The organism is Paenibacillus hodogayensis (assembly GCF_039536325.1).
Taxonomy (GTDB): domain Bacteria; phylum Bacillota; class Bacilli; order Paenibacillales; family NBRC-103111; genus Paenibacillus_AB; species Paenibacillus_AB hodogayensis.
In genome coordinates this window covers 904,697-962,367 of sequence record NZ_BAAAYO010000010.1, presented here as the reverse complement: position 1 = coordinate 962,367, position 57,671 = coordinate 904,697, and the positions used below count along the sequence as shown (strand labels likewise).

Sequence of the window (57,671 nt, the reverse complement as noted above, 5' to 3'; positions counted from 1 at the left end):
TTTCAAAGCATCCATCGAAAGCGGCATATTGAAAATGCTCGGCATCGGCTTCGGCAAGCACAAGGGTGCCGCTCATCTGCACCGCTTCGGCATGGAGCGTTTCGGAACGCTGCTGCCCGAGGTCGGCAAGCTCGTGATCGAACGTACTCCGTTTTTGTTCGGCATCGGCATCGTCGAGGACGCATCCCACCGGACGGCGCATATCGAGGCGGTTCCCGGGAATTGCTTGCCCAGCAGGGAAGAGGAGCTTCTGGTCATGGCGAAGCGGCTCATGCCGCGAATCTGGCTGGACGATATCGACGTATTGGTTGTCGATGAGATCGGCAAAAACATCAGCGGCTGCGGGATGGACCCGAACGTCATCGGGCGCTCCGGCGCGATGCGCCGGTTCGGCGACGGACCCGCGGTGCGCCGCATCGTTGTACGAGGATTAACCGAGGATACGAAAGGCAACGCGGTCGGCATCGGTCTCGCCGACTTTACGACCCGGCGGGTGGCCGAGCGTATCGACTACGCGGCGATGTATACGAACGTGATCACCGCGATGGACGTCTCCGGGGGCAAGCTGCCGCTCGTCATGACCGACGACCGGACCGCATTGTTCGCCGCTGTCAGCACGATCGGCATGAGAGCTCCCCACGAAGCGCGAATCGTGCGAATTCGGCATACGCTCGAGCTTCGGCACATTCACGTATCCGAAAACATGATGGCCGAAGCGGAGGCCCATCCGATGATGGAACCGGCCGGCGAGCCTGCGGCATGGCGGTTTGACGCCCGGGGACACCTTGCCGATTGAAACGATAACTGAAGGAGAGCATATAACGATGAAGCATTTATACGGCGTGACGACGGCCATGGTAACCCCGTTTCACAAGCATGGCACGATCGATCTTGAGAAAGTGGAACAGCTGACCGAGTTTCTTATTTCCAAAGGGGTCCATTGCTTGTACCCGCTGGGCACGACGGGCGAAATGCTTCGCTTGTCCGCAGAAGAGCGCGAGGCCGTCGCCGAAACGGTCGTGCGCAAAGCGGCAGGCCGGGTAACCGTCTTTATCCATGTCGGGGCGATGACCCAAAACGAGACGATTCGTCTGGCGAAACACGCCAGCTCGATCGGAGCGGACGGAATCGGCGTGGTGACACCGGCGTTTTTCGGGGCGAACGACGCGGAATTGGAGCATTATTTTGTTGCTGTCGCTTCCAGCGTACCCGACGATTTCCCGGTGTATTTGTACAACATTCCGCAATGCGCGGCAAACGATTTGAAAACCGAAGTCGCCGAGAAGGTCGCAGCCCAATGTCCCAACGTCATCGGCGTCAAATACAGCTACCCGGACTTTTTGCGGACGAACGAATATTTGAACATCCGGGGCGGCGATTTTTCCGTCATGCAAGGAGCGGACCGGTTGTTCCTGCCCGCGCTCGCCATGGGCTGCGAAGGCGTCATCTCCGGTGTCTCCTGCGTCTATCCGGAGCCGTTCGTTGCCGTATACGATGCGTATCTCGCGGGCGATCTGGAGAAAGCGCGGAAGCTGCAGCGCATCGCGATCCGCTACTGCGAAACGCTCAAGAGCGGCAGCAACATGTCTTATTTCAAAGAGGCGCTCAAGCTTCGCGGCATCGACGCCGGCTTTATGAGAGCGCCGCAGCTTAACTTGCCAGAGGCGGAAATCGCCGATTTGAAAAGCAAGCTGGACGAGCTGAACGCCGTAACCGGCTACGCTTAAGCCTCCGTAGTCCGGCTCCCGGAATAAGGGAGTGTCCGCTCGTCAAAAACTGAAGCAGCCCCTGACGCATCTTCGTGTGCGGACGGGGCTGCTTTGTTTTGCGGCGGGGACCGGCCGTGCGCTTTATCGTTGATTTTCTGACATCTTCCCTCCGGCGACGCATATTGTAGGGAAAGCCTTTCCATGTATAATAGGGAAACATGAAAGCCTTTACAACTACACAGCGGAAAGACGGGGGGAAAGCGACGTGTTTCGAACGAAAGTGGTCATTGCCGACGATGAAGTGCCCATTCGCCAAAGCTTGCGCATGTTTCCTTGGGACCGGCACGGCTTCGAGCTGGCCGGGGAAGCCCGCCACGGTCAGGAGGCTCTCGATCTGTGCAGCGGCATCAAGCACGGCATCGTCGTTACCGATATCGTCATGCCGGTGATGGACGGCTTGCGCATGACCCGTCTGTTGAAAGAACGGCAGCCGGACTTTCAAGTGATCCTGCTCACGTGCCATAGCGAATTCGACTATGCCCGGGAGGCGCTCGCTCTCGGGGCCATCCAGTATTTGCTGAAAGGCACGCTGCGCGATCAGGAGCTGCTTGAAGCGCTGAACAAAGCGAAAGCCCGGCTTCCGGTTCCGGCCGTGGACGGCCAAGGGGAGACGGAGAAAAGGTACGAGATTCGCCATGCTCTGGAATATATCCGCGACCATTTGGGCGAGCCCTTCGATTTGCCCGATGTGGCGGCAAGCGTCGGATTGAGCGCCAATTACTTCGGACAGTTGTTTCGCCGGGAGACGGGAGAACGGTTTCAAGATTACGTGAAACGGAACCGGCTGGAGAAAGCCGCGCATTTGCTGCGTTACAGCCATTTGAAAGTATACGAGGTGGCGGCCGAAACCGGCTTTCCCAACTACCGGTACTTTACCGACGTGTTTTGCCGGCAATACGGACGCAGCCCGAGCGAATACAGGGGGAGTCATGGGTAAGCGGCGCCGGTTGTCCTCCAGCACGTTCGCCAAACTGTTTCTGACGCTGGCCGCGGCCAGCCTGCTTTCCTTTTCCGGGCTTCTGTACGGCGCGATCGACGGCTCGCGCGCAGCGCTGACGCAGCAGAAAGCGGAAGACATGACCTTGTTTGTCGAGCGGACCGGGCAATATCTCGACCTGTACTTGATGAATATCCGCAATACGCTGATCGGCTTGTCCGACCGGATGGAGGGGCTGAGAGCCGCAGATCGGGACCAAGTGCGGCAATTGCTTCAGGAGTCCGTCCGGCGAAACGGAGGCATCATTTCCTATATGTACGTCCAGTTCGGCGACGGGACGATCGTGTCCAACGATCAATTGGCCTACAGCATCGTCGGCCACCCCTCCTTGCCGGATGTGTTTCGGATCGCCGAGGAAACCCCGGGGCTGGTCAACTGGAGCGATCTGTATTATTCGCCCATGCTTACCGGCCCTACGGTCGCATTTGCGCTCAAGCTGCGCAGCGGGGCGGTAACCGTGCTCGCCGAAATCAACACGCCGCAATTGACGAGGCGGCTGTACGAGATGCTGCAGGTCTCGGGCCAAGGGTTCGCTTTGTTTACCGGCCAAGGCAGCGTCGTCTCGTACGACCCGTACAGCCGGATCGTTCCGTTCAAGCCGGCCACGCTGCCGCCGGAAATGGACGAGACATTCGTGCAATCGCTGATCGGGGGCCGGAACGGGATGAGCCGCGTCGAAGGAGCGACAGGACCGCTTCTGGTCGTGAAGAGCGAGCGCAATGAGCTCGGCTGGTATTTGGTCACTTTGACCGACGAGCGGGATTTCCGCGCGGGCTCGCGCGATGTGGTCGCCCGCTTTGTCGGGATCGGCGCGATCTCGTTCTCGCTGCTGCTCGTTCTGACCCTGTTCATCAGCCGTCATTATACGACGCCGCTAAACCGGCTCGCCAAGCAGATGGCCCAAATTCGCGGCGAACGCTTCACCGGCCCGTATTTGCCCGTCGGACGGAGCGACGAGATCGGCCGGCTTTCGCGCAGCTTCTATGCGATGCTGGGACGAATCCGGGAATTGCTGACGACCGTCCGGGAGAACGAGGAACGAAAGAAAGAGCTGGAGCTGGCCTTGCTGCTTCATCAGATCCGGCCGCACTTTCTGTACAATACGCTGGCTTGCATCGGCAGCTTGGCGAAGCAGCACCGGGTCGCGGAAGTGGAGGAGACGATCCGCTCGCTCATCGGGCTTCTGACGTACAGCACCCGCAAGGGGGATTACGTGTCGCTGGAAGAGGAGCTGCAGTCGCTCCGGGAATACATGCATATCCAGAACGTCCGGTACGGCGGCGCTTTTCGTTTTGCCGAGCGGATCGAACCCGGACTGGCACACGTGCCGGTTCCGAAATTGATTTTGCAGCCGCTCGTGGAGAACGCCGTCTTTCACGGCTTGGCCCCGAGAGGCGAGGGCGAAGTGATCGTCTCGGCGCGCGCGGAGGACGGGAGGCTGCTGCTTGCTGTCCGGGACGACGGGGAAGGGATGTCGGCCGAGCGAATCGCGGCGGCGCTTGCCGATTTGCCCCGGCCCGTAGACAATGACAATGCGCCCGAAGCGGGGCGGACAGGCCGCTTGCAAGGGATTGGCTTAGCCAATGTGAGAGAGCGGCTCCGCGTCCATTACGGCCCGCAGTACGGGCTCGCCATTCGCTCCGAACCCGGACGATGGACGGAAGTGGCCGTCACCGTGCCGCTCGGACCGTCTTCCGCCTCCTCTGCCGGCGAGCGCTAGCGAACACGGGCGCCTTACCCTCCGAAATCGCTCCGGCAACTTCATTGACGATCTGACATTTTCGTGTAAGCGCTGTATATTTTTCTGGAGGTCCCCCTTCTATAATCATGGATAGAGCGGCGATTCATACTGGGGGGATGCAAGGAATGACCGAAACGCATAGGGCCGCGGCTGCCGCACATCGGCCTCCGGAGGTGCGCCGGAAACGGCGGGACGTTATATGGAGGTACCGTGCGCTGTACTTGATGCTGCTTCCGGGATTCGTCTATTATGCCATTTACGTGTATGCGCCGATGTACGGCGCGGTTATCGCGTTCAAGGATTACAACGTAATCAAAGGCATATTCGGCAGCCCGTGGGCCGATCCGTGGTACAAATATTTCAAAGCGTTTTTCGATTCGCCGTATGCTTGGCAAACGCTGCGGAATACGCTGCTCATCAGCTTGTACAAACTCGTCTGGGGCATGCCGCCCGGGATCCTGCTGGCGGTTCTGCTGAACGAGGTGCGGCACGAATGGTACAAACGGTTCGTGCAGACGGTCAGCTACTTGCCGCACTTCTTGTCCATGGTCATCATCTACGGTCTGGTAACCGCGCTGTTATCGCAAACGGACGGGCTGCTGAACCAATGGATCAAGTCGATCACCGGAGAAGCGGTTCCGTTCCTTACTTCGACGGACTGGTTCCGCAGCATTCTCGTCGCCTCCGGCATTTGGCAAAACGTCGGCTGGAGCGCCATCATTTATTTGGCGGCGATAGCCGGCATCGATCCGTCGCTGTACGAAGCGGCCCGCTGCGACGGGGCGGGGAGGCTGCGCATGATCTGGCACATCACGCTGCCCGGCATCCGCAGCGTCATCATGCTGCTGCTCGTGCTTCGGCTCGGACACGTGCTGGATGCCGGATTCGAGCAAATTTACATCATGTACAACGTTCACGTATATCCGGTTGCCGATATTATCGACACCTGGGTGTTCCGCGTCGGTCTCGTGGAGATGAACTTCAGTCTCGCGACGGCGGTAGGTTTGTTCAAAACGCTTATCGGCATCGTGCTCATTGTAGGCGCCAACCGGCTGGCGAAACGGTGGGAGGGATCGATATGGTAGCCTTCCGCAAAGAACGGCTGTACTTGACCCTCGTCTACGCTCTGCTCGCAGGACTTGTCGTCAGCATCGTCTTTCCGCTGCTGTACGTGATCAGCGTTTCTCTTACTCCATACAGCGAGGTGCTGAAGCACGGCGGGTTTCTCGTCATTCCGCGGAACGTCACCCTGGCGGCATATAAAGCGTTTCTGAAAGACGATCTGATCGGCAACGCATACGCCGTAACCGTGTTCATTACCGTCGTCGGAACGTTTGTCAATCTTGTGCTCACTTCGCTTATGGCTTATCCGCTGTCCAAAAAGGTTTTGCCCGGCCGCAACGTCTTTTTGCTGCTGATCGTCTTTACGACGTTGTTCGGAGGCGGCATGATTCCGACGTACCTGATCGTCAAGGCGACGGGGCTGCTCGATACGGTGTGGGCGATGATCGTTCCCGGCGCGGTCGGATCGTTCAACCTGCTGGTCATGAAATCGTTTTTCGAAAATTTGCCGGAAAGTCTCGACGAAGCCGCCCGCATCGATGGCGCCGGGGAAGTAGGCGTCCTTGTCAGAATCGTGCTGCCGCTTTCCATGCCGATCATGGCGACGATCGGGCTATTTTACGCGGTCGGCCATTGGAACGAATTTTTTGCGGCGATCCTTTATGTGAGCGATCGGAGATTACACCCTTTGCAAGTCATGCTGCAGGGAATCCTGCGTGCGGGGCAATCGCCGGAGATGAACATTGAGGAGACGCTGCCGACGATATCGCTGCAGATGGCGGCGGTTGTATTGACCGCGCTGCCGATCGTCGTCGTTTACCCGTTCATCCAGAAGCATTTTACTAAAGGAGTTTTGCTCGGTTCGATCAAAGGGTAAAATCGCGATGATGCGAAGGGGGCATGTCGGATGAAGGGCAGTTGGAAAAGAAGCGCGATCGCGCTGGTCGCCTGCGCCGGAGTGACGCTTGCGGGCTGCAATGGAAAAGGCGCGGGAGGGGCCGAGCCGGGCGCGAACGCCGGGCCGGTGAAATTTACCGTATTTATCGCCGGAGGCGGCGGCAATCCGCCGAAAGACAAAGACCCGATTTTGCTGCAATTGAACAAAGAGTTGAACATGGACATGGATTTCAATATTAACAGCACGGAATACAGTCAAGTGTTGACCGCGAAAATAACCGGCGGCACGCCGCCCGACGTGTTTACCGTCGACAAGGGACAAATCAAACAGTTTGCGGACCAAAATTTGCTGCTCGATATCGGACCGTATTTGAATCAAATGCCCAACGTCAAAAAGGCCTATGCCGAAAGCGATCTGAACAAGGGCAAGTATGGCGGAAAACTGTACGCGTTGGATAAACGTCCGTCGATTCCGATGTATACGTATTGGATCCGCGCCGATTGGCTGAAAAAGCTGAACCTGCAGCCGCCAAAGACGGTCGAGGAGTTCAGAAACGTACTGCTCGCCTTCACGGAGCGGGACCCGGACGGCAATGGCAAGAAGGATACGTTCGGTCTGACGGGCGCGGATACTCCCGCGTTCAGCGGCATCTTCTCGGCGTTCGGCGTAGCCAATCCCGGCAACTGGATGGTCCGGGACAACAAAGCGGTCTACTCGACAACCGATCCGGCGATGAAAGCGGCGGTCGCCTATATCGCCGATCTGATCAAATCCGGCGTCGTGGACCCGGAAATTATTACGAACCAGAATCCGTCGGATAAAGTGTTCAAAGGGCAAGCCGGCGTCATTTACTCGAACTGGCCTTCGATGAGCGTGGAGGCCAAGGTCAAAGTGTGGAAGGACATCAATCCGAACGCCGAATGGATTCAATTGGATGCGTTGACCGGTCCCGGAGGCAAATATCAGGGCATGTGGGACGTCGGGCAAACCCAGACGATGATCGCGCTGTCCAAGTCGCTCGAGAAGCAGCCGAATAAATTGAATAAAATATTGGAGTTTCTTAACTACATTACCGATCCGGGCAAAGGCCAAATGATCGTCAATTACGGCATCGAGGGCAAGCACTACAACATCGAGAACGGCAAATTCGTCGCCCTTCCGGCGATGGCCGATCTCGGATACGCTTGGCAAATGCAGCTTACGGGCCGCTCGGAGATGGAATATTTGAAAAACAAATTCGCCGGTCAGGACGCTTACATCGAATTTGCGCTGAAGCAGCCGCGCATTCAGGTGTACACGCAATTCGTGCCGATTCCCGAAGGAACGATAGCCGACAACCGGTACGAATACGAGGAGCTCGTCAAGTTTATGTACGACAAAAGGCCACTTGCGGACTGGGACCAATACGTCGAGACGCTGAATACGAAATTCAATGTGACGGCACGGACCCGGGAGGCGGAGAAGACGCTCAAAGAGCTAGGGTATTTGAAATGAGCGCCCCGGAAACCGGTTCGACCGGATATCGGCGCACGGAAGAAAGGTACGATATCGTCGTTTGCGGCGGAGGGCTGGCGGGCTTCTCCGCCGCCGTCGCCGCGGCTCGGCACGGGGCCACCGTCTGCTTGGTGCAGGACCGCCCGGTGTTCGGAGGCAACAGCTCTTCGGAAATTCGCGTTCCTCCGCAAGGGGCGGCGAGCTTCCACGCCTACGCGAGGGAAACCGGAATCATCTCGGAGCTGCTGATCGAGGAGCGGGCCCGCAACCACGAAGAGCCGACGTTCGACAACGGCTATATCAACAGCGTATGGGATCTCGTGCAGTACGATATGGCGGTGAAGACGCCGAACTTGACATTTCGGCTGAACTCCGCCGTGACGGAAGTGCTTATGCTGGATAAGAAAACGATCGAAGCGGTCATCGTTCGCGTCGGCAACGCCGAAACCGTGTTGACGATCCGCGGGCGCACGTTTATCGACTGCACCGGCGATGGCATTGTAGCCGCGCTTGCCGGCTGCGAATGGCGCATGGGTACGGAAAGCCGGGATGAGCACGGAGAGCCGCATGCTCCGGAACGAGCGAGCGATGCGGTGATGGGCAGCTCGATTCATTTCAAGGCGAAGGACACGGGGCGACCGGTCCCTTTTACCGCGCCGGATTGGGCGGTCCGATACGACAATCCCGATTTTTTTTACAAGCAGGGCCGCTGGCCCGGCGATCCGCGCAGCGGATTTTGGTGGATCGAATTGTCCGTGCCGTGGCATACGATCTACGATAACGAAACGCTGCGGCACGAACTGACCCGTCACGTGCTCGGCGTGTGGGACTGGATCAAAAACCGCGATTCGCGGCTCATGGACGAGGCGGCGACGTATGCGCTCGATTGGATCGGGCAAGTGCCGGGGAAGCGGGAAAGCCGCCGGATCATGGGCGACTATCTGATGACCGAGCACGATCCGCTGCAGCGCACCGTATTTCCCGACGAGATCGCATACGGAGGCTGGTTCGTCGATCTGCACGAACCCGGCGGCTTGCTGGCGCCGTTCAGCGAAAGGGCGGCTGCCGAAGGCCATGACAGCGCCTATGCGGCGAAAAGTTATGTGGGGCCTTACGGCATTCCGCTGCGTATTTTGATCGCGAGGTCGATGGACAATTTGCTCATGGCCGGGCGCAACGTCAGCGTCACGCATACGGCGCTCGGTACGGTGCGCGTCATGGGCACGACGGCGCTCATGGGGCAGGCTGCCGGTACGGCCGCCGCCTTGGCGCTAAGCGTCGGCTTGTCCGTCCGGGAGGCGCCGGTGCGCGTGGTGCAGCAGGCGCTGCTGCGGGACGGCTGCTTTCTGCCGAACGTCGTGAACGAGGACGAACGCGACCAGGCCCGCTCGGCTGCGATCCGCGTCAGCAGCGAAGCGAAGCTCGCAGCCGCTGAGCCGCGTCCTCCCGGGGAGGGAAGCACGTCGTCGGGCCGTACGTTGGACAGCCGCCAAGGACAATGGCTGGCCGTAGGCGCGGATCGGATCGACCGGCTGGCGGTATGCCTCGATAACGAGGCGACCGACGTGCAGCGGGTCGAAGCGCGCCTATACGCTGTAAGACACCTGTGGGACTACCGCAGCGAACCGGGAGAGCCGCTCGCGACCGCGTTTTTGGAGGTGAAGCCGGGAAGCGGGCATTGGGCGGAGTGGCCGGTCGCACTGGACGTATCCCGGCTTCGGGGAAGCTACGTCCGGCTCGATTTGCTCGCCAACCCGCATGTTCGCTGGCTGACGGCGGCCGCCGTCGTGCCGGGCCATATTAGCGCTTTCGACATGGGGAACGGGCAAATGCGCCGCTTCGGCCACGGGGAGACGATGAGCTTCCGCGTGGAACCGGCGCAGTGCTGTTTCGGCGGCAGCAGCGTGACGAGCGGCGTCACCCGTCCGCACCGGTACCCGAATGTATGGCGCTCGGACCCGTCGGAGCCGCTGCCGCAATGGCTGGAGCTGTCGTGGGCGCAGCCGGTGGCGATCGGAAGGCTCGAGCTGACGTTCCCGGGCCATTTGCTTCGCGATTATCGGCATTATCCGGCGTTGTACCGCGACCCTCAATGCCCGAAGGACATGACGGCGGAGGCGTTCATCGGCGGACGATGGAGGGAACTCGGGGCGCTGCGCGGCCATTATCAGCGCAGAGGAACGATTGTTCCGGGAGAACCGGTGTTTGCGGACCGGCTGCGCGTAACGGTTCACGCGACGAACGGCGATCCGTCCGCGGCAATATACGAAATACGCTGTTACGCCGATTGAAGGCGGCGATTGCCATAGGCCATGGATGGCGTCTGGATCAAGGGGGATAAGGTGGAATGGAACACAACTTGCTCGCGGCCATTCCGGAGCTCTTCACGCGGTTCGTTCAGCTGCCGAACGACAAAGGACATAATGCGGTATGGGATTTTCGGCGCTCGCCGGATAACCGGTATTTTATTAGCGTGTGCGGGGAAAACGAAAAGCCGCTGACCGCTTTGCTGTACGAATATGACCCGGATACGGGCGACCTTCGCCTCATCTTCGATGTGGCCCGCGTCTGGATCGTCGACGCAGAGCAGATGCCTCCCAGCAAGATCCATACGAGCATCGACTTTTTGCCGGACGGCAAGCTGATCATGGCGACGCATAACACAGCCCCGGCCCCCGGACACAAGCAGTGGATGTACGAGCAGCATTACGAGCATCCGTGGGAAGGATATCCCGGCTCGATCGTCATGATCGTCGACCCCGATACGGGAGACGTGCGAACGCGGGGGATTCCGGTGCCGCGCGAAAGCATATACGGTGGCATGCTCGGAAACGACCCGCGCTATTACTACTTTCTGGGCTACATGAGAGGTCATTTTTATAGGCTCGATCTGGAGACGAACGAAGTGCGGGATTACGGAAAAGTGTCCGAATTCTCTTCCTGCCGGCTGGCGAAGGACGAACGGGGCCGGCTGTACGGAAGCTCGTACACGGGAGGATTGTGGCGGTACGATCCCGTGGCGGACCGGATCGAAGATTTGAAAATAAGCTTCGAATCCCCGAACGGAACGAAATACCGGAGGCAGTTCATTTTTGCGCTGAACTCTCCCCGCAACACGCTGTTGTTGGTCGACAATACGGACGGGGAACTGATCGAGCTTCATCCGGACACGCTCGAGGCGACACGTCACGGACCGATTCATCTTCCCGGCGACAAGCCGCAGAACATGTATTTGATCGGGGGACTGGCTGCGGACGAACGATTCGTTTTGTACTACGGTTTGAAAACGTATGACGCGAATTTGCCGATCCGACTCGTCCGGTGGGACGTCTTGAACGGAGGAAAGCCGGAAAATCTCGGGCTCGTCTCCCCTGGGGGCAAAGCGTCCCAGTACATTTGCGAAATGCTCTTCGACTGCAACGGCTGGCTGCACATGGTCGATGTGTGCGGCGAACATTCCCCGTATATTCTCGCGGTCGACGCGGGAAAGCTGCAGCCGCCGGGACCGGACGCGCCGAAGGCGCATATCGAGCCTTATGCCGAGCCGGACTGGAACGGCGTAGGCGAAGCGGCGTATATGCACATCGCGGCCGAGACCGTTCGTACGCTGCCGCTTCACCGCTTTATGGACTGGAGCGAAACGGCGGTCGCCCATCTGCATCTGCGCAACGGCCAGGTGTTCGCCATCGGCGGAGGAAAGGAAACCCGCTTGACGGTATTCGGCTGCACGGACGAGAAGCGTTTGCAGATTGCCGTCCTTTACGATGGGGGCGGTCCGGTTTCGTGCGCCGATGTCGGCGGTCGGACGGTTGTGCTGACGTCGGACGGCTGCATGCTGCTGGTCGATTACGCGGCGGGACAGGGCCGGCCGATCTTGACGGAGCGGGCGGGAGTTTCGCTTGCCCGGCTTCACGGAAGCCTTGGTGAAGAACGGTGGTTGGCGAGCGACCGCGAAGGGGGCTTGTACGTTTGCGGCTTGGACGGCATCCGGCCGCAGCCGCTCGAGCATGTGCGTGTACGGACCGAAGCGGGTTCGCATATCGTTGTACTGGACGACAAGCGCATTTTACTGTCCGGCCGCGACGACGAATTGCTCGTGTACGATATGGAGCGCGGCTGCGGGGAGAAGCTTGCGGTCAAAGCGCCTTCCATCCGGGGGCGAGCTTTCCGGGCGACCGTTTCGGGCGGAGCCGTCCTTGGGGACGGAACGGTCGTGGCGGGAACGCAGGATGGTCTGCTCTTCACGCTGTCGCCCGATCTTGGACGGAAGACTAGCTATGGCAGACTGTTTTCCGCCGGACCGCTGCGAAATATGATCCGTTACGGAGACGAGGCCGTGCTGGGCATTTACGGCGGTTATCGGGATGCCGGGCACGTATTTCATTATTCGCGCGCAAGCGGCTTTGTCGACTGGGGACGGCCCCGGGTAATCAAGGACAATCCCGAGCTGTACGCTCTCGACACGGAATGGGCAAGCATCCACTACATCTCCTGCTTGGCGCATGCGCAGCAAGACGAGATGCTGTACGTGGCTTCCGGCGAACAATACGGCTGCATGATTCGTTACAAGAAGCCAGCGTGTCCGCGCTGACGGAACACCTTATACAGAGTAAGCCCGGAGCAAAAAAGCCGCAATGATGACGCGGCTCTTTTTGTTGTACGCACGTATAGGAATAACGAAGGCCCCAGAAGAGAGAAACGAATTTCGACAAAATGTGATATGATTGGATCACTATTATCGTCCACCCTTGTTACGGAGGAAGGATTATGTCGCTGCGGTTCAAGCTGCTGATGGTGCTTATCGTCTTTTTGTGCATGCCCTTTTTTATTGTGCTCTATATATGGATGAACAGCTTCTCGGCTGAGATCGAGCGGACGGCTGCCGACTACGGCAAGGTGCTGGTTAAGCAGACCGGGGGGTATATCGACACGTATTTTCGCGATTTGGAGAAGGACACGGCCCCGCTGTTGGTCCTCCCTTCCGTCCGGGAGTTTATGGGCTTGCAGTCGCCGAACGATTTCGACTATTACCGGTTAACGAACCAGATCGAGAACGAAGTATCCCAGGGCTCGCTTTACCGGCGCGGCGATATCTGGAGCATCGATTTCATCGCCAGCAAAACGATTCACTACTCCTCGAAAATATTCGCCAGCAATGCCAACGGAGTATACGACCGGGCGCTCCGCCAGCATAAGCCCGACCGCACCTACGGCGTCGCCGGCATCTGGGTCGATCAGGACGGCAAGCCCTTCTTTGCCTATTACCGCTATTATAGCGACTATGTATACCGCAATACGAATAATATGATCGTGCTTTATCTGGACTTGTCATCGATCGACGCCATCAGCAGCAACACGCTGCTGCGCGAATCCGCGTTTTTGTCCATCATCGACCAGGACGGCACGTACATTTACCACCCCGACCGGAAAAAGATCGGCACGAAAAGCCCGTCGTTGACAACGGAACAAGAGCCGATCGGCGAGGCGAGCGAACGGATCGAGGAGACACCGGAAGGGCGGAAGCTCACCATCCGGCTGCACAACGACTATACGGACTGGCAGCTCGTCTACGAGGTGCCGCTCAAGTCGCTGTACGGGCAGTTGAGGGATATGCAGACGCTCTCCCTTATCGTGATGGTCTGCATCGTCGTGCTGACGCTGATGATATTGGGCGGGTTCGCTTACTTGTTGACGCGGCGTATCTCTCATTTGCAGAAGCTGATGGGGCGGGCGGAGACCGGAGACATGCTCGTGAGGGCGCCCGAGCGAAGCAAGGACGAGCTGGGCCGGCTGAACGGAAGCTTCAACCGGATGCTCGGCCGCATCCGCGAATTGATCGACGAGCTTAACACCTCCAACGCCAAGGAGCGCGAGCTGCACGAGCGACAGCGGGAGACGATGATCCAGGCGATGCAATCGCAGATCAATCCGCACTTTCTGTACAACACACTGGAGTTTATCAACTCGTACGCGATTTTGGAGGGGGTGAAGCCGATCAGCAAGATGGCGCTTTCGCTGTCCAAAATGTTTCGCTACAGCGTGAACAACAACGAGCCGATCGTCACGCTCTACGAGGAGTTGGAGCATGTGCGCTGGTACTGCAACATCATGCAGGCCCGAAGCGATTCCTTCGAGGCGCGCTTCGATATCGATGTGGAGGCGGCCCGCTCCGTCGCCTGCGTAAGGCTTGCGCTCCAGCCTCTGGTGGAAAATGCGGTGCTGCACGGCTACGAGCGTCACGGCCTGGAGCTGGGCGCCATCTGCCTCAGCGGACGCCGGACGGAAGGCGGCTTCGAGCTGCTCATCCGCGACTACGGGATCGGAATGGATAAGGTCAAGAGGGAGCGGCTGAACGATGCCTTCGCGCTGTCCGCGTCCGTGCTGACCGAGTCGCAGCCGTATCTCCCGGGTGTCGGCATGTGGAATGTGCATCGCCGGGTGCGCCTGCTGTTCGGCGAAGGGTATGGCTTGCAGGTGGTGCCTTGCGAGGGGCGGGGCTGCGCCATTCGCTTGACGCTGCCAGTCATGATGACCGCGAAGGAATGACGGCAAAATAGATCAAGTTCGGCAAAAATCATCATATCGGCAATAAGTTCCGCTCTCTATAATGAAACTGTAGCAAAGAAAGCGGTTGCTTTTCGGCAGGCCGCAGCATGATCGAATCGGCAAATCCTTGCCTGGCAAGGAATGACCGGTTCCGTACGTGCGACATCCTAGACATGAGAACGGGGGAGGATGAACGATGAAAGTGAAACAAACCGTATCTGCGTTGGTGCTTGCCGCCGTATTGCCTGCCGTCGTTTTGGCCGGCTGTGGGAGCAAAAGCGAGCCCGCGAAAAATGGAAGCGCTGCCGGGGATGGCGGGAAACCGGCCGCTGCGCACAAAATCAGCTTTTTGCTCGTAAACCCGACGATCAAAGATTTTTTCTCGGTCAGCCAGACGAAGGATAACGAGTATGTCAAAGAGTTGAAGAAGCTGTCCGGTTACGATCTGAGCTTCGAGTTTTTGCCTGGGGGCGAGGAGACGAACAAGCAGCTGGCGATCCGCTTCGCGGCGGCCGACTTGCCGGACGTCATTCGGACGACCGATATTAACGCCACGGTGCACGCCGGCGCCGTCGAGCAGGGGGCGTTCCTCGATCTTACCCCTTTGATCGACAAGTACGCGCCGAATTTGAAAAAGGCGATTCCGGAAAGTGTCTGGAAAAGCCCGATGGTGTCCAAGAACGGCAAAATTTACGCGATCCCGGCGATGTGGCCGAATCCGGACACGCGCGTCATCTATTACCGCAAAGACTGGCTCGCCAAGGCGGGCATGAGCGAGCCGAAGACGATCGACGACTGGGTGAAGTTTTTTGAATACGTGAAGAACAACGACATGAACGGGGACGGTGTCAAGGACGAGGTCGGCTTCGCCTTCCGCGAGCAGATGAGCTACAGCGACTTGTTCTTCGGCTCGTTCGGGGTCCATCCGAACATGTGGACGATGCAGGATAGTCAGTTCGTACCTTCGATGATTACGCCGAAGATGAAAGATGCAGTCACGTTCTGGAAAATGCTGTACGACAAAGGCTACGTGAACAAGAACATGTTCACCAACAAAGCAGGCGACTGGGATGCGTTGATCCGGTCCAACAAAGCGGCCGCTTGGCTTCATGATGCCGGCAACTATCAATCCTGGAACAGCGCGTTTACGAAGGAGCCGACGGATACGAGCATTCTCGGCGTCGCGCCTGCGCCGGTCGGTCCGAACGGGGACAGCTTCCTGAGAGGGCAGAAGCTCGGCATCTACTACGTCAACGTCATTCCGAGCAAGGTGAAAAATCCGGAAGAAATCGTTAAGTACTTCGAATGGGCCTATACGAACAAGCAAGCCGCAGACTTTTTCCACTACGGCATCGAGAATGTCAACTACAAGAAGGTGGACGGGAAGGTCACGTTCGACGGCGTGCCGAAGCCGCTGCCTGGTTTGAAAGACAACGAAAACCAAATTTTCCAACTTCTTCTGAATGCTCGCGGCGTCGGCTACGAAGACCCCGAAGTGCTCGCGCTGTCTCCCGTGGGAGCGACGGTGCAGGACGCGTTTGCCAAGGCGAAGAAGAGTGCGGTCAAGGACGATACGGCCAATCTGCCTACGCTCGGTCTGATGACCCAGAAGCCGGAGCTGCAAGCGGCGACGACGACAGGCACGCTGTTTATGGATATGTTCGCCAAGGCGCTGACTGGCAAAGAATCGGTCGATACGGCGTTCGACAACTTCGTCTCCGAGTGGAAGAAGCGCGGCGGAGACCAGCTGATCAAGGAAGCGACGGAATGGCATAAATCGTTCTACGGGAAATAAAGGAACGGCAAGGGGCTCCGCTACAAAACAAGGACATCTTCGAAGCCGGCCGGGTGACCGGGCCGGCTTCGCCAACAAATGGGAGGGCGCCTCATGTTAAATCGATGGCTGAAACGGGACGGGGTGGCGCTATGGGTCATCGTGCTCCCCGGCGTACTGTACTTTTTGATCTTCAAATACGTGCCGATGCTCGGCAATATTATCGCTTTCAAAAATTACAGCTTGTTCCTTGGCATTATGGACAGTCCGTGGGTCGGGCTGACGCATTTTCTGAATATGATCACCTACGAGGAATTTTACAATATTTTGGGCAATACGATTTTGCTTAGCTTTTTATCGGTGCTGTTCGGCTTTCCCGCGCCGCTCCTGCTGGCCCTGCTCCTGAATGAGCTGCGCAGCATGTGGTTGAAGCGGTCGGTGCAAACGGTGTTGTATTTGCCTCACTTTTTGTCCTGGATTATTGTAGGCAGCATTTTCATCAACCTGCTGGAGCCGAACGGCTTCCTGAACCAGCTGCTGGGCGGCTTGTTCGGCATGGCCGAGATTGATTTCCTGAGCGAATCGCGCTACTTCAAGAGCATTGTCATCGTATCGGGCATTTGGAAGGAAGTAGGCTGGGGAATGATTATTTACCTGGCTGCGCTGGCCGGCGTCAATCCGAACTTGTACGAGGCCGCGATGGTGGACGGGGCAGGGCGCTGGCGGCAGATGTGGTCCATCTCCATCCCGGCAATCATGCCGGCGATCGTCGTGCTGTTCCTGCTGCGGATCGGCTCCGTTCTGGACGCCAATGTCGAGCAAATTCTCGTGTTCCTCAATCCGCTCAATTTCGATACGGGCGAAGTGATCGACACGTATGTATACCGAATCGGGTTATTGGGCTCGCAATTCAGCTATTCCACGGCCATCGGCTTGTTCAAGTCCGTGATCGGTCTTGTGCTTGTCGTCTCTCTGAATCAACTTAGCAAGCGCACGACCGGCGAAAGCATTTACTGACAAGGAGGAGAACCGCGATGCCGGCATACAGACGCGACAGATTGGCCCAGACAGTGCTGGGCCTGGTCCTGGTCGCCATCAGCTTGACGATGATTGCCCCGCTTATCCATTTGCTCGCCATTTCGCTAAGCGACGGGTCGTACGTGCTGGCCCGTAAAATTTATTTTTGGCCCAAGGGTATCAACCTTGACGTTTACAAACAGATTTTGCAGCTAAAGTCGCTGTGGAAGTCGTTCGGGGTTACGATCTATATCACGGTGGTCGGCACGATTTTATGCCTGATCGTCAGCTCCATGACCGCCTACCCGCTGTCCCGCTCCACGATGAAGGGCCGGACTTTCCTGTTGCGGGCCATCGTGGTCACCTTCGTTTTCTCGATTCCGCTTATTCCCGGGTATTTGACCGTACGGGCGCTCGGGATGGAGAATACGCTGTGGGCGCTTATGATTCCCGGCGTAACCGGAGCTTACTACGTACTTATTATGAAAACATTCTTTCAAGGCATTTCCTCGGAGCTGTACGATTCCGCCAAGCTGGACGGCTGCACCGAGTACGGTATTTTCACCCGCATGGTTATTCCGCTGTCTAAGCCGGTGCTTGCAACGATCGCTTTGTTTCACGCGGTGGGCCAGTGGAATTCGTATTTCGGCGCGATGATCTACATTCGCGACAAGACGATGGCTCCGCTGCAAATTGTTCTCCGCAGCTTGGTCGTCGATACGACGGACGGGGCGCTCGGCGGGCAAGGCTTCGATCTGGTGCTGCAGACGCCGGAGATGGTCAAGGCGGGCATTACGCTGTTCGTGACGCTGCCGATTTTGCTAGTTTACCCATTTTTACAAAAATATTTTGTTCAGGGCGCCATGCTTGGCTCATTGAAAGAATAGAGGGAGAGTGGTACGATGCTGCTGAAGGATGTTTTGCAGGTTCCGGTATCGCCCGAGCGCTTCTACGAAACGGTGCGCGCTCGGCTAGAGGCGGAGCAGGAACGAAGAGGCTTTTCGTTCAGTGAACGGGCCGCCTACATTCGCCGCGAGTTTCCCGAGGTCGCCGAGAAGACGATCGCCGCCGCCGATCAGGCGCTGGAGGGCCGGCTTATTTTGCCCGCCACGAACAACGAGCCTTACTTTGTCGGCAACCCGCCGGATTGGTACGCCGATCCGCTGTTCGATGCGGAATATGTCGTTTGCTTGAACCGTATGCCTCATTGGAGAACGCTTGTGTATGCCTATTGGTTGACCGGCGACGAGCGGTACGGGCGCAAAGTGCTGCAGGAAGTCGTTCACTGGGTCGAGACATGCGAGAGGCCGGAAATTCCGGTGCATGATCCCGAAGAGACGATTCGAATTTACCGCGGCATTTTTCCATGGAACGCCTTGTCGTCGGGCATTCGCATGTTCGGCTCGTGGGCGGTAACGATTGAGGGGCTGATCGGGCTGATGACGCCGCGCGAGCTGGAGCAAATTGCGGTGTCCGTATTCCAGCACGGCGAGCTGTTGGCCGAAGCTTGCCCCATCCTGTGGCCTCACGCTTCAAGCAATCATTATATTATGGAAAGTTTGGGTTTGTTGTATTTGAGCGGCTTGTTTCCCGAGTTCTGCAAATCGGCCGAATGGTCGGCGTTTGCGATTCGCGAGCTGGAGCGCTGCTCCGAGGCGCAGCTCACGCCGAGCGGTGGTCAGGTCGAAGGCTGTCCGCATTACCACAATCTGTGCGTCAGCCTGTTCTCGCAGACACTGGAGGTGGCCAGACGGCAAGGACATGTTTTTCCGGCGACCTATACGGACCGGATTGCCAAAGCAATCGACTATTCGCTGTACAGCATGAGGCCGACGGGCACCGGCGTGCCGTGGGGCGACTCCGATGCGGATCACTATATCGTCGTGGCGCTGCTGGACGCTTATTCGGCGGTGGAGAGCAAGGAGTGGATGGAAGTATGCCGCGAGCTCGTAGGACCGGAGAAGATGCGCAACGCCGCGCTGAAGCATTCGAACGTACTATGGGAGGGTGCCGATCCGCAGCGGCTGTTGGACGACATCGACGCCGGCTTTGCGGGCGCGCGTGCGGATGCGCTGCCGCTTACGGGCCGGCAGACGGAGCTGCACCAGGTCATGATGCGTTCGTCCTGGAAGAAGGATGCGCTCAGCCTGTTTTTCGCTTGCGGCTCGCCATTCGAATATGCCCACCGCCATATGGATTTGATGAGCTTTGATTTTACGGCGCTCGGTCGGCCGCTTGTCGTCGATCCGGGACGTTACTGCTACCGGGAGGACGAGGACCGGCGGCTGTTCAAGTCCGCGACCTGGCATAATACGCTGACGATCAATAACCGCGAGCCGTTTGACTTTATTTCCTCTTGGAAATACGGGCCGCAGAAGGAAGGGAAGATCGAGCGCGTATTCGAAACGGCAGGAGCGACGGCGGTTCAGGCTGTCCACGCCAATTACGAGCCGGTCGTTCACCGTCGGCTCGTCGCCATGGTTGCGGACCGTTACGTGCTCGTGCTGGATGCGGTCGCTGCCGTCGACCCAATCTACACGGTACAGCTGTTTTACCATCTCGACTCGACCCGCGTCGTATTGGACACGGACCGCCGCTCGGCGCGCACCGACGATCCGGGGATGACCAATCTGCTGCTGCGCATGACGGACAACGTCGTCGGGGAATTGCTGCCGGGGAAAGTATCGGATTATCAGGACGCGTATCGGCCGTCCACCCGGATCTGTCTGCGCGACTCGACGCGGACGAAGAAGGAGCGTCTGTACGCGACGTTGCTGCTTCCATACGGAGCCGGCGAAGAAGCGCCGGATGCCGACGCCCCCCTCGTGGTCGAGGAAGCCGGTTCGATCCGTTGCGTGGTCCGGATCGGCGGCGAGCGTCATGAAGTAACCTGGAACGGTGAAGAGCAGTCTTTCGCCTGGACTATCCTACACCAGTAGCAAGGAAGGGGACCGGGACCCATGAAAGTGATGATCGTGGAAGATGAGAAGGTCATTCGGCTCAGTTTGCGAAAGGTAATCGAATCCGAAACGGCAGGAGCTTTCCGGATCGCCGGGGAAGCAAAGGACGGTCAGGCTGCATTGGCTATGCTGGAGCAGCTGCGGCCGGATATCGTCATCACCGACATTCGCATGCCGGTAATGGATGGCTTGACTTTCATCGAGGAAATGCAGAAGAACGAACGGCAGGCGGAAGTCGTCATCCTCTCGGGCTATGATGAATTCGATTATGCAAAAAGAGCGATGCGCTTCGGCGTATCCGACTATTTGCTGAAGCCGATCGACGCCGACGAGCTGATTCAGACGCTTCAGCGCATCCAGTCCCGCCTTCGGAAGGCGGACCGGTTCGTCAGCGAGCATATCGAGTGGCTGCGGTACGAGAAGAGAAGGGCGCGGACCATAATCGAGGCTATGCTGCAGTTTGACCGGGATAAGGTGGCAAGCGAGGTGGACGCGTTCTACCGCCAATCGCTGCCGAAGCTTCAGGAGCATATGAGGGTTAAGGAAATTTGCGAATCGTTCGCCGAACTGCTCGAGGAAGAGCGTCAGCAGCGCAAGGAATGGAACGGACGTGACGGAGGAAGCCGGACTACCTTCGGCGAAGACGGGGAACAGAACGTTCGTCTGCTGAAAAACGAGCTGTTCGCGCTGATCGACGATCTGGCCTCGCGGCGCAATTGGGCGGCCAGTCTGATCGCGAAGCGGGCGATCGACTATATGGAGAAGCATTACTCCCGGTTCGACCTGAAGCTGCAGGACGTCGCCGACGAGTTGGGCATCTCGGCCTTTTATTTGAGCCGGACGTTCAAGGAGGAGACAGGGACCAACTTTATCGTGTATCTGACCGCATATCGGCTGAAGCAAGCGATCCGCTTGATGGGCGATCCGGCTGCCAAGCTGTATACGATATCGTTGCAAGTCGGCTACGAGGAATACGCTCATTTCTCGCGGGTTTTCAAAAAAGTTCACGGGGTTTCCCCAGTGGAATACCGCAAGCTGGCCGAATTGGTGTAGATCAACACCGAGTCATGAAGCCGTTGGAGACAGGGCAATCGCATCAGATGCCGTAAGGCCGAGCACAGAAGGCGAAGGGCGCGATAGACTGATCGCGCGAGGAAAGGTGACATCGTGAAAGAACTTGCACATTCGGAAGCGCCCGCTCCCGCCGCAGTCCAAGATATAAGGCTGTTTCGGCTGACGTGGCCGATTTTTTTGGAAATTTTGCTGTTTATGCTCATGGGCAGCGTCGACACCTTTATGCTCAGCCGCGTATCGGACGATGCCGTATCGGCTGTCGGAGCCGCCAACCATATTGTATCGATTGCGATTCTCGTGCTGGAAGTGATCGGCAACGGGGCAGCCATCGTGCTGGCCCAATATATTGGCTCGCGTCAGCTGTACGAGGCGGCGAAGGTAACCGCCGTATCGATCGTACTGAACGGGCTGATCGGCGCCGCCATGAGCCTGCTGTTCGTGCTGCTCAGCCATGCGATGCTGAAGATGATGAACCTGCAGGGCGATATATTGGCGTATGCGGACACGTACTTGCTGATCGTAGGCGGGGGCATCCTCGTGCAGGCGCTTATCAACATTATGGCGGCCATCATTCGCACGTACGGGTTTACGAAGGAAGTCATGTTCGTGGCGTTCGGCATGAACCTCGCCCACGTGATCGCCAACTATGCGCTCATTTTCGGGCACTGGGGCTTTCCCGCGCTTGGCGTGATGGGGGCGGCGATCTCTACAGTGGCCAGCAAGGTGGTCTGCTTGATCCTGCTCGTCTGGATGATGCGCCGGCTGATGGAGGTGCGGGTCGGATGGCGGGATTATTGGCGCCTGCCTATGCACTTGGTCCGCAAAATTTTGAAAATCGGCATCCCGTCCGCATTCGAGCAGGTGATGTACCAAACTTGCCAGCTCGTGTTCGTGTTCTATACGACGTTTCTCGGAGCGACCGCGCTGGCGTCGAAGCAGTACGCCTCGAACATCTCGATGTACATCTATTTGTTCAGCGCCGCCGTCGGCATCGGCACGTCTATCATGACCGGGCGTCTGGTCGGGGCGGGGAGGCCGGACGACGCTTACCGCCGGGTATGGAAGAGCGTGCTGTGGGCGCTGTCGATTACGGTGGTGGTCGATGCGGTCATCATTGGGTTTCGCGTCCCGCTGATGAGTTTGTTTACCGACAATGCGGATATCATCCGGCTCGGCTCGCAAGTTATTGTGCTCAGTATTTTGCTGGAGACGGGCCGCACGTGCAATATGGTCGTCATCAACTCGCTCCGTGCCTCCGGCGATGCGACGTTCCCGGTGTATATGGGCGTTCTGTCCATGGTATGCATGAGTTTGCCGCTCGGCTATTTGCTCGTGTTCCAGCTGAACATGGGGCTGGTTGGTGTATGGCTGGCGATCGCTGCCGACGAATGGCTGCGGGCGATCATTATGTTTTTCCGCTGGCGCAGCCGGAAGTGGGAAGCGAAACGGCTGGTCGAGCCCAATACACCGCAAATTCAGCCGACTGCCGCCGCCCCCGCGGGGAACGAGGCGTTATAGCAAGAAAATAGCAGGCCGCATGAGTCCCCTCTATGCGGCTTTTTTGTCGTCCTTGCCCGCAGGAGGCGGTTGTGGAAGTTGCCGTCGATTTCGCGCGGAGCGGAGCGCCCGGGGAGGTTAGCTACTTATTTGATTACTCCCCGTACCTACCGAAGCAGGAGCCTGATTGGATGAAGCCGGTCCGCTTTTATACTTTTTTTAGATTTCGTTTATTCGGGTTTTAGACCTCCGGGCTAAGATAGAGTTGCAGGACCGATAGGAGCATTTCAAAGGAGGAATACCAATGAGGAAAAAATGGATCGTGATGGGAGCCGGGCTCGGCGCAGGCGCTATCATGCTTGCAGCAAGCGGCTTATCCGCCATGGCGGGCGTGTCCGGGTACGACACCTGGAAATCGGCGGCCAAACAAATGAAGACGGTCGAAAGCGTAGCCGGTGACGTGCGGCTCGCGATTGTCGACAACGGAACGAAGCTGGCCGATACGCAAGCGGCGTTTAAGAAGGACGGCGGCGCTCTCAGCGCCAAGCTTGCGCTGAACGCAGGAGGAGCCTCGCAAGGGCTTGACGTGTACTTGCAGGATGGCAAAACGGTCTGGAAATCGAGCGACAGCGAGACGTACCGCGTTTCCGAACGCGGCGGTGACAAGAACGGCGAAGACGGGCGAGGCTGGAGCGACCATGCGCAGCGAACGCCCGATCCGGCTATGGTCGAAGGCGTAGAGCGGGTGTTCGACGCGCTGGTCGGCAATTTGAAAGATCGCGTGACGCTGGAAAGCCGGGACGACGGCAGCAAGCAAGTATCGCTCGCTCTGAGCGGCAGTCAGGTGCCGGTTGCGGTACAAGCGATCGGTTCGCTGCTGATCAGCCATGCCTCGAGTGCCGCGGAAACCAAGAGTCATGAAGGCATTGACGCCCGCCGCGGCAAAGGTCAGAAGGGAATTGACGAAGCCGCCGAAAAACCGTTATTCGACGCAAAGACGGTCCCCGAGCTGCCGAAGCTGACCCGCGACGTCCGCATTGACGGCATCAAGCTCGACGCGACAATCGATGCCGGCAATTACATCGGACAGCAATCTTTGGAAATCCGCATTGCGGGCAAAGACGAAACCGACAAGGATCATACTGTCGTCATTCAGGCGCAGATCGACCTGAACGGGGTGAATGCTACGAAGGCGGACTCGATTGACTTAACCGGAAAATCGGTGGAGGCCGTCAGTACCAAGTCCGACCATGGGCGTTTCAGAGGACCGGCGCAGCCGTAAGCAAAGCATGTAAACAGAAGGGCCGGGATTCACCCGCTGTTCGCTTCGGAGAGGATGCCGGACCATTCGGCGGCGCTTGCGGCCATCGGACGGAAAAGCGCCTCTCGCGGATGCGGCGGGACGGAAAAGCTTGAGCGAAAGGAGAGAACGGATATGGAGGCTGTCCTGCAGGTACGGCAATTGAATAAACGGTATCGCAACGGGCGCGGCGTCCGCAATGTCAATCTGGAAGTGCGGCGCGGCGATATTTATGGCTTGTGCGGGCCGAACGGCTCCGGCAAAACGACGGTGCTCAAGCTTGCAACCGGGCTCGGCCGGGCCGACAGCGGAGAAGTGCTGCTGTTCGGCGACGATATCCGCGAACGGTTCGAGCCGGCCATGCGCAGGGTCGGCTGTATGGTCGAAGCCGCCGATGCCTACGAATATATGAGCGGTTACGATAATTTGAAACTGTCGGCGCGACTGTATCCCGGCTTGAAGCCGTCGCGTATCGATGAAGTGCTGGAATTGGTCGGGCTTGCCCGATATGCGCGCGAGAAGGCGGGAGGGTATTCCTTGGGAATGAAGCAGAGGCTTGCGCTCGCCATGACTTTGCTTCATGATCCGGAGCTGATCATTCTGGACGAACCTGCGAACGGGCTGGATATCGAGGGAACCGTCGAACTGCGCGAGCTGATCGTGAACCTGGCGGCCCATCGCGGCACGACATTCCTGATCTCCAGTCATATGCTGGACGAGATGGAGCGGCTGTGCAGCCGCATCGGCCTTATGTACGGCGGAGCGCTCGTTCGCGAAGGATCGATCGGGGAGCTGACGTCCGGCGTTCGTCTGGAGCAGGCGTATTTGTCTGAAATCCGCAAAGCGAAGGAACAGGAGGGTATTCGCGATGACCGGTCTGTATAGTTTGTACGCCGCCACGCATAATGAGACGGTCAAGCTGCTGCGTCAGACGAAGACGAAGCTGGCCGTCGTGCTGACCGTGCTTGTGCCGGTTTTGTCCGCGCTGCTGCTCGGCAATTTGCCGAACGGCGTCGGAAGCGCGCTCGGCCGGGACTATCCGCAGTTGATGCTCAGTCTGTTTACGGCCGTCTGGCTGCCGCTGTTTTTGTTCATGGCCGCAGCCGAATCGTTCTCGGGCGAGTACGCCGACCGCACGATCAAGCTTGTGCTGCTGCGCCCGGTATCAAGAGCCAGGGCGTTTGCTTCAAAGGTGCTGGCGATGTTCGTTTACTTGGCGCTGCTGCTGGCGGCCGTATGGCTCGTATCGGTGGCGGCAGGGCTTGCAACGGCTCCGCGCGCAACAATCGCCGCGCTGGGAGATTCGCTGATCGCCTATGCGGCCGCCTTCGTCGCCATGGCCGCTGTCGGTACGGCTGCGTCGTTCGTCGCGCAATGGCTGCGCAGCGGCGTCGGCACGCTGGCGCTTTGCGTGTTTCTGTACGTGGGGGCGAAGCTGCTGCCGTTCTTTTTCCCGGCTTCGGCCATATGGTCGTTCTTGTCTTATACCGATTGGCATACGTTGTGGATCGGGGAAGCGGCTGCGGCCGGCAAACTGCTGCAAGTATTCGTTTTCCTGCTCGCCAGTTGTATAATAAGCTATACGGCAGGCTGGTATATGTTCGAGAAAAAAAGCTTCTGAGGCATCCGCTGACAAGCTTGCCGCCACTTTTACCGGACAGGAGATAACCCGATGTCGATTCGCAAAAAACTGCTGCTTTCCAATTTCGGCATGGTATTCATACCGGCTGTCCTGGTCATTTTGTGCGGCATGCTGCTGTACGGCTTGTTTGAGCAGAACTTTCGCGATAAGGGGGGAGATTACGGATACGGCACAACCAAGCCGGACGGTGCCTCCATTCATGAAGTTACAGGGCGGATGGAGACCTTGTTTGCGGGCATTCGCTTTATGCTCCAATACGAACCCGCCAAGCTGGCCGATCCGGTTTTTTTGCGCGAAATGGATGAACGGCTGGACGGGCTGAAAGCCGGCCTTGTCGTGATGAAGGATGGAGTTCCGACGTTCGTGTCTTCCTATGTGAGCGACGTGGACACGAACGAGCTGCCGATGATTCACGGGAAGCGAAAGTTCGGCAAAGGAGAGAGCGGTCTGTCCCTGCGGACCGGCGAGCGCAGCTACGCGGTGGAGCGGATGGAAGGCTCGTACCCCGACGGAAGCCGCACGAGCGTCTACCTGCTTACGGATATGAGTCCATTCTCCGCGCTGCTGCCGAAAGTGCTGCCGCTGGCGGCGGGGACACTGCTGCTGATCCTTGTGCTGACGAACGGGGTACTCACCTTTGTCGTCTCCCGCAGCTTTATCAAGCCGCTTTATGCGCTCAAGCAGGCTGCCGAGCGGATCAAGGATGGCAACCTCGACCACGAGCTGAAGCTTCCAGGCCGCAAAGACGAGTTTGCCGAGCTGGGCGGGGCGTTCGAAGAGATGCGTATCCGTTTGAAACAGTCGATCGGTCTGCAACTGCAGTATGAGGAAAACCGCAAAGAGCTGCTGTCCAACATATCGCACGATCTGAAGACACCGATCACGGCGATCAAAGGCTGCGTGGAGGGCGTGCTCGACGGCATCGCCGATTCTGCCGAGAAGCGCGACAAATACATGCGGATGATTTACCGCAAAGCGACGGACATGGACCGGCAGATCGACGAGTTGTTTCTGTTCTCCAAGCTGGATTTGAAGCGGGTTCCGTTTCATTTCGAGAAGCTGGAGCTGGTCGGCTATTTGAGCGAGCATGTGGAGGAGCTGAAGCTCCAGCCCGGAGGCGGCGATCGGGTGGTGACCTTGGAGACGGAGGGACTGGAGCGCGTCTACGTGCAGGGGGATCGCGAGAAGCTGCACCGCGTCATACAGAATATCGTCGACAACAGCATGAAATATGCCGACAAATCGCCGCGGCGTCTCGCCTTCGCGTTGGCGGTGTCGGGAGGCGAAGCGGTCGTTCGCGTGAGCGACAACGGTAGCGGGATCGAGGCGGATGCGCTGCCGCATATTTTCGAGCGGTTCTACCGGGCCGATCCGTCCAGGACCGACAGCGGCGGCGGCAGCGGGCTCGGCTTGGCCATCGTTAAGCAAATCGTCGAGGAGCACGGCGGGCGTATATGGGCGGAAAGCGTCGTCGGAGAGGGAACGACCGTCGGCTTCGCGCTGCCGCTGACGCAATCGGAACGGAAGGTGGACGGGATATGAAAAGTGTGCTGATTATCGAGGACGATCCGGTAATAGCGGAAGTGCAGCGGGATTACCTGGAGGCGGGCGGCTTCGCCGCAGACATCGCGGCTAGCGGGGACGTCGGACTGGAAATGGCGCTAGGCGGCGAATACGATCTGATCATACTCGATCTGATGCTGCCCAAAACGGACGGCTTCGCCATCTGCCGGCAAGTGCGGGAAGCGTCGAATATACCGATCTTGATCGTATCGGCCAAGAAGGAGGAAGTGGATAAAATTCGCGGACTCGGCTTCGGCGCTGACGATTATATCATTAAGCCGTTCGGGCTCGGCGAGCTTGTAGCCCGGGTCAAGGCGCACCTGGCCCGTTATGAACGGCTCGTCGGCAGCGGCGAACGAAAGGCGGACGAGCTTCGCATCCGCGGTATTCGTATCGACAAGCTCTCTCGCCGGGTGTATGTAAACGAAAGCGAGGTGGCTTTTACCTCCAAGGAGTATGATCTGCTGGTCTTTTTGCTGGTCCATCCGAACCGGGTGTTCACGAAAGACGAGCTGTTCCAGAAAATATGGGGTTTCGATTCGCTGGGGGACATTGCCACGGTTACGGTACACATCAGCAAGCTGCGCGAGAAAATCGAAAGCGATCCGTCGCGGCCGCAGTATATCGAAACGATCTGGGGAGTCGGCTACCGCTTCAACGTGTGAGCGGCGGCTGCACTCCTTTTGCTCCATGTACACACTCCGTCCGGCTTATTCCTTTCTTGGTTCCCCTCTTCCAACAAGCCGTTTTCTCCATGTCCTTATCGGGAATAATGAGCAAGAGCTGATGGAGCTGTCCAATCTGATCGGGGTTGTCTTTTTGCTGGAGCAGGAAGATACGGTATACTCGTTCATGAAACGGATGGAGCAGTTGACGGCGGTACTGGAGCGTTTGCCGGCCGATCTGTTTCCCATCTTCCAGACATGGATCAAGCTGGTGACGAAACGGGGCTTGACGGAAGAGGACAACCGGAAAGTCAGCGAAATGATCGACCGATTTACGGAGCCGAGGGAGGCTGAAGCGATGATTTCCAACGTAGAGAAGCTGTTTGCCGAGTTCCGTTTCAAGGCGGAACAGGAAGGGCTGGAGATGGGCTTCGAAAGAGGCATCGTAAAGGGTATGGAGAAGGGTATTCAAGAAGGCCTGGAAAAGGGCATACAAGAAGGCCTGGAGAAGGGACTGCAAGAAGCAGCCCGGCGCATGCTCGGTCTTGGCATGGACACATCGATGATCGTGAAGGCGACCGGTCTATCGGAGCAGGAAATCGACAAGCTGCGGCAGCAAGAAAAGTGAACGGAGATTGGCGGTACGGTACTCTCTATCGCACCGACCCATGTTAAAGCGAGCCATAGCATGTAAAGCAATGAAAGGAGCCCTGCGAACCGCATGGGCTCCTTTCATTATGGGCCATAACGCCTCTAGCCGAATTCCGGTTCTCCCTGGAATGTTCGGATTCGCTTCCGTTCATCGGGACTCTGGTCAGTTACCGCCCGTCCATGCGTACCGGTACAGAGCAAAGCTCAACGGCTGATGAAGCGCAATTTCGATTCGTCCGGCTTGCGGGGCAGGGAATCGGGTTGCCTCATTGGTCGGGTAATGGACAATATCGCGCCCTTCGGAGCGGACCATACATTCCAGCGTAAGCGGCACGGAGCGCTCCCCCCACAGACGAAACGTTCCGACCCCCTCGTTCGTCAACTCCCGGAACACCAGCGCATAGCCGGACCGCTCGCCCGTCATGCACTGCAGGCCGGTCCAGCCCGTTCCGCTTGGCTCCTCTCCGATCGGCAGAACGTGTCCGGCATTCGTCTCGCGTTTAATCCCGTTGAATAAACCGAACAGCGGTCGAAGCGTCTCGACCTGGCGCTCGGTCAAACCGGACAGCTCCATCCAGGCCAACGGATTGGCAAACAACGTCACGGCGAACGCATAGGCGATCCCGCAGGCGTTCGGAGACAGCGGATCGTTCCCGTACAATTCCGCATTGCGGTCCGTATTCAAAAACTCCAGCTGCAGCCGCCCGGCAGGCACGTAGGGAGAAAGCATCCATAAATTGCGCAGCGTCCAATGGGGATAATAGTTCTTAAAATCGGTATAGCGGTTTTCCAGAAACAAGCAGCTGCCGGACGTGTGGTACAAGTATCCTTGCCGTTTGCCGCTAGTCGTATCCAGATTGAAATACAAATCGTCCGAAGTGTTCCGCCTAACCTCGTCCAACATGTGCAAGAACCTCGCTTCTCCCGTCTTGCTTGAGATCACGATGCCGTCCAGCTTGAACGAATTGACCCGGTAGTCGTTCCAGAGCCGGATCAACATATCCGCATCCTTGCGCCAATGCATAAAATCGTCCGTTGAGTCCGGCGAGAACCACAGCCCGATCGAAATATTCAGTTCCTTGGCACGCTCGACCACGGGTCCGAGACCGCGGGGAAACCGTTCGGGATGGACATCCCAAAATCCGGCATCGACGGAATAGTAGTCCGCCCAACTGCCGCCCGGCAACACCGAATTCGACGTAATCCCGCGCTGCCAGCCGTCGTCGATCTGCACATGGGTAATGTCGAGTCTGGAGGCTTGGGCGAGTTCCTGCATAATAAACGACTCCGTGACGCGGCTGTCGCGGGAACGGTCTCCCCATGTGTTGCTCATCAGGAAGGCGTCCCTTTCCGGTTTGCCGAGGTGCAGGCTGTCATGGTATCCCCGAATCAGCCGCAATCGTTCCAACTCTTCTCCGTGGAAGACGCCGATCGAGGTGCCGTAGCATTCCACCCACTCCTGATGGTCCGGAAGCGGCTGAGCGACGCCCGAGCCAGTAGCCCATAACCGTCTTCCGGATATACAAAAGTCCCCTCTCTCCGCCTCCAGCTGTCCCAAGCGGGTCGGACTTTCCTTGATTAGCAGCAGCCCGTCCTTCGTCAAACGGTTTTGCAGCGTCAGCACGTTGCCCGCTACCGGATGCAAGGAACCGTCGGTGTAGAACAAGCCGTCCGTAATCGTAACCAGATTGTTATTCGTATCGGTCACGTCATGCAAGGCCGCCGCCTGCCAATGACAATGCAGAGGAGCCAGAGGGAGGTATTCGAGGCAATCCTGCGGCAGATTGACAGCCGGCGTTTTCGTCCCGGCTTCAACGGCGACATCCCCTGCCATACCGGCATAGGGACGATCGGAGCGGCGGTAGAACACGCTTTGCCGGATTACCGGCAAATGAGGATAGACGCGCAGCTGCCATCGGACGTCGAGCGAACCGGACGTTGCGGAGACGATAACGAGCAGGTGCTCCGGAGCCTGACCAAGCTCGTCGTCGCGATGCTGGCTGATCGTATAATTCGTCAACGGCGCCTCGTCCGGATGGGAGAACGAACGGGAGAACGAGACGGCTTTCGGATCCAGCCATTCGGTTTGCCTGGAGCGGTCGAGCAGCGACAAGGGAAATACCCCGGAAGGGGAAAGCGTCCATTTGCGTTCGAGGTATGCGTTGCCGACCGTTAAAATACCATCGTTCAGTTGGGCATGGCAGGTGCCGAGCAGTCCGCTCATATCGATATTCCACCCTTTATGATAAAATATTGTTGAAGCTTTTAATAAAATAAGTGTAAAGAAACGCTTGTTTTTATACAAGAGAACGATATTTCGTCGCAGAGGGGTAAAATATTGTGCTGTCTTCCTTTGGGTTTCGCTATACCGAACCGGCGGCCGAACTGCTGCGCATCTATACGATCGGCTGGCAGGAGGTGTCTCAAGCCGGCTACGATTTTCATGGATTGAAGCGTCAGCATGCCGAAGGCCTGTTGTTTCAATATTCGTTGGCCGGGACCGGTTATTTGGAGATCGGGGGAGAGCGGCATGAAGTTCCGCAAGGACATGCTTTTCTTGTGGAAATTCCCGGGGACCACCGGTATTATTACGATCCTGCGGAAGGGAAGCCTTGGGAAGTGCTGTGGATCCGTTTCGGCGGAACGCCGGCGGCGGGACATTGGAACGAAATGTGCGGCAAAGGAAGGGTTCAGGCGTTCGCCAAGGAGTCGTTGCCGATCCGGCTGCTGCTGCAATTGTACGGGGACGTCAAAGGAGAGAGGGTAAACGGGCCTGTCGAACAATCCGTGCGTATCTACGAATGGCTGCTGCATGCATGGGACCACGTCGTCCGCCCGGGCAAGCCGCAGCGGACCGACGAGGGGGAAGCTTTTTCCGGCGCCGTCCGGTTTATGAAGGAGAACTTGCAGCATGCGATTACGCTGCAGCATATTGCCGAGAGCGAGAAACTGTCGAAATACCATTTTTGCAAACAGTTTCACGCCCGTACCGGAATGACGCCGATTGCTTATCTGAATAAGCTGAGGATGGAGGAGGCAGTATCGCTGCTGTCTTCCACTTCCTTGCCCGTCGCCGATATCGCTCGCTTGACCGGCTTCGATACGCCCGGCTATTTTACCAAAGTGTTCAAACGGATTGTCGGGGGCACGCCGACCGAATACCGCGAAAGCAAGCATGAGCCGGCGGCCGGCGTTATGAGGATTTATTAAGCCTAGGACTTCGTCGGACGTCTAAGCCTTCTCCGGCTGCGCGTCTTCCTCCGGTACGACCGCGTCTGCGGGTTCCTCCGTTTCCTCCGGTTGCTTCGGACCGAGCACCAGCTCGCGGAACCGCTCCTTCCACTCGGGATCGGGGGCGGATAACGAATCGAATGTTTCTTCGGCCTTTTGCAAAAACAGCGTTTTGATTACTTCGGTATACTCCACGCAGCCGGACTCCCGGATGTAGTCCACGCTGGCGATTTTGTGGCGCAAAAACTCGTCACGATCGATAGCGCCCTCGTAATAGCGGCGGATCATGGGAAAGGCGTCTTCCTCGTCGGCCAGCAGAAACAGGATGGGCAGCGTCCGCTTCCGGTGCAGCAGATCGTTCTTGACGTCATACCGCAAAACATCGCGGAGATCGTTGGACAACTGGGAGACGACGCCCACATACCCGGCAAGCAGATCCATCTCCGTCTCGATAGCCGCGGCTGCCGGGAGTGAACCGTAGCCCATATAATACGCCAGCTTGATCAACATGCAGGACTTCTGCTGGACGACGGCAATATAATCCTGCTCGGTGACGATATCGTTCGTCAGATCGCGATACTGCCCGTTGACTGCATTCATCACGATGAGCGCGGCTTCGCCCGGTTTCGGAAAGGTATCGTCAGGGTACTCCGCTTGAAAACGGCCCAACTCGCCCACCGCTCCCATCAGCAAGCCCATCACCGCGTTCAGCGAGAGCTCCTGCGGGCATTGCATCCAGCTTTTCTCGGCATTGTCGCGGTCCTGCAGATCGTCGGCGATATCGAGAGCCAGCACGATGAGCTCCGTCAGTGCGGCTACCTTATCGATGTGCGGAGAACGTCCCCCGAACATGTAGTGGACATGGCGCGTCATTTCCCCCCAGCGCGACGTTTCCGCCGCCTTGTCGCGCACGAACGTCGTCAACAGGGCGTGAAAAGCGGGCACCGGCACGAGCCGGTCCAGCGTTCGTTCCACTTCTTGCAACAAAGCGTCTCTCATCGGTTAATTCTCCTCCTGCATCTCCATGTACACCGGACTTCGCACGAACTTCTCGATGGCTTGAATGCGGCTGGCGACGTCAAGCTTGTCATAAATTTTTTTCAAATAATTATCGACGGACCGCTTGCTGACGTGAATGTGCTCGGCGATCTGCTCGTGCGTCGCTCCCTTGACGAGCAGCGTCATAATTTGCAGCTCATCCGGAGACAAATCGGCGAATTCGTTGTCGCCAGCAGCGGATTTGCGATGGGACAGCTTCATCTGACGGTACAGCGGCAGCGGTATCATCGTATGGCCGTCGAGGATGCAGCGCACCAGATTCTGAATCGTCGTCTCCCCGGATTCCTTCGACAGAATGCCGCTGACGCCAAGCTCGATCAGGTGGTTGTACATGTCGGCGACGTCAATGCCGGTAAAAATCACGATATGCGTGTGCGGGCTAAGCCGCTTCACCTTCTCGGCCACCTGGCTGCCGTACTGGTCGGGCAGATGGTAATCGAGAAACAGCAGATCGGGCTGGTATTCTTCGACGAGCCGGATGGCGTCGGCTCCGTTCGAGGCGGTGGCTGCGATGGTCACGCCTTCGATTTGCTGCAAAATATGTTTCGTGGCGCTGGCCACGACGGGATGGTCGTCGACAATAATCGTTTGGTAAGTGCGCTTCATGCGGTCAGCCCTTCTTTCATCGGAAAGGTGATGCGAATATCGACGCCGGCCCCTTTGGCCGCCTCCAGTTCAAGCTGGCCCTGCAGATGCAGAATCCGGCTGCGCAGCTGTTCCATGCCGACCCCGGAGGTTCCCATATCCGGAGCGACGAGCCGGTCCGGATCGAAGCCGACGCCGTCGTCGCGGTAATGCAGCACGAACTTGCCGTTGTTTGCGCTCAGCCGGATGCCGACCAGGGTCGCTTCCGAATGCTTCTTCGCGTTGTTGAGCAATTCCTGCACGATGCGGAATAAATGGCGTTTGACTTCCAAATCTTTGCGCTCCAGCGCTTGTACGCCGACGGCGTCGAAACGGATCTGGAACGGCGCCGAGTACGACTCCCGCTCAACGATTTTCTCGATCGTGCGAACAAGCCCGATTTCCTGCAGCAAATACGGATGCAGGTCGAAGCAGCTTTGGCGCAGGTTGATGTTTATAATTTCCACGTATTCGATCAGGCTGGAAATATTGTCCTTCGCTTCGCGGGGAAGGTCGTATTGGCTGCCGAGCGCAGCCAGCTTCCGCTTGAGGAAGAACAGATCCTGCATCGTCGTATCGTGCAGATCGGTGGCGATGCGCACCCGCTCGCGCTCCTGCAGCTCAAACGTCAGCTTGCGGAACCAGTTGAAGTCGTTAGCCTCCTGCTCGCTCGGCAGCTGCGAGGCCAGCCGGTTCAGCTTGTCCGACAGCTTGCGGATCAAGTAGACGTTCTCCAGGCTGACGGCCAGGTAGGAGATGATCAGGTTGAGCCACTGGACTTCCTCCAAACCTAGCCGGGTGTTCGACTTTTTGCGCGTCATAATGAGGAAGCTCGTGTACTCCTCATGCCGGTTAATCTCGAAGCTCATCAGCTCGGGGTGCTCCTCCGAAAGCTCGCGGTCAGTGTTGACGATCCGCTCCACTTCATCCTTATCGATCTCGCCTTCGATAATCATTTCCGTGCTGTCGCGATACTTGAACACGATAGCTCCTCCGTGTACCTGGAGCGTGTTGACGATGTCGAGCAGAATAAGGTCCTTCAGTTCGCGAAAGCTGGAGGTAGAAGTCAAATCTTTCGATATTTTTTTCAGCGCGGCTTGCAGCATATGCTTGCGCGGGAACATGAACCGTTCCAGTCGAGTATACATGTGCTCGACGGAGTAAAGGACGAAAGTGAGAATGAATAAAATAACGAAAAATAGAAAAATTGTTTTTCGTATGGAAAAATGGTCATAAAAGAAAGCGCTTGTTGCTCCCGTGATTACCATAGTAGGTCCGAGAGCCATTATAATAGTGAATAATATTCGTCTTAGCACAACATCGATATCGTAAAGCTGTTTAGAAATAATTAAATATGCAAATGCAAGCGGAAAGAATAAGACAAACCAACTTGTATAATGAGATGGCAGTAACTCTCGTCCGATGATAAGATTCGATGCAAAGGAAAGTAGCATAACAGGACAAAATGAAATACTTAAGGAATATAGCACCACTCTAATAACTGTAGCTAAGTAAGAACGATTTTTGCCGTAGCGAAAATAGAGTCGGAAAAGGATGCTGATATTCCAAACTATTCCACTTAAAAAGACGAAAAGACTCGATAATGTTGTGAATCTATATAGATGGTAATTTACATGAGGTGTGAAATACCAAACGATTACTAAAAGAGACTGAACTAGCACGAATAGATATAAAGGGAGCAAGTAATTAGATTTCAGATGGACTTCCCCTTTTTCTTTAAAGAAAACAATTAAAAAATGAAGAAATATAATAGGTATTAGAGTCAAAGCCGATATCATCATAAATTTTCCAAGTGTATCCCCTCTAGCTGAAGCACCCAGGCTCATATAAGTAATTCCTATATTAAGAAAAACCAGTGCCAGAAAAATAGCGGATTTCGAATGTTGAACTCTAGAATATAAGAGTATGGCTGACGCCAAGCAAATCATGACGGCAATTGTCGGAAGAACGTCGTGGCTTAACGAATTTTTCATCTGATCGGTTTGAATGACGATATGCTCATTCCCGTTACGAATAATTTCAAAGGAATCGCATTGTTCAATTGCTCTCCATTTCGACAATGTAAAATGTTTAGTAGGATCTTTTTCATCTATTTTATAAATAATATCGCCCTGCCTAATGTCCAAAGATGAAGGTGTTGTCATTCGATCAATTGTTGAAACCGCCCACTGGTTATCAGATGTTTTTTCAACGTTAATGCCCAAGTATGGATAGCGCATGCTTAAATACCCGAACCAGCTTTGAAGTAGGACTAGGATGACAATGCTCAGTAGAACTACTATTTTCTTTCGGTTCATATCTTCACACCTTTCCTAAAACGTAGTAGAATAGAACTAAGTCCTATAAAGAAGCTGGAGGGGTTAAACATGGAATCTCTTTCTTGGTCCAGTGATTTGCATAAGGCAGTAAGAAGATCGAAAGTAGAGGGTATTGAAAAAGCAAGAGAAGCTTATAATTTGAGTAAGGTAGAGCAAGAAGGTATTAAACAGGTTCAACAAAACGGCAACCGTCAATACATTGGTGTAGCTACAACCTGGCTATAAGGTAAGGTTTCCAGTTGTTTCACTTGTACATACTTTCCAACGATAAGCCGGCTCTGTTAAGAGCTGGTTTATTTTGTTTCGACAGGAATATCTGTCCCATGAAAATCCGCCAATTCCCGAGCCAATTTCGCGACCCGCTGGCGCAATTCGACAGGCTGCACGATACGCAGCGTAGTGGCGAAAGATAGCAGAAAACGGGGAAAGAATCCTTCCAGGCTGCTCTTGTCCAGCAGCAGCGTAATCGAGTCCGGCGTATGCGAGACGATCCGCTCGCGCATATACCAATTATCGCGCAGATGCGCAATCATCGCGGGATCGCCCTCCAGCCGGACCGGCTGGTCCTGCTTCTCGTTCTTTTCCTGCCCCGCGTCGAAGCGGTTCTGCATATAATCGCGCAGCGAGAACGACTCCGGTCTGACGAAGGAATGCTCCGTCAAGACGGCTGCGGCGATCCGGTCCACGCGAAAAATCCGCATATCGTCTCGAAGATGGCAATGTCCGATTAAATACCATTTATACAAACGGTTAACCAAGCCGTACGGATTGACTTTTCGTTCCTCGGGCTCGGTTCCTTTCCATTTCTCGTAACGAATCGCTAGCGTCGAGCTTCGGGCTACGGCCCGCTCGATCTCTTGCAGCAGCGTTTCGTCGGCCCGGTGAACCGACGGTTGAATTACCTCGAAGCCGGCCGTATGCCGCTGTAGCTCCTCCAATTGTTCCTCGTTCAGCCTGCTTTGCATTTTGCCGGTGGCCTGGCGCAGCGGCTCGATGTACGGATAACCCGCCTGCTCGGCAAATCTTCCCGCGTGTACCATCGCTTTCAATTCGTCGATGTTGAAGAACAGCGGCGCTTCCCGAAACGACGGCGGCAGCCGGTAACCGCCCCCGTGTCCCGGTTCGGCCTCCACCGGTACTCCGCTCATGCATAAAGCGTCGATATACCGATAAATGGTGCGAACGCTCGTTTCCAATTGTTCGGCAAGCTGTTCCGCCGTCATGCGGCTTCTCGATCGAAGCAGCCACAGCACGGACAACAGTTGATCCGCTTTGGCCATAAGTACCCCCCGGTCTAAATAACGACAAATAATCCCATACTTCCATTATACCGTGTTTTGCTTGTTTTGAAATCAAGCAACGGTCGCTTGGCGATCAATCGTTACGAATTCTTATGAAAGAATACAGGATGGGCAAGGCGAGGCAAGGGTTTGCATGCGAATGCAAAACGATTTGCGCGATAATGCAACAAGTTTGCGCTGACGGGGGAGCGTTTTATAGGTAACATTAGGTGTATAAATATGGAAGTAAATCGGCATTCCTGCACGAAGACAGCCAGGGAGGGACGAAGGATGAAGGTAAGTCAAGGAGACGAGCATTTCTTTGAGTTGGCTATTCAAACCGTGTTGCACAACAACAAGCACCGTCTTCATGCCCCGTTGAACAGTGGAGAAGACGATTTGTTTTTGCAAGACATGTCCCGTGAAATTATGCAGAAGGCACAAACGTTCAAAACGATTACAGACGCTGCTATTCGGGAGTTGGAAAGCGATTCGGGCGCAGCTTGGTGGGAGGACGCACGATGAGACTGCTCAAGGACGAACATCTGGTAGAATGCTACATGCAATCGATCGAATGGAAGCTGGACGCAGAGTTTATTCAAATTTTGCGTAACGAGATCGAGAAGCGGAAGCTCAAGCTTCCCGGCGCTCATCCGTTCTAACATAGCATTCAACAGCCGGGTCCGCGGAGGGCCGGGCTTTTTTGCATTAACTCAGCTTCATGACGGCTGAAACAGAAAAACCGCCCGGCACAGGGCCGGACGGTCTAACGGATCGTGGCGATAACCGATCAATTGCGTTTATCCGATGCTCAACAATTGGCGGCATTTGTCCGCATCGAGCAGATTGCCTACATAGAAGGCGCCGAACTCCCCGTAGCGGGCGCTCGCCTCGTCGAAGCGCATTTCGTACACCAGCTTCTTGAACGTAAGCGGATCGTCGGAGAACAGCGTAACGCCCCATTCCCAATCGTCCAGCCCTACGGAGCCGGTAATAATTTGTTTGACGCGTCCGGCGTAGCTGCGGCCGATCATGCCGTGGCTGCGCATATGGGCGCGGCGCTCCTCCATGCTGAGCGTGTACCAGTTGTCGTTGCCGGAACGGCGTTTGTTCATCGGGTAGAAACAGATGTGCTTCGACTTCGGCAAGGAAGGCTTCAGCCGCGCCATGATGTCCGGGTCCTGCATTGGGTCTGTTCCCGGCTTCGCCATATAGCTGCTCAACTCGACGATGGACACGTACGAGTAGACGGGTTTCGTATATTGGGCAAACGTCGTTTTGTTGAAGGCATTCTCCAGCTCGTTCAGCTCGTCCAGCGTTTCGCGCAGATGCATCAGGACGAAATCGGCTTTTTGGCCGACGATGGTGTAAAAGGCGGTGCTTCCTTCGCGCCGCTCCTCGATGTCGCTCCATTCCCGCAGCATGGTATGCAGCTCGTCCTCCGCTTTGGCACGCTCCTCGGCGGAAAGCAGCTTCCAGGCGCTCCAGTCGATCGTCCGGAAATCATGCAGCGCGTACCAGCCCTCCAGCGTTTGTACCGCTTCGCTCATCGGGGTGTCACTCCTCTCGTATGTCCGTTCTGTTGACAGTCGGTTCCACAATTTATTGTAGCGAATCGGTCGGCAAAGGGCAACGTCGGGCACGTGACGGTTTTAAGGCGATTGCAAGGACACTCTTTACTTCGCCTATCGTTTCCACTACAATGGACGTGAAACAAAGGAACGCTCGGGAGGTTTCGTAAACGTGATCGATGTGATCCAACTTGTTATTTTGATGCTGCTTGTGTTCGTGCTCATGTACGGAATCGGGTTTATTTTCAACATGCTGCTGAAGACGACGCATTTTCCTATTTATTTGTACGTATTGGCCGTAATCGGCATGCTGATCTACTGGGCGTGGAGTTCGGATTCGCTGCTGGAGCATTTGGCCGGCCTGAAGTTCGGCGAATATTTGCTGTTCGCCTGCGGTTTGGCAGGAGCTATATTAAGCGGCAAGACGATTCACCTGCTGCGGGTGCGCGGCTACAAAATGTTTTAAAAGGAACGACGGTTCGAGCCTTCCGGCAGGGAGGCTCGTTTTTTTTGCTTGCCGGGTTTGAAAAGGCAATAAAAGTCCGCTTTCCGGGGCATTGTAAACGTATAGAAAATGTAAGTATTTCCTTTCGGAGGGAACGACGACTATGCCAATAGCGGTTGTTAACGGGACGCATCTGTATTACCAGATTCAAGGCAAAGGAACGCCCATCTTGTTCATTCATCCGCCGCTCCTGACCAGCCACAATTTCCGCTACCAGCAAGTGCAGCTGGCCGGCGAATTCTCGGTCATTACGTTCGATGTTCGCGGTCACGGCAAAAGCGCGGTCTCCGAGACTCCGCTTACGTACGGACTTATCGTGGAAGATATCGTCCGCCTGCTGGATTATTTGGGCATCCGCCAAACCTACATATGCGGGTATTCGACTGGAGGCTCGGTCGCGCTGGAGGCGATGCTGACGCACCCGGACCGCTTTGCCGGAGGCATCTTGGTCAGCACGATGTCGGAGGCAAGCGACTTCCTGCTGCGCAGCCGCATCCGGCTGGCGGCCGGCTTGTCCGCGACGAAACCGCTGGCGCGGCTGCTTATGTGGGGCATCGCCTGGGGCAATGCCGACAGCAATTTGACGTTCCGCAATTTGCTGCGCGAAGCGCGGCGGGGCAACCAGACGAACATTCGGCAATATTACCGGTACAGCCTGCGCTACAACTGCACGCAGCGGCTGGACCGGCTGCGCATCCCCACGCTGCTCGTCTACGGGGAGAAGGATCGCGGCTTCAAGCGGTATCGCCGCAAGCTGGAAAACGAGCTGCCGGTCTGCGACGTCGTCGTGCTAAAGGACGAAAAGCATCAAATTCCGACAAAGTCGGCGCTGGAAATGAATGAGAGCATTCGCACATGGGTTCGTGAGGCGGAACGCCGGAAGAACCCGACGGTTTCGAAGCGGCAAGCCGAGCCGAACAAGGAGCCAGCTATCCCGAATTCCCCGCCGGACCTCACTGCAACGAGCGCGGGAGAGATCCATGAGCATCCCTAAAACAGCGCAGCAGCTAGCCTTGGCGGCTTTGAGCCAAGGCTTTTTTTGCCATACGGGAACGTGCTCTCACTCAAGTCTATGAGTCAGTCCGGCGGCGGCCTGCCGGCTGAACGGGGCCAAGCTACCGGATACGGGAAGATCCGATTAGGAACGCATGTTCCGGGAAAAATGGGAAGGAATGCGAACGTATGAACGTATTTTTCCGGTCGGTGGCCAAGGTTTTCGACACGCTCGGGGGAATTTTATGATAGAATAGAGAAACGGATTCGTTCAGCCGATCGAATGGCCGCTCAATAGGAATGGAGAAGTTGTCATGCGTATTACGAATATGTTGCATTTCACGGAAAACCACCGGTTTTGCGTGTACCGGGATTACGCCCTTAGCGGGCTTCATCACCGGATGCTGACCGGAATCTACCAGCCGATGGTCGGCGCTTACGCGATCGGCGTCTACCAGACGCTCTATCAGCAGGTTTCCGGTGACCGCACCGGCTTCTCCGAGCTGGAGCAGCAGCGGAAGCTGTTCCTGGCGCTCGATCTGGAGCAGGGGGAGCGCGGCCGCAAGCTGCTGGTCGAACAGACGTCGAAGCTGGAGGCGATCGGGCTGCTTCAGACGAGCCGCAAATACTCGCCCGCCGCAGACGATTACCTGTATGAATACGTGCTGGCTGAACCGCTGACGCCGCAAGAATTTTTCAAAAACCAGCATTTGGTTATGCTGCTTCACGATAAAGTCGGAAAATATGCGGTTTTGGCGCTGCGCGAGCAGTTTTATGCGCCGGAGCCGGAGGAGATGCAGGACCCGGGGCTGCTGTCGGAAGACTTGTCGGTGCCGTTCTACGATATCTTCCGGCTGAATACGCAAATATTCGACCGCGAGCTGGAACAGGCGCTCCAAGAGACAGCCCCGGCGCGGGAGACGGAACGCCATATCGATGTGACCACCAAAGCCTTCCATTATAGCGAGATTATCCAGCGCTTCCCGCGCGGAACGTCGCGAAACCGGGCGTTCGTGGAAGATTTGCGCAACAATCCCGATCAGATGTTCGAGATTAACAAAATCGCCCGCAAGTTCAACTTATCGCTCAGGGAAACGTGCAGGCTGCTGGACGAGGACGGCATGTTCTCGGAGGAGGGAAAGCTTTCCGCCGACATGCTGCAGTACAAGGCGAACCTGTACTTCCGGCAGGACAAGGACCGGGAGCAGGAGCGGGAGAGGCTGTTCCACAAAATAGCCGGAGTGGCCAAGCCGGACCAGGACGATGTGCTGGAAGAGAAGCCGGTGGAGATGCAGTTTTATCTCGAGGTGCCGCCGATGTTCACGGCCCAGTGCAACCAGCATCAATACAACCTGATTATGCGCAACGAGCCGTACACGAAGGTGCTGGAGCGGTTTTTCCCGAAAGGCGCCGTGCCCAAGCCGGTATCGGACATCTTCGAGAAGATCGATATGAACTACCGGATGCCGGATGAAGTGATCAACGTCATGATTCATCATCTGCACGTATACAAGGAATCGTCCTGGACCAAAAACTACATCGATTCCGTCGCTTCCAATATGATGGCCAAAGGCGTCGGAAGCTACGAGCAAGCAGTCGCCTACATACGCGAGCAAACGTTGAAGCGGAGCAACGCAGCGTCCGGCAAAACGGACGGCAGGCTGACCACGCTGCCCTTTAAAGGGCGCGGCGCGCGCCAGCAGAAGCCGAAGATCGCGATCATTACCGATATTCCGTCGAAGAAGCCGGTCAGCGAGGAGAAGCTGGAAGAAATCCGCAAGCTGGCCCGGGAAATCGACGGCAAAGGAACTTGACTGTACCACCGGCATCGTCAGCTTCCTGCAACAGGCAGCAACCAAGTCCGACGCGGAACGAAAGGAGCGTGCTTAGATTAAATGGAATCGTTATCCGAGGCGCTCGGCCAATGGCGCAAGCTTTCGTTCGCCGGGCAGGCCGAAGACAAGATCAGGCAAGTATTGGAAGATCCGCTCGTCCAGAAGCTGCGGGCCAACCATCCGGAGCTGGACGACCGTACGCTCAAGGTTAATATGAACAAGCTGTACCAGTACGTCAAGGAGTACCGCAGCTGTACGAATTGCCCCGGTTTGGACAATTGTCCGAACGACTTCGAAGGCCATTACACGATGCTGTCCGTGGAAGAGGCGGGCAATGCGACCTTTATCCACGACCGTAAAGTATCCTGCAAAAAGCTGATTGCCAAGCAGTCGCAGGACGCGATCCGCAACCGGATCCGCAGCTTCTACATCGACAATACGGCGCTGACGCACGGCTATTCGACCGACGAGATCGTGGATATCGATCCCGAGCGGGTAGAGGCGGTCGGCGCCATACTCAAATATATTCGCCGGACGCAAGCCGAAGGGCTGCAAAAGGAAGGGCTGTACCTGGTCGGCCCGTTCGGCACCGGCAAGACGTTTCTTATGTGTTACCTGCTGTACCAGCTCGCCAAAAACGGCCATACCGGGGCGATCGTTTATATGCCGGACTTCGTCGAGGATCTGAAATCGATGTTCGCCGAGCCCCAGCGGATGAAGGAAACGGTCGATCTGCTCAAAGAAACCGATCTGCTCGTCTTCGACGACATCGGCGCGGAGAATTTGAACCCTTGGGTGCGCGATCATGTGATGGGGACGATTCTCAACTACCGCATGAACCGCAAGCCGACGTTTTTCACATCCAATCACGAGCCGGACGAGCTGGAGAAACATTTCAGCTTTACCAGCAAGGACGGGGACGAGGAGTACAAAGGGCAGCGCATCATGGACCGCATTCGGCCCTTCGTCGACGTGGTGGTCGTGAACGGGACGAACAAAAGAGGCAAGCCGGCGGAGAAATGAGTCTCTTTACCGGCTCTGCGCGCACAAGCTTCCAGGACTTGGATCCGGAAGCTTTTTTGTCATTCAAAACGTTTTTGCGGAACCGTTAAAAAAAGGGCTTGAAATCCATATAATTCCGAGTATAATACTATGTATATAAACGCGAAACGGAGATGCCGGATATGAACGCTTCCCTCTCGAACACATTGCCCCAAACGTGGGTTGACGATTATTTGGATCTCTACAACTATGCCGGACGGCTGGGCGATACGGAATGGCAGCGGGAGATCTTGGCGGTGCTGGGGCGCAAGGACGAGCTGATTCGGCACGACGTGCGCGAGCTGCTGCGGGAAGAGCTCTGGGGCAAGTTCGACCGGATCAACCGGAAGATGCTGCATATTTTCGAGGAGCTGCGGAATACGAAAAACGAACGGCAGACGGAAGCGTTGCGAGAGCAGGCTTGGGAGCTCAAGGTACAGCGCTGCGACATATCGAGGAAGATTAAGGCTATAGCCATATAAAGATATAGAAGCCATTCGGACGCAATGAAGAGGTTGTCGGAGCAAAAGGCAAGATAGAGGTAATAAAGAAGGAACAAGCGGAATACGGAAGTGGAATGGAAGTGGGTAAAAGGGGCATTGGCATGCGGTTGACGGCTTTGCCAATGGTAATGCTTTATGCGTCATGCGGTCGGCCGCTCTGGCGCAAGTACGGATCAGGCATGCAGACAACTGCTCTGCCGGTACGCAACCCTCATTGCGTACGTAAGGAAGGAACGCATTATTTCGAGACTTGCTTCATTTCGCGCATCATGCTCATCATCATCGTCATCATTTCGTCGCATTCCTGCATTTTGGACATCATCATATCCATGTCCATGTCGGCCATCATTTCCTTCTTCATCATGCCGTCCATCATCATCTTCATGGAGTTCATCTTGCACATCATGTCGTCCATACACATGGTCATCATCATTTGCATACACATGTTTTCCATTTGCAACGCCTCCTGGATAAGTTTGCCTACTCCTTGTACATTACTATAAACCTTGCAAAAGATCAAGAGCGACTATTGAATTTTAAATATGAGTATGATAGAATGGATAATCCCTATAAAACCAATATGATTTATGGATGTGCGCGGGATAGGCTGCAGGCGAACGAGGGCTGCAGTTTTTTTGCGTGTTCAGCGCGTTTGTCAACCCGACAACGGAAGGAGCCTGACGATTGTCTCCGAGAAATGTGGTGAAAGACCGGAAGCTTCGCGAAGAACGGACGCGGCAAGTTCTCGATGCGGCTATGCACGTCATCGCCCGTCGCGGGCTGCCGGCCACCAAAATGACCGATATCGCGGCGGAAGCCGGACTTAGCGTAGGCAACGTGTACAAATATTTCGAATCGAAGGATCAAATTTTCCAGACGCTGGTCGAGACGGGTCAACGGGAATACCGGCTTTTCGTCGAGGAGGCGCTTGCCAAGCCGCTCCCGCCCTACGAGAAGCTGTACTGGTATACCGAGCAATGGCTCGCGCTGGACAACGCTTGGGCGATCACGATCATGCTCCAGCATGCGCGCACGTCGGAGGCGGTGCCGGAGCCGCTTAAGAAGGCGGTCAGCGCCAGATTCGAGGACAATTTGCGCCCGATGGCGGCGCTGATCGCGGAAGGCCAGCGGGCCGGCGTTTTCATCGACGGCGACAGCCTGGAGCTGGCGCTGCTGTACGTGTCGCTGATGGAAGGCATCATTCTGCACGACATTCCCGGCATACGCGAAATTACCGCCATAACCCCCGAGAAGGCGCTGCGGCTGCTTCTGAAAAAGGACGGGTCCGTACCCGCGGATGCGTCAAAAAGGGATTGACTTCCAACCGGATTCCGGCTAATATATTTCACAGAGTGAATATATATTCATCGGAGTTCGACCGGACCGCCGGAGACTCGGCACGGCTACTTGTTGCAAAGTGCTGTGGGGTCTCTTTTTTTGTTCCTAAAACCCATTTATCCGATGTGATTTTGGGTATTCAAACCTGAAAAAGGATGATTAGCGATGGAACTGTTTTGGTTCATCCCGACATACGGAGACGGCCGGTATATCGGGACGGCCCAGGGGGCGCGGGCGACGACGCTCTCGTATTACCAGCAGGTGGCGATGGCTGCCGAAGATCTGGGCTATGGCGGCGTGCTGCTGCCGACGGGCCGCTCGTGCGAAGACCCGTGGGTCATGGCTTCGACGCTCATCCCGGCTACGCGCAAGCTGAAATTTCTGATCGCGGTGCGGCCCGGGCTCACGTCCCCGACGCTGGCCGCCCGGATGGCGTCGACGTTCGACCGCGCTTCCCGCGGACGACTGCTGATCAATGTCGTTGCCGGCGGCGACCCGGAGGAACTGGAGGCCGACGGCTTGTTCCTCGACCACGATGCGCGGTACGCCTTGACCGACGAGTTTATGACCGTATGGCGCAGACTGCTGGAGGGCGAGACGGTCGATTATACCGGGGCCCATCTGAAGGTGAAGCAGGCGAGCAATTTTTACGCGCCGTACCGGTCGCTTTGCCCTCCCGTATATTTCGGAGGCTCTTCCCCGGTCGCGATCGACGTGGCGGCGAAGCATGCCGATCTGTATCTCACCTGGGGGGAGCCGCCGGAGCAGGTCAAGCGCAAGCTGGACGCGGTACGGGAAAGGACGGAGCGGACCGGCCGGCCGATGCGGTTCGGCATCCGGCTGCACGTGATCGTCCGGGAAACCGAGGAGGAGGCGTGGGACGCGGCTAACCGGCTTATCCGTCATGTGGATGAGGAGGCGATCGCCAAGGCGGGGCACATTTACGCCCGCATGGATTCGCACGGACAGAGACGGATGGCCGAACTGCACGGAGGCGACCGTTCCAAGCTGACGATCGCGCCGAACTTATGGGCCGGCATCGGGCTGGTCCGGGGCGGTGCGGGGACGGCTCTGGTCGGCGATCCGGATACGGTGGCGGCGCGGATTCGCGAATATGCGGAGCTTGGCATCGATACGTTCATTTTGTCCGGCTATCCGCATCTGGAAGAGGCGTACCGGGTAGCCGAGCTGCTGTTCCCCAAGCTTCCGCTGGCGCCGAAGGAGACGGGCGCGGCCGGAGCGAGAGGCGAAGTAATGGCCTACCATTACACGCCGGAACCGAAATCTTGAGGAGGGTGTAATAGCTATGCGCAGCCATCCGCTCGCCATGCGCGCGCTGTCGCTCATTGCCGTTCTGTGCGCGCTCGGATTATGGTGGGCGGCCGCGGCAAATGAATGGGTCAGCGCCTTATTCGTCCCATCGCCGCAGCAAGTATGGGCGGCTTTCCTCGATATCGCGCGCGAAGGGTACAAAGGAAGCCCGCTCGCCGTGCACGTCGGAGAGAGCCTGTACCGGCTCGGCTCGGCTTTCCTGCTGGCGCTGGTCACGGCGCTGCCGCTCGGGCTGCTGAGCGGGCGCATCGCCTGGATACGGGCGATTACGGAGCCGTTCATCGAATTTTACCGCCCGCTGCCTCCGCTTGCGTATTACACGCTGCTCGTGCTGTGGCTCGGCATCGACAATGGGTCCAAGATCGCCCTGCTGTACTTGGCGGCGTTCGCCCCGCTCTATCTGGCTGTCGTGTCGGGGGTGTCACGGGTGTCGAAGGATCGCATTCATGCCGCGCAATCGCTCGGCTCCGGCCGGTGGAAGGTGTTCGTGTACGTGATGCTGCCTTCGTGCCTGCCGGAAATTTTCACCGGCATCCGCACCTCGCTCGGCATCGCGTATACGACGCTCGTCGCGGCGGAGATGGTGGCCGCCGTATCGGGGGTCGGCTGGATGGTGCTCGATGCGAGCAAATTTTTAAGAAGCGACATTATTTTCGTGGGCATTATTCTGATGGGCCTGATCGCCGTCGCCATCGACGGAGGCATCCGTTGGCTGGAGCGGCGGATCGTGCCGTGGAGCGGCAAGGAATAGGAGACGTCCGGCGCAGCCCGGTCTGCAAGCAGGGCAGGGCATCGACACCGGAACTATACATATACGGGAGGTTGGCGTTATGGCATTGTTGACGAAGCGTTTCGGCTTGACCGTTCTGGCAAGCTTCATTCTCATTCTGGTGATGGCCGCCTGCGGAGCCAAGACGCCGGAGCCGGCCAAGACGGCCGGCGCGCCCGCTGCGACGACTCAGCCGTCCGGCGCGTCCGGTACGGGCGGAGGCGCCAAGGAGGAGCTGCCGAAGGAGGTGCGCATCGGCTTCCAGGTCATCCCGAATGCGGAGCTGCTGACGAAGGCGCTCGGTTTGGCGGAGAAGAAATTTCCGAATACGACGATCAAATGGGTGCAGTTCGACTCCGGCCGCGACGTGAATACGGCGATCGCCTCGGGCAGCATCGACCTTGGGCTTGCAGGCTCCGTTCCGGTCGCCACGGGACTGGCGAACAAGCTGCCGTATCAAGTGTATTATTTGCACGACATTATCGGGGACAACGAGGCGCTGGCGGTGCGCAAATCGTCCGGCGTGCAGAGCGTGAAAGATTTGAAGGGCAAGAAGGTGGCGGTGCCATTCGGCTCGACGACCCACTTCAGCCTGCTGTCCGCCTTGAAAAACGAGGGCGTGGACCCGGCCGGCGTAACGGTGCTCGATATGCAGCCGAACGATATTCTTGCCGCCTGGCAGCGTAAAGATATTGACGGAGCCTTCGTCTGGCAGCCGACGCTCGCGAAGCTGGTCGCTCTGGACGGCCAGATCGTGACGACGGCGAAGAAGCTGTCGGAGAAAGGCATCGTGACGGCCGACGTCGGCATCGTCCGCAAGGCGTTCGCCGATCAATATCCGGCTTTCCTCAAACAGTATGTGACCGTGCTGGACGACGCCGTGAAGCAGTACCGCAGCAAGCCGGCCGATGCGGCCAAGGCGCTGGCGCCGATTCTTTCCACGACCGAGGCGGACAGTCTGTCGCAGATGAACGAGCTGGTCTGGCTGCTGTCCTCGGAGCAGCGCGATGCGAAATATTTGGGCGCGCCCGGCAAAATCGGCGATTTCGCCAAGGTGCTGAAGGAAACGGGCGACTTCCTGGTCACCCAGAAATCGATCCCGGCGGCGCCGGACTTGGCGGCATTCCAAAGCGGCGTACGCCCGGACGCGGTTCAGCCGTAAAGACGAAAGGGAGGGAACGCGCATGGCGCAGGCAACGGAGCGGCAGGCGGGCGCAGAGCCCCTTGCCCCGAAGGCGGGGCTGGCGGAAGGGGAGCGGCGTGCGGCTGAACAAAATGCGGCCATCCGATTGCAGGGAGTCCGCCTGACGTACGCCAACGGCAAAACGGACGCGGTGGCGCTCGGGGGCGTCGATCTGAGCATCGCCGGAGAGCAGTTCGTGTGCGTCCTCGGCCCTTCCGGCTGCGGGAAAACGTCGCTGCTGCGGGTCATAGCCGGCTACGAACGGGTGACGGAGGGCGAAGTGACCGTATTCGGGCGCAAGCATACGGCCCCGCATCCGGAGGTCGGGATCGTGTTCCAGCAGGCGAACCTGTTTCCGTGGCTGACGGTCAGGGGCAATGTCGAGTTCGGTCTGAAAATGGCCGGTTTGCCGAAAGCCGACAGGCGGGCGCTCGCCATGGACCATATCGGGCGGGTCGGCTTGGCCGCTTACGCCTCTCTGCTGCCGCATCAGCTGTCCGGCGGCATGAAGCAGCGGACGGCCATTGCCCGCACGCTGGCCACCGAGCCGCGCATCGTGCTGATGGACGAACCGTTCGCGGCGCTGGACGCGATTACGCGGGAGACGCTGCAGGATCAGCTGCGGACCATCTGGTCGCAGACCGGGAAGACGATTTTCTTCATTACCCACGACGTCGACGAAGCGCTTCTGCTGTCCACACGTCTTCTCGTCATGCAGGGCTCGCCTGGGCGCATCGTTGCCGATCTGGACAATCCGCTGCATGCGGCAGGCGGCTCGTTCGCCCTTTTGCGCCAGCACAAGCAGTATGCCGAGCTGCGGCGCCAACTGGTGGAGATGCTGAAAAGCTGACAGACGGCGGCATCCGGGCCGCTCGCGAGGCAAGCTTGCGATTGAAATGAGCGACACGCACGCCAAAGACGCTTCCACATCCGCTTCTATAGCGGATTTGGAGGCGTCTTTGCGCACGAGCGGGAGCGGAGGCCGATACGGTTGAGCTTGCGCCTGCTTGATGAATGCGCATGTTGAACGTTGACACGCTAAACGTTGAACGCTAACGGGCAGGCCGCGTTAAAACGAGAACCGTCTCGTCAGGTTGTGCCAAAACATGTCGACCGCAGGGGTGGCGAGCTTGTTTTTGTGTCTGACGGCAAAAATATACCGGTCCGAGCTCCAGCCCGGAATCGGCCGAATGTTCAGCTTGCCTTCCCGCATATCTTGCTTGACGGAAGCTTCCGAGACGATGGCGAAGCCGATGCGGTGCATGACGGCCGCCTTCAATGCTTCCGAGCCGGACACCTCCATGGAAATGTCGAGAGCGAGACGGTGCCGTTCCATCCATCGATCGATCAGTCTCCGGCTGATCGAGCCGGCTTCGTGGGAGACGAACGGATGCCGGGCCAGCATGTCCGGAGTCAGCGTCTCTTCTTGCTCCAACGGATGACCCGGGTACAGGACGACGACCAGATCGTCCTTCACCAGCATCTCCGATTCAAGCTCCGGATCTTCGACCTTCGTCTGCGAAATAATTCCGATATCCAGCTCGAACTGTTTAATCTTTTCAAGAATAGGAGGCGCCGGCTTCACATCGAGCATAATGGACAGGCGCGGATACTGGCGCTTGAGCTCGGCGAGCAGCGGCGGCAGCATGTATGTGGCCGGGGTGTGGGTGCTGCCGATGGACAGTCGCCCGGCTTGCAGCTCGCGGTACTCGTCCATCAACGAAGCGATTTCCGAGGACATGTGGCTGATTTGCGAAGCGTAGTGGTACAGCGACCGCCCCGCATCCGTCAGCCGGATGACATGATAAGACTTCGTATGGAATAAAGCGACGCCCAGCTCCTCCTGCAGCTTGTTCAGATGAAACGTTACCGTAGGCTGCGTAATGCCCAGCTTCTCGGCAACCAAATACAGTTTCTGCAGCTGTACCGCATGCACGAACACTCGCAATTGCTGCAAATTCATTTCGACCCGCCCCTCCTCTTCTCTACCGAACGATTGCGCATTCCAAACATCGATACTATCTATCTTACTATAAAGATCATAGATATTATTTTAAGTTTTGTTTACGTTCGGATGATACTCGCGTAATTTTCGAACGTTACAGTAAAGATGCCGATCCGAAAGGAACGCGATCAAGCGAAAACGGGAGGTCGTTATGAAAACGAAATGGTCTGGAGCTTTGCTATGCATGACGCTGATTGCCGGATTGACGATGACCGGATGCGGAAGCGCAGGGGACACATCTGCGGCTGCCGGTACGCCGAAGGAGACCGAGAAGTCGGCGGCTCCGAACGGCAGCGCCAAACCGGACGAAGATACGGGCAAGACGATTTATTTGTACGGCAACGATTTTGTCGACTTTATCGCGCCGAAATTTACGGCGGCTACCGGCTACAAGATAGAGGCCGTCCATTACGGGGGCGGCGAGGCGCTGGCCAAGATCGAAGCGGAGCAAGGAAACCCGCAATGGGATATTTTGATGATGGACGGCCACGGCTCCGTACGGAACTTGGCCGACCGGAACTTCCTGTTGAAAAACTGGAAGCCCGATCAGCTCAAAAACTTGAACGACTACGGTTCTTCGCTCGTGCCGAGCGACTATGCCTATGTTCCGCTCGGCATTCACGCTTCCGCCGTCATTGCCTACAACACGAAGCTGGTGCCGGAAGATCGCGCGCCCAAAACCTGGGAGCAATTTTTTGCCTTCAAAGGACCGGTCGGACATGCCGATCCGGCTGTGGCCGCTCCCGCTTACCCGCTCGTTTCGGCGTTTTTTCACAAATGGGGGGTGCAGGAGACGGAGAAACGGTACACGCAGCGTTTCAAGGACGGCATGCGCGTATATCCGAAAAACGGACCGGTCGGCAAAGCGCTGCTCAGCGGCGAAATTCAAGTCGCGGCGCTGCAGGAGCATAACGCCTACGAATTGAAGATGGCAGGCGAGCCGATTGAAGTCGTATGGCCGGAGGAAGGCGCGCCGGGCAGCTTGCGCGTCGTCGCCATCAACAGGCAGACGAAAAACCCGGCGGCGGCCAAAGCGTTCGTGGAATATATGCTGAAGCCGGAAACGCAGCGCATGCTGACCTCCCTGGAAACGACGGACAGCTTCTTCACGCCGCTCGTGCAGGGGGTGGAGATGAGAAAGGAACGGAAGCAGGACGGCAAGTTTTTGCTGCCGCCAGCCGAGTGGGCCGCGCAGCACGAAGTGGAAATCAAGACGTGGTTCGCCGATCAAAACGTGAAATAGGGGTTGCAGCCGATGATATCCTCCGAGGCGCGCTGGGGAGGGGGGGTGACTCTCCTCCTGTTCGTCTTTATTTTTTTGCCCTTGTTGGCCGTACTTGTCAATGTCGTTTTTCCGGGCATCTTTTTCGGGCAAGTTCAGTTTGGCGGTTTCCGGCAAGTGCTGGGCCTGTTCGAACGTCCGCTGTGGCGGCAGTCTCTCTGGAATTCGCTGACGCTCGCGCTCGGCGCGGCTACGCTCGGCACCGTTCTCGGCGGCGTGCTGGCCACGATTCGGGCGCAGTGGCAGTTTGCCGCCGCCCGGTGGCTGGACGGAGCCGTGTGGACGCTGCTGATCGCGCCCTCCTTCATGATTGCCCAAGGGTGGGTGCTGTTCGCCAGCGCGGACGGTCTTGTCCATTCGTGGCTCGGCTGGTCCTGGGTCACATCCTTTATTTTTCAGCCTGCCGGACTCGTGTTCGTCATGGCGCTCAGCAAGTTCCCGTTGGCGTATTTGACCATTCTTGGGGCTACCGAATGGAACGTGCGGCAGTTCGGTCAGGCGGCGCAGCTGTGCGGCGCCGGCCCGTTCGCCGTTTGGCGCACCGTACAGCTGCCTCTGTCCGCGCCGTCTTACGCGGCGGGATGGACGCTTGTCTTCATGGATACGATTGGCGATTTCGGTCTGCCGGCCGCGCTGTCGACGGTATACAAATTTCCTACGCTGCCGTATTCGATTTATTCGGCGATTTATCAATCGCCGGTCCGCTTCGACATGGCCGGCGTCCTGGCCTTTTACTTGGTGCTTATTCTGGGGGCCGCTATGGCGCTGCTCGTTTTCGCTTTACGCCGCTCCAGATACGATTTTTTGAATGCAAGAGCGGTGCGCGCCGTGAGGACGAAGCCGAAGCGCGCATGGCTGTTCAATATAGCGATCGGGGTGGTGCTAGCCGTCTGCGCGGGCATTCCGCTCGGCACGAGCGTCGCCGTCTCCTTTTTGAAGCGGGCCGGAGAAGGACTGACTGCCGGCAATGTGACGCTGGACAACTACGTCGCCCTATGGGGAGGCGGAGCAGGCGATCATCGGCTGATCGACTTTGCGCAGGGCTTGATGCATTCGCTGTCGATAGCCGCGGCGGCAGCCGTACTCAGCATGGCAATCGGTTTTGTGATTGCGTACGTGCTGTCGTTTACCGAATTCCGCTTCAAAGGGATGATCCAGCTGTTTTCCGTTATTTCGCTGGCGGTGCCCGGCGTCGTGCTCGGCATCGGCTATATTTTCATCTGGAACCAAAAATGGCTGGAGCCGATCGGCCTGCATCTATACGGATCGCCTTCCTTGCTGGTCGTCGCCGCCATAGCGGGAGCGATTCCGTACGCGGTCCGGGTGCAGATGGGATCGTTCGGCAACGTATCGGGCTCGCTTCTGAAGGCGGCGGCGATTCAGGGCGCCGGCATGGTCGACCGGATGCGGCACATCGTGCTGCCGCTTGTGCGCCATTCTTTGCTAATTGCGACATTGGCCGCGTTCGGCACGAGCATTTTCGATTTGGCGCTCGCCTCGATGCTGCAGCCGCCCAACTACGCGCTGATGCCGCTGGTGATCGACCGGGCGTTCGAATTTTCCAAGTACGGGTATGCGACGGCGGCGACGGTCGTCGGCGGAGCGAGCGTCGTCCTTATTATTGTGGCGATACAGGCGCTCGGGCGGCTGGCGTTCCGCCGGCTCGACCGACGCCGATAACGGGAGGTTAACGAATTGAACCCTATTCTCGAACTGCGAAACGTCAGCAAGTCGTTCGGCAAGCAAAAGGTGCTGCACCCGCTGTCGTTCGATTTGAAGAAAGGAGAGCGCATTTGCATTCTGGGTCCTTCCGGATGCGGGAAATCGACGCTGCTGCAAATCGTGGCCGGTCTCGCCAGAGCCGACGGCGGCGAGGTGCACATGGAGGGGCGAGTCGTGGAAAAGGATCGAACGTACGTTCCTCCGGAAAAACGTCCCGTCAATATGGTGTTTCAAGATTACGCCCTATGGCCGCATATGTCGGTGCGGCAAAATATCGAATACGGGATGAGGCGGCGCAAAACGCCGCCGGAGGCGATGCGCGACCGGCTCGCGCGGCTGCAGGCGCTGCTGCGGCTGGACGGACTGCTGGACCGTCTGCCCGCCGAGCTGTCGGGCGGACAGCAGCAGCGCGTCGGCATCGCCCGGGCGCTGGCTACGGAGCCGGCTATCCTGCTGATGGACGAGCCGCTGTCCAATCTGGACGTGAAGCTCCGCACCGATATGCGCAACGAGCTGGCCCGGCTGCTTGGCGAATTGTCCATTGCCGCGCTTTACGTGACGCACGACATGATGGAAGCTTTCACGATTGCCGACCGGATTCTGGTGCTGCGCGGCGGACATATCGATCAGATCGCCGAGCCGCACGTGCTGTTCGAACGTCCGGAGACGCCGTGGGTCGCCCAATTGATGGGGTATCACAATCGGCTCGACGCGATGTTCGTCGGCGACGGCACCGCGAACGTGCGTATCGCAAACGCGACGATCGGGGGCCGGGCGGCGGCTTCCGGCCGCAAGGAAGGAAAAGCCGTCGTCATGATTCACCCGGAATACATCGACGTTCGGGAAGAGAGCGGCAAGCGGGACGGCAACGCATTGCCGGCGACGATTGCGCAGTCGGTATACGAGGGCACCCGCTGGAGACTGATTGCCGAAACCGGCGACGGGCAAAAGGTGCATATCGTGCATGATCGGAGGGTAGAGCCGGGCAAGGCGGTTCAACTGCTGCTTCCACGCGAACGAACGATGATGTATGCGGACCTTCCGGCAGCTTCCGATGAGTAGCGGCTCGACAGGGACGTTCTCGAACCCGCCGACCGGGAACATCTTGGCGGCTTCGGACATCCACGGATACGGACATTTGCTGGCCTTGCTGCTGGATCGCGCCGCGTACGATCCGCGGCGGGACAAGCTGTTTTTGCTCGGCGACTACGTCAACAAAGGGCCCGATTCCGCAGGTACGCTGGAGCGGATACGCCGGCTGCAGCGTGACGGAGCGGTCGCTTTGCAGGGGAATAACGAACGCAAGTGGCTGCGTGCCGCCCCCGCCGCCGGCGAAGCCGATGCGGCCCGGACGGCCTCGCTCATGCCCTGGATGGCAAGCCTTCCTTTATGGGCGGAGTGCGGCCCTTATGTATTCGTCCATGCCGGCCTGCGCCCGGGCGTGCCGCTCCGTCGCCAGACGGCGGACGATCTGACGGAAATACGCGACGAGTTTCATGCTTCGCCAGCGCTGCCCGGCCAGACGGTCGTATTCGGGCATACGTCGACGTTTCGCTTCGGTGTCGGAGCCGAAGCGATCTGGTTCGGCGAAGGCAAGATCGGCATCGACACCGGAGCCGGTCACGGCCATTATGTAAGCTTAGTCGATCTGTCGAACGGCTTGCACTATTACGTGTCCGTTCAGCCGCCGCACGACGTCCGCTGCATCACGCTGCAAGGACGTTCGCCGGAGGCGGATGCGCTGTTCTGCGGGGGCAAGCGATGAGCCTCTGCCGTCAGGCTCGCGGTAAAGAAAGCTTGCTTAATTGGCTTCATGTATGGGCAAAGACGCTTCCATAACCACCAAGGGGTGGGGGGAAGCGTCTTTCTGCATGCCGCGATCAACCGCCAAGCGGCACTCATAAGGAGGCTTGGCGGCATGAGTGTTCAGGAAAAGCTTTTCGCTAGGAAGGGCTAAGCGCCAGGAAAAATCCCCTGCGGGCGACTTTGGCACCAGATCGACAAGCGCCCGCAGCCGGTCAGTTCGCCTCGCGGCCGAGCGCCCACAGCTGCTTGTGCGAATTTTCCGGGCGCGCCAGCCCGAGATTTTCCCGCAGCGTTGTCCCTTCGTAAGCGGTGCGGAACAGGCCGCGGTTTTGCAGCTCGGGAATGACCTTGTCGACGAACGTTTCCAGGCCGCTCGGGAATAGCGGCGGCAGCAGATTAAAGCCGTCGGCCCCGCCCTCGCGCAGCCATGTCTCGATAAAGTCCGCGACCTGGATCACCGAACCGGTAAAGGTAATGTGGCCGTGTCCGCCGAGACTGCGGCTCAAAAACTGGCGGATCGTCATCTTGTCGCGCCGAGCGGCATCGATGACGACTTCGTGGCGGCTCGTAATGCCGTTCGTCAAGGAGCCGATCGGCTTCGATTTATCGACGGGCACGAGCGCGTCCAGCGAATATTCCGACAAGTCGACGGTGAAGTAGTTGGACAGCCGCTTCAACGATTTTTTCGTATCCACGAGCGCGTTCAGCTCATCCTCCAGATCTTTGGCCTCCGCCTCCGTATCGGCGACGACCGCTCCGAGCCCGGGCATGATCAGCAGCTGGTCCGGCGTACGTCCGTACTTGATCAGCCGGGATTTGACGTCGGTATAAAACTCCTTCGCCGCGCCCAGCGTCTGTTGGGCGGTGAAGATGACCTCCGCCGACTTGGCGGCAAGCTCCCGTCCGCTCTCCGAGGAGCCGGCCTGCACGAGCACCGGGTAGCCTTGTGGCGGGCGGGGGATGTTCAGCGGGCCTTTGACGGAATAATAGTTGCCCTTGAAGCGAATCTCGTGCACCTTGTCGGCCAAGATGGTCGTGTCCGTCTTCCGGTCGTAGACGAGCGCGTCCTCCTCCCAGCTGTCCCACAGCTGCTTCGCCACTTCCACGAATTCGTCGCCGATATCGTAGCGCTTCGTGACCTCGGGATGGCCGGGCTTGCCGAAGTTGTCCGCGTCCGCCTGCGAATGGCCGGTCACGATGTTCCAGGCCGCGCGCCCGTTGCTCAGATGGTCGAGCGAGGCGAACTTCCGGGCGACGTGGAACGGATCGTTATAAGTGGTGCTGACCGTGGCGATAAACCCGATATGCTTCGTCAAGGCGGCGAGCGCGGACAGCAGCGTGAACGGCTCCAGCCGGCGCCCGAGTCCGGAGTAGTTGTCGGCCATGAACAGCGAGTCGAGCAGACCGCGCTCGGCGATACGCGCCAGATTGGCATAGTAATCGAGACCGAGGTCGCTTCCCGGGTCCGAGTCCGGATGCTTCCAGGCGCCGCCGTGGTGGCCGGAGCCGCGAATGAATACGTTCAAGTGAGCTTGCTTTTTCGATTGAGCCATAGTTCCGCACCTCGTTCTGGATAGAGTAGCCAGACTTGCTCCGGGCGAAAGGATGCCAAAAAAAACCGGAGCATAGCCGACGGCCTGCATCCGGTTGTCCGGTTTACGTATGAATATCGTAATGAATATCGTAAATCCCGATATGTTTAGTGGAAATATAGCATGGATTTTTTTTACTGTCAATCGCTCATTTTCGGCGACCGGAACGAATTCAGAATTAAACCGGCGTTTATCGCCGAACGGTTCCGAATGCGAATGCGCAAGATCGGCCCTCCGGCATTGTACTATCCCAAGCCCGAGTACCATACATACTCTTCATGGGCATTCCAAAAGATTATTTGCGATCTGGCGCACATGCTGCAACCGAGGAGCGCGGATTTACTTACATCTTATGCGCCGGATGGCGGTTTTTCGAAGACGCCCGAAACGACAAGAACAGCGAAAACCAAACAAAATAATGGGTTGACAGCGAGGCGAAATGCTTGCTATAGTAAGTCCCAATAAACTCCAATTAAATAAAAACCTATCGGCTTAGTGTGTTTTAAAAAGCGATAGCAAACCCGAGGAGGCATATCCAGCATGGCTAATTACCGGCGTTTGGGAAGAACGGGCTTGAAGGTGTCCGAGGTGAGTCTGGGAACGATGGCATTCGGTCGGTGGATCGACGAGCAGGCTTCGGCCAAAGTGCTCGACACCGCTCTCGACAGCGGCATCAATCTGATCGATACGGCAGACGTATACGGCAAAGGAGCCGATCTCGGCAACCCCGATTCGATCGGCGAGTCGGAGCAAATTCTCGGCAATTTGCTGAAGGAGCGGAGACACCGCATCGTCCTGGCCACCAAGGTGCACGGACGCGTCGGTCCGGGCGTGAACGATGCCGGCCAAAGCCGCTATCATATTTTTCAAGCGGTCGAGAACAGCCTGAGACGGCTGAAAACCGACTATATCGACTTGTACCAGGTGCACCGCTTCGATCCGGAGACGCCGCTCGAGGAGACGCTCGGCGCGCTGGACGATCTGGTCCGCCAAGGCAAGGTGCGCTACATC

General features: G+C 57.4%; 50 protein-coding genes (2 of these 50 running past the window's edge). 41 read left to right on the top strand and 9 right to left on the bottom strand.

Annotated features, from left to right (window positions below; all coding sequences use genetic code 11):
• The 22 genes from ABD796_RS23070 to ABD796_RS22965 all read left to right on the top strand — a co-directional run.
• Positions 1-796, top strand: the 3' portion of a protein-coding gene (locus ABD796_RS23070; protein ID WP_344912302.1) for a nickel pincer cofactor-dependent isomerase, group 22. Its footprint begins 512 nt before the window's first position; 796 of the gene's 1,308 nt are visible here — the last part of the coding sequence; the start codon falls outside the window, past its left edge; it ends in the stop codon at positions 794-796.
• A gap of 28 nt (positions 797-824) precedes the next feature.
• On the top strand, positions 825-1,727 hold the full coding sequence (locus ABD796_RS23065) for a dihydrodipicolinate synthase family protein (protein ID WP_344912300.1): 903 nt from the start codon (positions 825-827) through the stop codon (positions 1,725-1,727).
• A gap of 247 nt (positions 1,728-1,974) precedes the next feature.
• Positions 1,975-2,706 (top strand): response regulator transcription factor, encoded by a 732-nt coding sequence (locus ABD796_RS23060; protein WP_344912298.1) that lies wholly within the window; start codon positions 1,975-1,977, stop codon positions 2,704-2,706.
• Complete coding sequence (locus tag ABD796_RS23055; RefSeq protein WP_344912296.1) at positions 2,699-4,486, top strand: sensor histidine kinase; 1,788 nt, start codon at positions 2,699-2,701, stop codon at positions 4,484-4,486. Before ABD796_RS23060 ends, ABD796_RS23055 begins: the two co-directional genes overlap by 8 nt.
• A gap of 146 nt (positions 4,487-4,632) precedes the next feature.
• Positions 4,633-5,592, top strand: a complete 960-nt coding sequence (locus ABD796_RS23050; RefSeq protein WP_344912294.1) for an ABC transporter permease — start codon at positions 4,633-4,635, stop codon at positions 5,590-5,592.
• On the top strand, positions 5,586-6,446 hold the full coding sequence (locus ABD796_RS23045; protein WP_344912293.1) for a carbohydrate ABC transporter permease: 861 nt from the start codon (positions 5,586-5,588) through the stop codon (positions 6,444-6,446). The genes ABD796_RS23050 and ABD796_RS23045 overlap by 7 nt, the downstream gene beginning before the upstream one ends.
• 30 nt (positions 6,447-6,476) lie before the next feature.
• Entirely contained in the window at positions 6,477-7,961 is a 1,485-nt protein-coding gene (locus ABD796_RS23040) for an extracellular solute-binding protein (protein ID WP_344912291.1), read from the top strand.
• Positions 7,958-10,252: an FAD-dependent oxidoreductase gene (locus ABD796_RS23035; protein WP_344912287.1), complete on the top strand. Its 2,295-nt coding sequence runs from the start codon at positions 7,958-7,960 to the stop codon at positions 10,250-10,252. The genes ABD796_RS23040 and ABD796_RS23035 overlap by 4 nt, the downstream gene beginning before the upstream one ends.
• Before the next feature lie 56 nt (positions 10,253-10,308).
• Positions 10,309-12,552, top strand: a complete 2,244-nt coding sequence (locus tag ABD796_RS23030) for a hypothetical protein (RefSeq protein ID WP_344912285.1) — start codon at positions 10,309-10,311, stop codon at positions 12,550-12,552.
• Positions 12,553-12,728: 176 nt separating this feature from the next.
• A complete protein-coding gene (locus ABD796_RS23025) occupies positions 12,729-14,507 on the top strand; it encodes a cache domain-containing sensor histidine kinase (RefSeq protein ID WP_344912283.1) in 1,779 nt (592 codons plus the stop codon).
• Between the two features lie 196 nt (positions 14,508-14,703).
• Complete coding sequence (locus ABD796_RS23020; protein WP_344912281.1) at positions 14,704-16,302, top strand: extracellular solute-binding protein; 1,599 nt, start codon at positions 14,704-14,706, stop codon at positions 16,300-16,302.
• A 93-nt stretch (positions 16,303-16,395) separates the two neighbouring features.
• On the top strand, positions 16,396-17,298 hold the full coding sequence (locus ABD796_RS23015) for an ABC transporter permease (protein WP_344912279.1): 903 nt from the start codon (positions 16,396-16,398) through the stop codon (positions 17,296-17,298).
• Between the two features lie 17 nt (positions 17,299-17,315).
• A complete protein-coding gene (locus tag ABD796_RS23010) occupies positions 17,316-18,185 on the top strand; it encodes a carbohydrate ABC transporter permease (RefSeq protein WP_344912277.1) in 870 nt (289 codons plus the stop codon).
• A gap of 15 nt (positions 18,186-18,200) precedes the next feature.
• Positions 18,201-20,237, top strand: coding sequence for an alginate lyase family protein (locus ABD796_RS23005; RefSeq protein WP_344912275.1), 2,037 nt, complete (start codon positions 18,201-18,203; stop codon positions 20,235-20,237).
• Positions 20,238-20,258: 21 nt separating this feature from the next.
• Positions 20,259-21,311, top strand: a complete 1,053-nt coding sequence (locus tag ABD796_RS23000) for a response regulator transcription factor (RefSeq protein WP_344912273.1) — start codon at positions 20,259-20,261, stop codon at positions 21,309-21,311.
• Between the two features lie 114 nt (positions 21,312-21,425).
• Positions 21,426-22,850 (top strand): MATE family efflux transporter, encoded by a 1,425-nt coding sequence (locus ABD796_RS22995; RefSeq protein ID WP_344912271.1) that lies wholly within the window; start codon positions 21,426-21,428, stop codon positions 22,848-22,850.
• A gap of 283 nt (positions 22,851-23,133) precedes the next feature.
• On the top strand, positions 23,134-24,111 hold the full coding sequence (locus ABD796_RS22990) for a hypothetical protein (protein WP_344912269.1): 978 nt from the start codon (positions 23,134-23,136) through the stop codon (positions 24,109-24,111).
• Between the two features lie 153 nt (positions 24,112-24,264).
• Positions 24,265-25,014: an ABC transporter ATP-binding protein gene (locus ABD796_RS22985; RefSeq protein WP_344912267.1), complete on the top strand. Its 750-nt coding sequence runs from the start codon at positions 24,265-24,267 to the stop codon at positions 25,012-25,014.
• Positions 24,998-25,750, top strand: a complete 753-nt coding sequence (locus tag ABD796_RS22980; RefSeq protein ID WP_344912265.1) for an ABC transporter permease — start codon at positions 24,998-25,000, stop codon at positions 25,748-25,750. The genes ABD796_RS22985 and ABD796_RS22980 overlap by 17 nt, the downstream gene beginning before the upstream one ends.
• A gap of 51 nt (positions 25,751-25,801) precedes the next feature.
• Entirely contained in the window at positions 25,802-27,313 is a 1,512-nt protein-coding gene (locus ABD796_RS22975) for a sensor histidine kinase (protein ID WP_344912263.1), read from the top strand.
• Positions 27,310-27,999 carry a response regulator transcription factor gene (locus ABD796_RS22970; protein WP_344912261.1) on the top strand — a complete coding sequence of 230 codons (690 nt, stop codon included), beginning with the start codon at positions 27,310-27,312 and terminating at the stop codon, positions 27,997-27,999. Before ABD796_RS22975 ends, ABD796_RS22970 begins: the two co-directional genes overlap by 4 nt.
• 121 nt (positions 28,000-28,120) lie before the next feature.
• Positions 28,121-28,627: an RpnC/YadD family protein gene (locus tag ABD796_RS22965; RefSeq protein ID WP_344912259.1), complete on the top strand. Its 507-nt coding sequence runs from the start codon at positions 28,121-28,123 to the stop codon at positions 28,625-28,627.
• Positions 28,628-28,813: 186 nt separating this feature from the next.
• On the opposite strand, the gene ABD796_RS22960 is transcribed toward ABD796_RS22965, so the two are convergent.
• Positions 28,814-30,874, bottom strand: a complete 2,061-nt coding sequence (locus ABD796_RS22960) for an alpha-galactosidase (protein WP_344912257.1) — start codon at positions 30,872-30,874, stop codon at positions 28,814-28,816.
• Positions 30,875-30,990: 116 nt separating this feature from the next.
• Between ABD796_RS22960 and ABD796_RS22955 the strand changes: the two genes are divergently transcribed.
• Complete coding sequence (locus tag ABD796_RS22955) at positions 30,991-31,860, top strand: AraC family transcriptional regulator (protein WP_344912255.1); 870 nt, start codon at positions 30,991-30,993, stop codon at positions 31,858-31,860.
• A 21-nt stretch (positions 31,861-31,881) separates the two neighbouring features.
• Here ABD796_RS22955 and ABD796_RS22950 read toward each other — a convergent pair whose 3' ends face one another.
• From ABD796_RS22950 to ABD796_RS22940, 3 genes are read right to left on the bottom strand one after another with little or no spacing between them, the layout of a single operon-like run.
• Complete coding sequence (locus ABD796_RS22950; protein ID WP_344912253.1) at positions 31,882-32,880, bottom strand: polyprenyl synthetase family protein; 999 nt, start codon at positions 32,878-32,880, stop codon at positions 31,882-31,884.
• 3 nt (positions 32,881-32,883) lie between these two features.
• Positions 32,884-33,546: a response regulator gene (locus ABD796_RS22945; RefSeq protein WP_344912251.1), complete on the bottom strand. Its 663-nt coding sequence runs from the start codon at positions 33,544-33,546 to the stop codon at positions 32,884-32,886.
• Positions 33,543-34,712 (bottom strand): sensor histidine kinase, encoded by a 1,170-nt coding sequence (locus ABD796_RS22940; RefSeq protein WP_344912249.1) that lies wholly within the window; start codon positions 34,710-34,712, stop codon positions 33,543-33,545. Before ABD796_RS22940 ends, ABD796_RS22945 begins: the two co-directional genes overlap by 4 nt.
• 1,239 nt (positions 34,713-35,951) lie before the next feature.
• Between ABD796_RS22940 and ABD796_RS22935 the strand changes: the two genes are divergently transcribed.
• Entirely contained in the window at positions 35,952-36,128 is a 177-nt protein-coding gene (locus tag ABD796_RS22935) for a hypothetical protein (protein WP_344912247.1), read from the top strand.
• 68 nt (positions 36,129-36,196) lie between these two features.
• Here ABD796_RS22935 and ABD796_RS22930 read toward each other — a convergent pair whose 3' ends face one another.
• The gene (locus ABD796_RS22930; protein ID WP_344912245.1) at positions 36,197-37,183 is read right to left on the bottom strand and encodes a helix-turn-helix transcriptional regulator; all 987 of its coding nucleotides are present in this window, start codon (positions 37,181-37,183) and stop codon (positions 36,197-36,199) included.
• Between the two features lie 291 nt (positions 37,184-37,474).
• On the opposite strand from ABD796_RS22930, the gene ABD796_RS22925 reads away from it, so the two are divergent.
• A complete protein-coding gene (locus ABD796_RS22925; protein ID WP_344912243.1) occupies positions 37,475-37,708 on the top strand; it encodes a hypothetical protein in 234 nt (77 codons plus the stop codon).
• Positions 37,705-37,845, top strand: a complete 141-nt coding sequence (gene sda / locus ABD796_RS22920) for a sporulation histidine kinase inhibitor Sda (RefSeq protein WP_344912241.1) — start codon at positions 37,705-37,707, stop codon at positions 37,843-37,845. Before ABD796_RS22925 ends, sda begins: the two co-directional genes overlap by 4 nt.
• A 138-nt stretch (positions 37,846-37,983) precedes the next feature.
• On the opposite strand, the gene hemQ is transcribed toward sda, so the two are convergent.
• Positions 37,984-38,733: a hydrogen peroxide-dependent heme synthase gene (gene hemQ, locus ABD796_RS22915; RefSeq protein WP_344912239.1), complete on the bottom strand. Its 750-nt coding sequence runs from the start codon at positions 38,731-38,733 to the stop codon at positions 37,984-37,986.
• Positions 38,734-38,926: 193 nt separating this feature from the next.
• Between hemQ and ABD796_RS22910 the strand changes: the two genes are divergently transcribed.
• The 5 genes from ABD796_RS22910 to ABD796_RS22890 all read left to right on the top strand — a co-directional run bounded on the left by ABD796_RS22910 (position 38,927) and on the right by ABD796_RS22890 (position 43,610).
• Positions 38,927-39,220 carry a YuiB family protein gene (locus tag ABD796_RS22910; RefSeq protein ID WP_344912237.1) on the top strand — a complete coding sequence of 98 codons (294 nt, stop codon included), beginning with the start codon at positions 38,927-38,929 and terminating at the stop codon, positions 39,218-39,220.
• 142 nt (positions 39,221-39,362) lie between these two features.
• A complete protein-coding gene (locus tag ABD796_RS22905; RefSeq protein ID WP_344912235.1) occupies positions 39,363-40,253 on the top strand; it encodes an alpha/beta fold hydrolase in 891 nt (296 codons plus the stop codon).
• Between the two features lie 313 nt (positions 40,254-40,566).
• Positions 40,567-42,066, top strand: coding sequence for a DnaD domain protein (locus tag ABD796_RS22900; RefSeq protein WP_344912233.1), 1,500 nt, complete (start codon positions 40,567-40,569; stop codon positions 42,064-42,066).
• An 81-nt stretch (positions 42,067-42,147) separates the two neighbouring features.
• Positions 42,148-43,110: a primosomal protein DnaI gene (dnaI, locus tag ABD796_RS22895; RefSeq protein ID WP_344912231.1), complete on the top strand. Its 963-nt coding sequence runs from the start codon at positions 42,148-42,150 to the stop codon at positions 43,108-43,110.
• A 161-nt stretch (positions 43,111-43,271) separates the two neighbouring features.
• The gene (locus ABD796_RS22890) at positions 43,272-43,610 is read left to right on the top strand and encodes a hypothetical protein (protein WP_344912229.1); all 339 of its coding nucleotides are present in this window, start codon (positions 43,272-43,274) and stop codon (positions 43,608-43,610) included.
• 259 nt (positions 43,611-43,869) lie between these two features.
• Here ABD796_RS22890 and ABD796_RS22885 read toward each other — a convergent pair whose 3' ends face one another.
• Entirely contained in the window at positions 43,870-44,085 is a 216-nt protein-coding gene (locus tag ABD796_RS22885; protein ID WP_344912227.1) for a hypothetical protein, read from the bottom strand.
• 230 nt (positions 44,086-44,315) lie between these two features.
• Here ABD796_RS22885 and ABD796_RS22880 point away from each other — a divergent pair, with 230 nt between their 5' ends.
• From ABD796_RS22880 to ABD796_RS22860, 5 genes are all read left to right on the top strand, one after another.
• Complete coding sequence (locus ABD796_RS22880; RefSeq protein ID WP_344912226.1) at positions 44,316-44,948, top strand: TetR/AcrR family transcriptional regulator; 633 nt, start codon at positions 44,316-44,318, stop codon at positions 44,946-44,948.
• A 186-nt stretch (positions 44,949-45,134) separates the two neighbouring features.
• Positions 45,135-46,259 carry an FMNH2-dependent alkanesulfonate monooxygenase gene (gene ssuD / locus ABD796_RS22875; protein WP_344912222.1) on the top strand — a complete coding sequence of 375 codons (1,125 nt, stop codon included), beginning with the start codon at positions 45,135-45,137 and terminating at the stop codon, positions 46,257-46,259.
• A gap of 16 nt (positions 46,260-46,275) precedes the next feature.
• Positions 46,276-47,052: an ABC transporter permease gene (locus ABD796_RS22870; RefSeq protein ID WP_344912218.1), complete on the top strand. Its 777-nt coding sequence runs from the start codon at positions 46,276-46,278 to the stop codon at positions 47,050-47,052.
• 79 nt (positions 47,053-47,131) lie between these two features.
• Positions 47,132-48,232, top strand: a complete 1,101-nt coding sequence (locus ABD796_RS22865) for a taurine ABC transporter substrate-binding protein (RefSeq protein ID WP_344912216.1) — start codon at positions 47,132-47,134, stop codon at positions 48,230-48,232.
• A 22-nt stretch (positions 48,233-48,254) separates the two neighbouring features.
• Positions 48,255-49,103 (top strand): ABC transporter ATP-binding protein, encoded by an 849-nt coding sequence (locus tag ABD796_RS22860; protein ID WP_344912213.1) that lies wholly within the window; start codon positions 48,255-48,257, stop codon positions 49,101-49,103.
• Positions 49,104-49,322: 219 nt separating this feature from the next.
• Here the strand turns inward: ABD796_RS22860 and ABD796_RS22855 are convergent, their stop codons facing one another.
• The gene (locus ABD796_RS22855; RefSeq protein ID WP_344912211.1) at positions 49,323-50,216 is read right to left on the bottom strand and encodes a LysR substrate-binding domain-containing protein; all 894 of its coding nucleotides are present in this window, start codon (positions 50,214-50,216) and stop codon (positions 49,323-49,325) included.
• 193 nt (positions 50,217-50,409) lie between these two features.
• Here ABD796_RS22855 and ABD796_RS22850 point away from each other — a divergent pair, with 193 nt between their 5' ends.
• The 4 genes from ABD796_RS22850 to ABD796_RS22835 are packed head-to-tail and all read left to right on the top strand — an operon-like array spanning position 50,410 to position 55,027.
• Complete coding sequence (locus tag ABD796_RS22850) at positions 50,410-51,501, top strand: extracellular solute-binding protein (protein WP_344912209.1); 1,092 nt, start codon at positions 50,410-50,412, stop codon at positions 51,499-51,501.
• A gap of 12 nt (positions 51,502-51,513) precedes the next feature.
• On the top strand, positions 51,514-53,220 hold the full coding sequence (locus ABD796_RS22845; RefSeq protein WP_344912207.1) for an ABC transporter permease: 1,707 nt from the start codon (positions 51,514-51,516) through the stop codon (positions 53,218-53,220).
• Between the two features lie 15 nt (positions 53,221-53,235).
• Positions 53,236-54,324, top strand: a complete 1,089-nt coding sequence (locus ABD796_RS22840) for an ABC transporter ATP-binding protein (RefSeq protein ID WP_344912205.1) — start codon at positions 53,236-53,238, stop codon at positions 54,322-54,324.
• The gene (locus ABD796_RS22835; RefSeq protein ID WP_344912203.1) at positions 54,317-55,027 is read left to right on the top strand and encodes a metallophosphoesterase; all 711 of its coding nucleotides are present in this window, start codon (positions 54,317-54,319) and stop codon (positions 55,025-55,027) included. The genes ABD796_RS22840 and ABD796_RS22835 overlap by 8 nt, the downstream gene beginning before the upstream one ends.
• Before the next feature lie 253 nt (positions 55,028-55,280).
• Here ABD796_RS22835 and ABD796_RS22830 read toward each other — a convergent pair whose 3' ends face one another.
• Entirely contained in the window at positions 55,281-56,621 is a 1,341-nt protein-coding gene (locus ABD796_RS22830) for an LLM class flavin-dependent oxidoreductase (RefSeq protein ID WP_344912201.1), read from the bottom strand.
• A gap of 579 nt (positions 56,622-57,200) precedes the next feature.
• Here ABD796_RS22830 and ABD796_RS22825 point away from each other — a divergent pair.
• On the top strand, positions 57,201-57,671 hold the 5' end (the start) of the coding sequence (locus tag ABD796_RS22825; RefSeq protein WP_344912200.1) for an aldo/keto reductase. Its footprint extends 534 nt past the window's final position; 471 of the gene's 1,005 nt are visible here — the first part of the coding sequence; it begins with the start codon at positions 57,201-57,203; the stop codon falls past the right edge of the window.

What these genes read in the sequence shown, in the direction of transcription:
- ABD796_RS23065 (WP_344912300.1), top strand. Translation starts at nt 825, where the DNA reads ATGAAGCATTTATACGGCGTGACGACGGCCATGGTAACCCCGTTTCAC.
- ABD796_RS23055 (WP_344912296.1), top strand. Translation starts at nt 2,699, where the DNA reads ATGGGTAAGCGGCGCCGGTTGTCCTCCAGCACGTTCGCCAAACTGTTT.
- ABD796_RS23050 (WP_344912294.1), top strand. Translation starts at nt 4,633, where the DNA reads ATGACCGAAACGCATAGGGCCGCGGCTGCCGCACATCGGCCTCCGGAG.
- ABD796_RS23045 (WP_344912293.1), top strand. Translation starts at nt 5,586, where the DNA reads ATGGTAGCCTTCCGCAAAGAACGGCTGTACTTGACCCTCGTCTACGCT.
- ABD796_RS23040 (WP_344912291.1), top strand. Translation starts at nt 6,477, where the DNA reads ATGAAGGGCAGTTGGAAAAGAAGCGCGATCGCGCTGGTCGCCTGCGCC.
- ABD796_RS23035 (WP_344912287.1), top strand. Translation starts at nt 7,958, where the DNA reads ATGAGCGCCCCGGAAACCGGTTCGACCGGATATCGGCGCACGGAAGAA.
- ABD796_RS23030 (WP_344912285.1), top strand. Translation starts at nt 10,309, where the DNA reads ATGGAACACAACTTGCTCGCGGCCATTCCGGAGCTCTTCACGCGGTTC.
- ABD796_RS23025 (WP_344912283.1), top strand. Translation starts at nt 12,729, where the DNA reads ATGTCGCTGCGGTTCAAGCTGCTGATGGTGCTTATCGTCTTTTTGTGC.
- ABD796_RS23020 (WP_344912281.1), top strand. Translation starts at nt 14,704, where the DNA reads ATGAAAGTGAAACAAACCGTATCTGCGTTGGTGCTTGCCGCCGTATTG.
- ABD796_RS23015 (WP_344912279.1), top strand. Translation starts at nt 16,396, where the DNA reads ATGTTAAATCGATGGCTGAAACGGGACGGGGTGGCGCTATGGGTCATC.
- ABD796_RS23010 (WP_344912277.1), top strand. Translation starts at nt 17,316, where the DNA reads ATGCCGGCATACAGACGCGACAGATTGGCCCAGACAGTGCTGGGCCTG.
- ABD796_RS23005 (WP_344912275.1), top strand. Translation starts at nt 18,201, where the DNA reads ATGCTGCTGAAGGATGTTTTGCAGGTTCCGGTATCGCCCGAGCGCTTC.
- ABD796_RS23000 (WP_344912273.1), top strand. Translation starts at nt 20,259, where the DNA reads ATGAAAGTGATGATCGTGGAAGATGAGAAGGTCATTCGGCTCAGTTTG.
- ABD796_RS22990 (WP_344912269.1), top strand. Translation starts at nt 23,134, where the DNA reads ATGAGGAAAAAATGGATCGTGATGGGAGCCGGGCTCGGCGCAGGCGCT.
- ABD796_RS22985 (WP_344912267.1), top strand. Translation starts at nt 24,265, where the DNA reads ATGGAGGCTGTCCTGCAGGTACGGCAATTGAATAAACGGTATCGCAAC.
- ABD796_RS22980 (WP_344912265.1), top strand. Translation starts at nt 24,998, where the DNA reads ATGACCGGTCTGTATAGTTTGTACGCCGCCACGCATAATGAGACGGTC.
- ABD796_RS22975 (WP_344912263.1), top strand. Translation starts at nt 25,802, where the DNA reads ATGTCGATTCGCAAAAAACTGCTGCTTTCCAATTTCGGCATGGTATTC.
- ABD796_RS22970 (WP_344912261.1), top strand. Translation starts at nt 27,310, where the DNA reads ATGAAAAGTGTGCTGATTATCGAGGACGATCCGGTAATAGCGGAAGTG.
- ABD796_RS22965 (WP_344912259.1), top strand. Translation starts at nt 28,121, where the DNA reads ATGGAGCTGTCCAATCTGATCGGGGTTGTCTTTTTGCTGGAGCAGGAA.
- ABD796_RS22960 (WP_344912257.1), bottom strand. Translation starts at nt 30,874, where the DNA reads ATGAGCGGACTGCTCGGCACCTGCCATGCCCAACTGAACGATGGTATT.
- ABD796_RS22950 (WP_344912253.1), bottom strand. Translation starts at nt 32,880, where the DNA reads ATGAGAGACGCTTTGTTGCAAGAAGTGGAACGAACGCTGGACCGGCTC.
- ABD796_RS22945 (WP_344912251.1), bottom strand. Translation starts at nt 33,546, where the DNA reads ATGAAGCGCACTTACCAAACGATTATTGTCGACGACCATCCCGTCGTG.
- ABD796_RS22940 (WP_344912249.1), bottom strand. Translation starts at nt 34,712, where the DNA reads ATGTATACTCGACTGGAACGGTTCATGTTCCCGCGCAAGCATATGCTG.
- ABD796_RS22935 (WP_344912247.1), top strand. Translation starts at nt 35,952, where the DNA reads ATGGAATCTCTTTCTTGGTCCAGTGATTTGCATAAGGCAGTAAGAAGA.
- ABD796_RS22930 (WP_344912245.1), bottom strand. Translation starts at nt 37,183, where the DNA reads ATGGCCAAAGCGGATCAACTGTTGTCCGTGCTGTGGCTGCTTCGATCG.
- ABD796_RS22925 (WP_344912243.1), top strand. Translation starts at nt 37,475, where the DNA reads ATGAAGGTAAGTCAAGGAGACGAGCATTTCTTTGAGTTGGCTATTCAA.
- sda (WP_344912241.1), top strand. Translation starts at nt 37,705, where the DNA reads ATGAGACTGCTCAAGGACGAACATCTGGTAGAATGCTACATGCAATCG.
- hemQ (WP_344912239.1), bottom strand. Translation starts at nt 38,733, where the DNA reads ATGAGCGAAGCGGTACAAACGCTGGAGGGCTGGTACGCGCTGCATGAT.
- ABD796_RS22905 (WP_344912235.1), top strand. Translation starts at nt 39,363, where the DNA reads ATGCCAATAGCGGTTGTTAACGGGACGCATCTGTATTACCAGATTCAA.
- ABD796_RS22900 (WP_344912233.1), top strand. Translation starts at nt 40,567, where the DNA reads ATGCGTATTACGAATATGTTGCATTTCACGGAAAACCACCGGTTTTGC.
- dnaI (WP_344912231.1), top strand. Translation starts at nt 42,148, where the DNA reads ATGGAATCGTTATCCGAGGCGCTCGGCCAATGGCGCAAGCTTTCGTTC.
- ABD796_RS22890 (WP_344912229.1), top strand. Translation starts at nt 43,272, where the DNA reads ATGAACGCTTCCCTCTCGAACACATTGCCCCAAACGTGGGTTGACGAT.
- ABD796_RS22885 (WP_344912227.1), bottom strand. Translation starts at nt 44,085, where the DNA reads ATGGAAAACATGTGTATGCAAATGATGATGACCATGTGTATGGACGAC.
- ssuD (WP_344912222.1), top strand. Translation starts at nt 45,135, where the DNA reads ATGGAACTGTTTTGGTTCATCCCGACATACGGAGACGGCCGGTATATC.
- ABD796_RS22870 (WP_344912218.1), top strand. Translation starts at nt 46,276, where the DNA reads ATGCGCAGCCATCCGCTCGCCATGCGCGCGCTGTCGCTCATTGCCGTT.
- ABD796_RS22865 (WP_344912216.1), top strand. Translation starts at nt 47,132, where the DNA reads ATGGCATTGTTGACGAAGCGTTTCGGCTTGACCGTTCTGGCAAGCTTC.
- ABD796_RS22860 (WP_344912213.1), top strand. Translation starts at nt 48,255, where the DNA reads ATGGCGCAGGCAACGGAGCGGCAGGCGGGCGCAGAGCCCCTTGCCCCG.
- ABD796_RS22855 (WP_344912211.1), bottom strand. Translation starts at nt 50,216, where the DNA reads ATGAATTTGCAGCAATTGCGAGTGTTCGTGCATGCGGTACAGCTGCAG.
- ABD796_RS22850 (WP_344912209.1), top strand. Translation starts at nt 50,410, where the DNA reads ATGAAAACGAAATGGTCTGGAGCTTTGCTATGCATGACGCTGATTGCC.
- ABD796_RS22845 (WP_344912207.1), top strand. Translation starts at nt 51,514, where the DNA reads ATGATATCCTCCGAGGCGCGCTGGGGAGGGGGGGTGACTCTCCTCCTG.
- ABD796_RS22835 (WP_344912203.1), top strand. Translation starts at nt 54,317, where the DNA reads ATGAGTAGCGGCTCGACAGGGACGTTCTCGAACCCGCCGACCGGGAAC.
- ABD796_RS22830 (WP_344912201.1), bottom strand. Translation starts at nt 56,621, where the DNA reads ATGGCTCAATCGAAAAAGCAAGCTCACTTGAACGTATTCATTCGCGGC.